Here is a 57,671-nt window from a genome sequence, read left to right as displayed (position 1 = left end):
TCAAACGCCATCGAGGTCTTGATTTTATCGTGCTGCATCGTGTAGATCGCATTGTAGGAGACCGATGCCATTAAGATGGCGCATCCCACTAAGCCAACGGTCAGAAACACCATAATTCGTTTGCGGAGCGAAGAAAAACCAAATTGATTACGCAGCATTTGCAAGAAGCTTATCTTCCTCTGAACCGTTCTGGCAGACTTTATAGAGCGAATGCCGCGCACCTCCACCACTTCATAACAGCATGGAACAATATTCGCTATGTGTCGCGTTTATCCTTCCTATTGGGGAGGAAAAGGAAAAACCACATCCTTATGCGGATGTGGTTCGTGATAGTGGAGGCGAAGCATGTGCTAAACCACAATTAACGGAATGGTGATGAATTCGCGCGATAACGTCTTTGTTACTTACTTTACTTTAAGCGTATTTGTAATTTGAGCCTTGGACTTCAATTCTTCCAGCCACGCAGCAGAAAGCTCAGTAACCTTCTGTTGAAGAATCAGGTCCCGGATTTCTGCTTTCTTCTCTTCAAGGGTCGCTATTTTCGCTTCCTTGTGACCTGTCACTTTAATGATGTGGTAGCCATACTCCGTCTTTATCGGTTCACTCAGTTCGCCGACTTTAAGAGAGAACGCTGCTTTCTCAAACTCAGGGACCATTTCCCCCTTGCCGAAGAAACCAAGGTCGCCGCCGGCATTCTTACTGCCCACATCAATTGATCTTTCTTTCGCCAGCTTCGCAAAATCCGCACCTGCCTTTAGCTGCTTCATAATATCGTCAGCTTCTACTTTCGTCGAAACCAAAATATGCGAAGCTCTCACCTGCTCAGGCTGACCGAAGGTTTCTTTATTTTGCTCGAAATATTTTTTAACTTCTTCGTCAGTCACTTTCACGCGCGGCTCCAAGAGTTTGAAAATGCGAAGCTGCATCGGGATCTGTTTCTTCAAATCTTCAAGTGTTATGCCCGATTGCTGCAAAGCTGCTTCAAAATCTGCTTCAGACGGGAACCGCTTCTTGATTTTCGTGATTTCCGCGTCCACCTCTTTGTCGGTGATAACAATCCCTTTCTTTTGTGCCTCTTGCTTAACAAGCTCTTCTTGAATCAGGTTGTTCATCATTTGCTCCCCGCCAGCTGCAGCCATTGCCTCATACAGCTGGTTTTTCATAATGAACACGCCATTAACCGAACCCACAACTTCATTGCCGTCATCGCCGAGTGGAGGCTTTATTGATTTGCTAGTAACAACGACCGAATGCGATGAGGAATTGTAGCTGACGTTTGCACCGAACATCTCGGCGACAGCACGTAGAGATACGTAGGTAACACCTTTTTTTGATACAGGTTCTGCATTCGACTTCTGACCATCTACTATCAAGGTCATTTTCGTTGCGGCGTAGGCTCCTGCGCCTGCCGCGAGAGTCAGACCCACTATGACTAGTACAGTTATTCCTACTCTACGAAATATGATGCTGCCTCTACCTTCATTCATGAACTAACCTCCCGCTTGAATCAAAGCGATAATTGATAGACTTCCATAATTACTGATATTACTGTCGCTTCTGATATACCAAATGACTTGGGTGCCCATCAATTTCATACGATAATACCCTGCACCACTATCATACAACTTACGTATTTTACATCTTGGGCTAAATTGATACGTCCTGCTTCAATTAATCGGTTTTTTTCATGTTCAAATGCAAATTTTTCACCTCTAAGACTCCCAAGTCGCCTCACTGGCTTTGCGTGACAATCTTGATCGCATTCGACGGTGCATCCCAGATGACGGCATAACCGAATGCTTCGCTAACGAAGCGCAGCGGCACCAGCGTTCGGCTGCCGATCACCTTTCCTGGCACATCTAATTGGACTGTCCGGCCGTTAATGTCCGCACGGAGCTCCCCAATTTTGTAGGTCAAACGCGTCTTGCCTTTCGCAGCCTGGATGATCTTCGTTCGTGCATCATAGTTCAACGTTGCCCCTAGACCGGTGAAAATCTCGCGCATCGGCACAAATAATCTGCCTTGAAATTGTTCCGGCTTCGCTTGCAGTGCCAGTTTGTCCTGGTCCAAATAAATGGCAATGTCTGCGCTGCTTGCAGCCTTATCGGACATCCGCTCCTCGAATGCTATGATGAATCCTTCCGTTGTCCCGTCCTTCTGAACAGCCGCATATCCGGTATAGAGCATACCCGCTTCATCCGCAATAACCGACGCTTTCGTAACGACTCTCCCCGAAGACGATGGCTTATACAAAAGCCGCTGGGTCCCGGTCATGCTCCAAGCACCAAGCTCGCCCTTTTCCAGCCAGCCATAAGCAGCACCGTTTCTGGGAGATATCAGTAATCGTCCCTGTACGTTCCCGCCTGCACGGAAGGACTGCTGCTCTCGCCCCGCAAAGCTCAGCACGTGGACAGTGTCATAGTACGTGTAATAAATCGAACGATTCCATATCGTTAAATCGCTTGGGCTCGATACCATATGCAGCGACGAGCTCCATTTCAGCTTACCTTCCCGCGAGACGACGAATAATGAATTCTTGCCGACAATAATATCATTGTCCGGTGTAATCGACGGCGCTTCATTTATCGGCTCCAGACCGTCCAGCTTCAATTGCCAGAGAGGCGCGCCTTCCTTGTCGAAGGCATGAAGGATCGAATGGAACATTGGCGGAACGGGAGGTACAGCGCCCGAACCCGGCTGAATGTCATCCATGGTCAGGTCCGTGCTCACGACATAGGAATTCCCATCTGCATCTAAAGCAATCGGCGACAGCCGGTTAGAAGGCTTCGCAATTGTCACGTCCCATAGCCTATGGCCTTGGGCATCGATCACATATAGCCTTCCCCCCTCAAGGTCCGTCACATAAAGGTTGCCTTCATGCAGCACGGGCTGTCCTGACAAGCGGATGCCCGGCAAGGAAAACTCCCATTTTAGTGTTCCTCGTTCAGCATCGATGGCCAGCAATCCTCCGTCTGCAGCATACAGCGTGCCGTCGTTTCCGATAGTCGGAGGAAATAACGCGTCCTCCAAAGGGACCGTCCACAGCCGGCTGCCATCTTCATTCCATGCGGTCAGGTTGTCGCTCCGGCCATCCAGATACGGGGCGCTCAAGCCTGTCATGTAAAGTTGGCCATTCTGACCCTTAACGGGGGTCGTCGGGATGAAAGGCCCAATCGACTGCTTCCACTTCATGGCGATCGAAGCTGTGTTGGCGTCAGCCTTCGCACTGGTCGTACCTGCCGTTACAGTCCATACGGATAATGCGCATGCAGCAATAAGCAGCCCTTGCTTAACGCTTCTCTTTACTCTTCCGTTTCTCATCTAACCCCGCCTATTTGGAAAATAATAGAACTACCTTGCAAGTATAGTTAATGTCCCGCGATAGCGTCAATGCATATATTTAGTGTGATTAAAAACCTTGCGATTGCTGCTTATTCGGATGATGACGAATTCTCAATTACATGGATATTGGATTTCTAATCGGAGCGGAGAAAGAAAAATCAAGGAAAAGCAAAAACCCGACCTCATGCGGTCGGGTTTTATCGTTGGCAGAGACGATCAACTATTCGGTCCGCTGCTACAGGCAGCACTTTTTGTGCTTTTTCCCGCTCCCGCATGGGCACGGTTCGTTTCTACCGATTTTCGAGGATGCCGACGGGAATTGAACGACGTTGCCAGTATTCGTACTCGGACTCGGCGCCGGCCTTAGCTCAGCAGGCGTAAAGCCGCGATTGGACCACATTCTCGTCGTGTTGTTCACATTAATAATGAGCGGCATAATATCTTGCAGCTGCTTCTTGCTCAAGCGAATCTTGCGGTTCTCAAACTCTTCCATGATGACGCTAAGCGGCTCTTCCATCGAGCATACAAGCTGGATATCATCCACGATCGCTTCAGCTAACCGCTCTCCTTTGCCCAACTGCTGCATGATATAGCCCTTCAATGCCTCGAGCTGAGGCGTCATCTCGAAATAATCGATCTCCGCATACCGCAGCAGCTCTTCCTTAGGCGGAATGTAGTACGGCTTGTCCTTTACGCTCTCTAAGAACGCCTCGTAGTCGTCCAGGCTTTCTCCATCTAAGCCATCGCTAAATAGAAACCCGCGCTGAACATCCCAGGTCAGCACCTTATCCGTGACGGATAGGCGGATCCGATTGAACTGCTCCTCCGTCAAGCTGCTGCCATTCTGATCGTTGATAATCTCAATAAGCTTCTGCACAGGGCAGATACCGTACAGATTAGCCGCTGCTTCTGTATATCGCAGCACCAGCTGGCTTACACCGCGTTCTTCACGGAACGATTTCTGATCCAGCTGCTTGTACGCAGCCTTGACTTCCTCCGGCATGACAAAGAACAGCTTGTCCTGTTCCAGGAAGCTGAACACCAAGCCTTTATCCATCAAAAACAAGTAGGCATCGGCAAATACAGCATTATCCTGAATATACGGAGCTTGGAGAAGCCGGTTCACAAACTCCCACTCCTGCGTCTCGGCCGTAAGGAAAGTCGACCGTACTTGAACTGCATTCGTAATTCGCTCGTAAAGCGCATCCGCGAGCTCCTGCTTCTTCAGCTTGGAGCGTCCCGCAAGCGCGCAATTTGCAGCAATGAAATTCAACCGATCTTTTGTCAGCCGTGCAAGGATACCCTTTAAACTCGTCACGACTGTTCCTTTGATCGCATTGTTCACGTTCAGCTGCAGCATCTCTTTTTCCAAATCCAAATCCATTCCAAAACTCCTTTACAAGTCAACCCATATATAAATTGTACCCTAACCCAGCTCGTAATTGAAGGGCATGGCAGTATTAGACAATTTGGTTCTGCGCCGAAAGTCTATGAAGCTTGAGGTCATTCTCCGATTACAAGCCAGCAAAAGCCAAAAACCACATCCTCATTCGGATGTGGTTTTACATGGCGGAGGCGAAACGCGGCTACGCAAAATTACAATTCGCTTTACTGGAAAAACTCATTAAATAGTTGAATGGTTTCCTGCGGTTTCTGCTCTGCGATCCAGTGTCCTGCTCCTTCTAATTTCACCGTTTTTACATCAGTCGCATATTGACGCAAATGTGCATCAAGATTACGGAAAGTGGAATCAAAACCTGCAATACCGAGAACTGGCATTGATAATTTTGGATAAGTTTTGAAATCTTCAATATCTTGCCTGAATGTTTTATACCACCCGTTGCTTGCGCGAATGGCTTCAGCACTTGAATATGCCGCATAGTAGGCTTCTTTGACCTCTTTGGTCATAGGAGGCTTGTTGCCATAGGCCAAATAGTCAAAGAGCCAATCTTGATAAATACGCATTCCATTCCCTTGCAGCAATTTCTCAGGCAATTCTGGAACAGAATTCAGTCCAAACCACCAAGGGTAAATAGGATGGTCTTTAACGCTTGTATCGTACACCCCCGGCGGCGGCAAGAGAGGGAGTTCCAGATAGCGTTCAGATGGATGAACAACATCCAACACAGCTAGTTTTGTCGTAGCTTGAGGGTAATTGGCTGCGTAAGCATAAGCAACAAATGCCCCAATGTCATGTCCTGCCATATTAACTTTCGAATAGCCTAGCTCTTTGACCAAGGCATAGACATCCGACGCCATTGTTTTCTTGTCATAGCCTGATGCAGGCTTGTCAGAGCTGCCCATTCCACGATATTCAACGACATAAACATGATATTTCTTTGCTAGTTCCGGCATAATTTTGTGATACGCATACCATGTTTGCGGCCAGCCTGGAAGAAGGAATAGCGGTTCACCCTTACCCCCTTCAACATAGTGAAGCTTAATTCCATTTACTATTTTGTATCCGTTTTTGAATCCTGGAACTGTTTTGACGAGTTCCTTATCAGAATAAGCCCTGTTTGCGGGTGCATCATTATTCTGGTTCTTGTTTGTTGTGAAAGCTGTAATAAGGGCTGACACAAGCGCTAACGACAGAAAAAATGCACCAAATTTGGCATACCTTCTCGCTGTTCCTTTTGACATAATATCCTCCAATAAAAATATTTTGGTTGCTACAACATCTAGTTTTTTCCCCCGTTTACAACAATTACAATTCCCCTTTGCAAGGTGAGGTATTCATGAGTTCAGATACCGATTTGTTTCTTCATATATGAAGGAGAATGGTTGTAAAGAAAAAATAGTGGGACCCGAGAGTGCTCGCTCCCACCAGCAGGAAACTGGACAATAATTATGAGGTTAATTGTCTAGCTCTATAAAGTCAACAGCGCCTGAATAGGCACCTACTAACAACAATAATACATCTTTATATAACAAAAATTTATTGTAAAACAATAAACATTGTATTAGAATCTAATTAATCAGTGAAGTACTCACAAGCTTCAGACATCACCATATAGAAGGAGGTCTATCATGAGCAATGAACCTGTCATCAGCTTGCGTCAAGTAACAAAACGAATCGGCCGTTCCACGGTCATTGATAACCTAACGTTCGATGTTCCGCAGGGCGAAATTTTCGGATTTCTGGGGCCCAACGGTGCCGGCAAGACGACCACCATTCGCATGATGGTTGGCTTAATGTCCATTACCGAAGGCGAAATCTTCATCAAAGGGAAAAATATTAAAAGCGAGTTCGAGCAAGCGATCCGTCATGTCGGAGCCATCGTGGAAAATCCGGAAATGTACAAGTATTTGAGCGGCTACCATAATCTCGTTCATTACGCGAGGATGGTGCCTGGCGTGACCAAGGAACGCATCGATGAGGTAGTCAACCTCGTTAAGCTGGACAATCGGATCCGTGACAAGGTTAAGAAGTATTCTCTGGGGATGCGTCAGCGATTGGGCGTAGCGCAGGCGCTGCTGCATCGTCCGTCACTGCTCATTCTGGACGAGCCGACCAATGGGCTTGATCCGGCAGGCATTCGCGAGCTTCGCGATTATTTACGCCTGTTGACCCGCACGGAAGGCATTACCGTTATTGTCTCCAGCCATTTATTGTCCGAGATGGAGCTGATGTGCGATCGAGTTGCCATTCTCCAACAGGGCAAGCTGGTCGATGTGAAACCGATTCATGAGTTTGTTCAGACGGCAGACCAGATGCAAACCTACGCCATTGAGGCAAAGCCGGTCGAACGCGCACTAAATGCAATGAAGGCGATTGAGTATGTGAAGGAAGTAAAGGCTCTTCCTGAAGGGCTGCAGTTTATGGCTGAGAAGGAGCGGATTCCAGATATCCTGATGGATCTGATGAGATTAGATGTCAGAATCTACGGTGTTCAAGCACAACGTCAATCCTTGGAGGATCGATTTTTAGAGATAACTGGAGGCGGACGAATTGGTTAGTCTGTTGTTGAACGAAAATATGAAGCTGTACCGCCGGATCCGGACGTGGATCATGATCGGAGTGATGATCGTTATTCTTGGCTTTGTGAACTTCTCGGTATGGTATGACTACAGTAATGATGCGCAGAGCGGTACTTGGCAGGAGCATGTTGCCGCGAAGAAACAATCCCGACTGCAAGCTCTGCAAAAGCCGGACCTGAACAAGGAAAGTCGAAGTTTAGATGAAGAGACGGTCGCCATATACGATTATCAGCTTGAGCACGATATTCGGCCGGCCGAGGGCACGATGTGGATGGGGATCCATGTATCAACGAACTTTGTGCTATTGATTACGCTATTTACCGTTATTGTCGCAGGGGACAGCATGGCGGGTGAATTCTCCTCCGGCACGATTAAGCTGCTGCTGATACGACCAAACAGCCGGCTAAAAATTCTTCTGTCTAAATATGTGTCCATGATTCTGTTCGGGATCACGCTCCTGATCATCCTGTTTATCGTATCTATCTTGATCAACGGAACGCTGTTTGGATTTGGGCACATCAACTTGCCGTTGTTAGGTGTAAATGCTGACGGAGATGTTATGGAACAGAACATGGTTGCGAACCTGTTGCAAACGTACTTGTTTAAAGGGGTATCGACGATTATGTTTGTTACAATTGCCTTCATGATTTCAACCGCGTTTCGCAGCAGTGTGATGGCCATAGGGTTCTCCCTCTTTGCTATGTTTGCGGGTAATATCGCTACGGAATTCCTCCGACCCTATGTCTGGAGCAAGTACATTTTGTTTGCGAATATCGATCTGACCCCCTATTTATCAAGCCACCCATTTCAAGAAGGGATGACCCTTACTTTTTCCGTTACTGTATTGAGCGTATACTTCATATTCTTTAATCTGGTCTCTTACCTCGTATTTACGAAGAGGGATGTTGCAGCTTGACCGTGAGGGCATGCAGCCCATTTCATAGAGCACTCCATGGATAAGCTGAAATACAAAGCAAAACCACATACTTGCCTCATCTGAACGAATACTCCATAGATTAGTCGATTTGTAAAAGCCAAAAACGATCACTCCCCGGCATCCAAAATGCCGGAAAGCGATCGTTTTGTTTAATCATCGCATGAACTTGCAACGACTTTATTGATTTTTCTTTTCCATGGCTTTGAGCAAAGTCGCTAGCATCTTGGCCGCTTCTCCTCTAGTTGCGCTCTTTGCTGGCGAGAACTGATTACCCGGCATGCCGCTTATAATCTCGGCTTGCTGCGCCTTTTTCACAGCTTCGCGCGCGTAGGCGGAAATGTTGGCTTCGTCCTTGAAATGAACCGGCGGCGCACTGTCCTCCAAGGTGTATCCGAGCAAGTCGGACAGTCTTACGAGGATAACCGCCATTTGTTCCCTTGAAATTTTCTCGTTAGGAGCAAAGGCATTCGGCTTAACCCCAAGCACAATGTTATTCTTCTTTGCCCATTCTACGTAAGGCGAGTACCAGTCGCCTTGCTTGACGTCGGCGAACGAGCTGTTCGTGAAGGCGGACACGTCCGCTCCGGCGGCTCTGGCGATCAACTTGACGAATTCGCCGCGCGTGATCGCGTTATTCGGCAAGAACTGGCTGTCGTTAACGCCGCCGATAATGTCCTTACCCACCAGATAATAGATGTCCGCTTTCGCCCAGTGAACGTCGGCGTCTTTGAAATCCAAGATCTTTTGCGTCGTTAGCATGTATTCGGCCGACGTCGAGGAAGCGAAAGGAACCGCTACGTTTCCGTTTTCGTACACGGTAAGCTCGGATACGAGTACAGGAGCTTGATCGGCGGAATTTACCGCGTAGAAGAACAGCTTTTTGCCCGCTTGTTCTTTGCTCGTCGGGATTTCAAGCGTCATCTTCCCCGGAAGAGCTCCGTTTTGGTTGAGAGAAAAGCCCAGAACGACCTTCTTTTTATTGACTTGAACTGGGGTCGAAATTTTCCCTGCGGGAGCTTGATTTGTGATGTTAACGCCCAAGTCTACGTCAGCGTTAGGATTCGTGATGTCCGAGCCATTGACTTTCCATTTGTAGCCGTTGCCCACGAACGTCATCGTCGCGTTCTTGTCTTTCGCGAGTTCCGCGAAGACGTCGGATTTCACGACGCTGTCCTTGGTAAGATCGACGTCCGGTTTAGTCGGAGGCGCGATCACGATCGGACCGGAAGGCGTAGTCGGCTTAGCAACGATTTTCGTGATGGCCGTCGCCTTCAAACCGCTAAACGTAACCGTAATTTCTTCGTCGCCTTCGGCATCTGCGATGATAACTCCATCATCTTGCATGTGTGCCTTTCCGTTCTTGAAGCTGTAGGTAACGTCCTTCGCGTCAAGGGCGTAAACCGCGCCGTAAGCGTTGGTCGCTTTAATCGTCGGGATGAACGTACCCCCGACTTCAGGTTCCGCAGGAACGGACAAATCGAGCTTGACCGGCTTGACGTCCGCCGGCTTAACCGTCTCGACCGAAATAGAGTTGCTCTTTCCTCCAGATGTTGACGTAATGATTGCCGTACCGGAAGACTTTGAAGTTACAACTCCATTTTCATCCACCGAAGCTACGTCTTCATTGCTGGATTTCCAGTCAATCCCAACCAATTTGCGGTTATTGATTTGAGTCAAGTAATTAGCAGGATACTCTCTGAAGTCCCCGAACAAATCCATTTGGACTTGGGATCCGATTACAGTGTTCATTTTGCCCGAGATAATCGCGTCGTTATGAATATAAACCTTCGTCAAGAGAGGGTCGAAGGTGTACTTCATCTTGCCGCCCGAAACCGTCATCTTGCCGGTGCCGAGCAAATCTCCATCGCTATGCGGGAGGTACGTCTTGTCGGCACCGTTACCCGTAATGATGTATTTGACTCCGCCGACTTCCCAATTTTGAAGAGAATGCAAATGTCCGAAAATGCTGTAGATATCCGTGTCCGGATGCTCGAGCTTATAATCGCTCAGAATAGACTCGTATCTCGCGGCGTCCTTCGGATCCATTTCATGCTTGGTGCCGAATGCGTCGCGCGTAATCACATGGTCAAGAACGATAATGTTTTTCTTCGTATTCTTCTTCAAGACTTCTTCCAACCAATGGAATTGGGTAGAATCCGATAAGGTAAGACTTTGGATGTATGCCGAGTTCAACATGATGATCAGCGTATCCCCATAGTCGAAATGCATCGTCGGAGAACCGAATTTCTTATAGTAGATATCCAAGGTGTTCTGGAACGCTTCATGATTACCCGCCAATACGAAGAACGGCTTAGACCCAGGGTCCCCGAAATACTTGTTGACGAAATTCGAAGCGTCGTCATACTGCTTCTGCGATCCGTCATCCACGATGTCGCCCATGTGCAGGACTAACGAAGAATCATCCGCTGCAACCTTAGCGAACAATTTATCGGTAAACGCGTTGCCTTGCGTATCCGGAATAAGCGAGATTTTGAAGTTATCTCCATCTTGCGGTTGCGAGATCGAGGCCAGAGACAATTGATCCTTATAAGTCGGCATGGCGTTCCCGGCTTTATCCCGAGCATTGATTCTTAGGCTATACTCGCCATTCGCCAAGTCGCTTGTCGGTTCGGCATATCCCCAACCCGTGTCGGCGTCGTAATAAACAGGCATCTCGATATTATTCATCCGAACGGAAATGCTCGCCGGATCCACTTGCGATTTGCTGTCCAATAGCTTGAACGTGATCCTCGGCGTAGGGATTTTAACTTTGACGTCCTTCGTAGGCGTTACGTCCGTCATCGTCGGAGCTTCCTCGTCCGGAGTCAAATCCACATGGTACGTTTTGTCGATATAGGGAACGGATTCGTTGGGGGTTAACGCTTTGTCGTAGGCGTCTATGAATACGCTGTAATCCCCTTGGGTTAGATTTTCCAGCTTGAAGCTGAGGCGACCCGTGACTTTATCGTACGTGTAATCCTTATAATCCACGTCATTGATTTTTACCGTTATTTTGTTCACGTCTACCCCGGAGAGACTATCGGTAATCGTTGTCGAGAAATCAAGGGTATCGCTGAACAAGCCATCCGACGAAGGACTTGTGTCCGTAAACTCCGGACCGCTAGTATCCGTTACATCGTCCGTATAAATATATTTCATATCATCGAAATAGACCGTACCGGAATAGGCCGGCTTCGATTTCGTCGTCTCAACCATGTACACATAGTTAAGCGTAATCGGCAGCTTCCAGCCGTCAGGGACAGGGACCTCTAGATATTTCCAACCAACCCAGTTGATGTCGTCCGTTTCCGTTGTCAGGTCGAGCGTTTTATCCGCGCCGCCGGATGAATCTCTAAATATCGCCCTTAACCAAGGAGCCTTGCCGTCCCCGTATACCCAAATTCCGAATTTTTTCGGATAAACATCGGTCTTATACGTGGAAAGCATTTGATCCGCAAGAGAATCGGGCCATTTCGCGCCCTTATACCAGTGCGGGATCCAGTTCAGCGTTCCGTTCGAATTTTTGTTTGTCCACTTGCTAAGGTCATAATCGAATTTAAAGCTATTGCTTCCCGAATGCTTAACCGCCGTCGAGATGCTCAAGTACGTGCTTGTTCCTGCGCTTCCCGCATATTGAGAAACACTACCAAAACCGATTCCGCTTAGATGGTAACCTTCGATCGGGTACGTCTCGAAATTGTCGATGACCTGCTCTTTGATACCGACCGTGACTTGTGTTGTTAACGTCTTACCTGCAACCGTTACCGTAAGCGTTGCCGTGCCGTTACTATCGTTGGAAGTGACCAAACCGCTCTCGTTCACGGTACCGATACTGCCGGAAAGACTCCACGTTGCCACGGACGGGTCGATGTAAACCTGCCCCCCGGTTGCATCGGTAGCGACAAGTCCGAACTGCTTTTTCGCGTTATTGTTCATAACCACGTTGGTGCTCGCTAAAGCAAGGGTAGCCACGGTATCCACGACCGTTACCTTCGCGCTTCCCGTCACGCCGTCTATCGTTGCCGATACTTCTCCCGCTCCGGCTCCGGAATCCGCAATAAAATGGCCGCTCTGGTTGATGCTTCCGACCGTCGATGCCCACGTTGCGGGACCGTTGCCGCTGGAGATCGGATTGCCGTATTCGTCCGCCAACCGATAGGAGAAGTCGTATTTCGATCCGTTATAAAGCGTAATGTTCTTATCGACGACTACGTTGCCGACCGTTGCCCCTTTCGTTGCCGTGCTAACGAATAGCAGTGAGCTGGAAACGAGTCTGGATCCATTGACATCGCTAGGATGGCTTACGGTTACCGGACGATCGCTGCCGGCCGGGCGTGCGATCATCTCCGTTGAACCGCCGCCGTCCAGATTAAGCGCGTTGATGGCTCCCGCGTCTTGCAAATATTTCGCAAGATCGTCAAGACTTGTTCCAATGCTGCCGGTATAACTAGAACTTGGTTTGTCCACGGTAACCGCGATTAAGCTTCCGTCGGCCTTCATGCCCAATGCCGTATGGGCGTTAGGAGCCGTATCTCCGGTCGACAGCGCTATGCCGTCACGTACAAGCCAAGTGTTAAAGGTGATCGACGTCACGATATCGTTGTTCATAATATCGATGTTGTTCGCATCTTTGCCTGCGTACAAATCGTATTTAAAGCTAACCTCGGCGTTAGTCTGCAACGCCTCGACGATCGATTTCGATGTGCCTACGCCTTCCAGAACGACGGAGTCGTCGGGAATATCGAAGCCTTCCGTGGACGTTACATTAACGACGGTACCCGTGTAAGTTTGCCCCGGATGAACGCCGTCGAATTTGTTGCCCACGCGGATCAACGCGAAAGCGGATTTGTCCCTGTCGGCAGCGTAGTTATGCGTCATTTTTCGTGTTTTCGTAATTTTGCTCGTGTGGATGACCAAACCGTTCGTAATCTTTTGGTTTCGGTTAAGCAGGTTTACGTCGTAGACGGCCCCCGCAGCCGAGATTTTACCTTCAGCATGAACTTGGTTAATTCCCGGCTTATTCGCGTTATCCATATAAAAGCTGGTGCGATAATTAGTTGCATTTTCGTCTGGTGCCTGGCTGATAATCAGCTCGCCGTCCTTCATCATTAACCCAAGTGGATTTCCGGATGCAGGATCGATATCGTAAAAATCGCCGTCGATTCCGGCAATGACTTGATTGCCTTTCAAAATTTCCCGGTTTGCCTGATCGCCGACCGTTTCCACGGCGCTGATGGTATCGTACGCCTTGGCGGTGATGATCCTCGTATTCGAGTCAGCTGGATTAATATTCAGACGGTTAACGACGACTCGATTGTTCGGTTTATAGTAGTTATTGTATTCCTCCGAGGTAAAGCTGACGCCCGAGGAAATATTCTCGCTCTTCAGGACGTTTGCTTCGCCCAGCGTCGGATCTGCATCTGCATTGGCCGTCAAAGCGCCAATGCTTGATACATTCAGTACCATCGCGAGTGCCAGCATCATCGACGACAATCTTTTGTTTCTAATAAACCTTCTCATCATGTCTCTCCTCTTATTTTGAATAAATGATTGCTTTCTACAAATCATCCTTTTCTCAACTTTATCTATGAAACATTAACTAAACTCGAAAGTAGATCGCGTGTTGCGTTAAAAATTTCATGTAATATTGTAAATTACGACATTATTATTTACTGTGTAAAATTCTTGCTTTTAAATTACGTAAAACAGCAACCATGGGCTTGAATAACCGTTCTAGACTTCCGTTATCCAATCTTCCCGCGTACAAAAAAAAGCACCAAAATGGTGCTTCTTACACTGAATAAATTATGCTCTCCATACTTAAAGTTAATAAAATCAATAACCTCTTCTTGTGTGATATCTTGAAGGTGACGATAATTTTCGATTAGATCTTGCTCACTAGCTAGGCCATGATACAATTTGGCATTTCGATCGATAACTAGCCAGTTTAAATCGATTAAAAAGTTAGCAAGATTCACCAGCACTTCAAACAACGGCTTGGCCCTTCCTATCTCAATCTCGCTCAGAGTCCCTTGTGACAGGCGGAGACCGAACCGTGTATCCCACTATCTGTTAGCCCCTAGTCTAGTCACATGGGCGATATTAGGTAGGAGCACGCTAACAGGTTATTAAGCTACTAAAGCGTAGTTTTGTTGATGTTTGCCGTTTAATAGGCTTTGGCGTTGATGAAGCGGACGCTCCCAGCTACTATCGAATCCATAAACGTAAAAAACAATTAAAGCAAATGTTTGCCGCGACGGCAAACTTATGGTTTAAAGAAAGCCCCGTCCTCATGAGGACGGGGCTTTCATGGTGGAGGCGAGGGGATTTGAACCCCTGTCCGAAGACAACGCCACACAGGCTTCTACGGGTGTAGTCACGGTATTGATGTCACCCTTTAAACTCCATCTTCATTCACATGAAGAATCTCCAAGCGTTAAGACAGATGTACAAACCTCACCGTTCCTCACTGAATAATATACCTTATTAATGAAAAGAGGGGTGAGGGATATCAAAACGTTTAAGGCAAGCTTAAAAGGAAGAAACGAAGTACCTCCTGTAAGGACAAATTCTACAGGAAATGCTGTTTTTCGGCTTAACAGTGCTGGTGATAAGTTATTTTTTCGGTTAGTTATTCAAAATATAAAGAAAGTAACCCAAGCCCATATTCATCTTGGGCGAAGAGGCGAAAACGGTCCCGTAGTAGCCTTTCTATGCGGGCCCTCGAAATTTGGCATTTCCGTAAAACGAGGAGTTATTCGGGGAACCCTGACTCAAAATGATTTAGTCGGCCCTCTAAGCGGAAAGACGATTCGTGATCTAGTTCTTCAAATCGAAAGCGGCAACGCATATGCTAATGTACACACCATAAAAAATCCAAATGGAGAAATTCGCGGCCAAATCAAATCGTAAATCCCTCATTCATCTCGGAACCACACAAAAAAGCCGACCTCATGCGGTCGGCTTTCTTCATGGTGGAGGCGAGGGGATTTGAACCCCTGTCCGAAGACAACGCCACACAGGCTTCTACGGGTGTAGTCACGGTATTGATGTCACCCGAGCGTCGTCCCGTAACCGACTACGCGTTGGGTCAGCCTGATTATCTTCTTCTAATCGACCCCAGGCGGAGACCAATCAGCGTATCCCACTAAAGGTTAGCCCCTATCCTGCCACATGGGCGATGGAAGGTAGAAGCCGCGTCACAGGTTATTAAGCTGCGAAAGCGAGTTGTTGTTGTTGTTTGCCGTTTAATAGGCTTTAGCGTTGATGAAGCGGACGCTCCCCACTACCCGCAACCCATGCTCGAACTATCCCCGTCGAATCCATAAACGCCCCCAATATCGCATAAACGGTACCTTGCTCGCCGTTTAGCAGGTCAGACGCTCCGACGACTAGATGAAGCCCGGCAAGCCGGTCGTTCATCGCTTCAAGAGCATGTCAAACAATCTTTCGTTCCTGTTGCTCACTTAGTATACCACAGGTGCAGCAGGAATAAGTCAATGTCTTGCTGGAAGTCATGGCGGCGTTCTCCATCGTTTCCATTAGCACCGCTAATTAGCGGGCAACCTTCTGCTTCTCGCGCAGCGCGCGCTGAATGTCGCGTTGTGCGTCCTTCTTCGCGGCCGTTTCGCGCTTGTCGTACTGCTTCTTCCCTTTGCCAAGTCCGATCAGCAGTTTTGCGTAACCGTTCTTCACGTAGATCTTAAGCGGAACGATGGCATAGCCCTCTTGCTTGGACAAACCAAGCAGCTTATGAATCTGCGACTTGTGAAGCAGCAATTTGCGGGCCCTTGTCGGGTCCATGGGATTGCTACGGTTCCCTTGCTCGAAGTAGCTGATATGCATGTTGTGGATAAAAATCTCGCCGTTTCGGATCGTTGCGAATGCATCACTGATATTCGCCTTACCCATCCGCAGCGACTTGATCTCGCTCCCCATCAATACTATGCCCGCTTCAAAGGTATCCTCGATGAAATAGTCATGGGAAGCCTTCTTATTCTGCGCGAGCTGTTTGCCTTCGCTCTTCTTCGCCATGCCGTTCACCTCTCCCATTGTCGTTCATCCGCTACGGCCCGTCCTTCTTGCCTGCAGCCAAGCAAAAAAAAGGACTTCTAACCGCAGCTAGAAGTCCATTGTAACAACTTTGCGTAGTGAAATCAAGATTTGGAAAAGCTCTCGAAAACCGCATCCTACTTGCGTTTCTTGCGGACGAAGACTGCCGTGGCGTTATTGGCTCCGCCACTGCTCTTCTTCTTGCGCGGACGCGAGCTGCCGCTGGCGGATCCTGCGCTGCCGCTAGGCGCTGCTTGGAGCTGCTGGCCGTTGTCCGGGCTGCTGGACTTCTTCTTGCGGCGCGAGCCTGTACCGCCGCCGCTCTGACCAGCATTGCCGCCAGCCGCGTCACCGCTGCCGCCAGAACCTTGGGCTTGGCGCGAAGCACCTCCGCGACCTGTGCCCGAGGGCTTGCTGCCGCTTCGGCTTCCGCCGCCAAACCCGCGATCCCCGCCGCCTGAGCGGCCTCGACCGCCTCCGCCGCTGCGGCCATTGCGCGAACGGTATGCATCATCCGGATCTTCACCGTAGTCCTTCAGAGAGCCGGCATTATGAACCGGCAAGCCCCACATATCCTTGCGGATGGCTTTGCGCGGACGTTCGCCGCCGCCGTTTGCTAGCGGCGTAGCACCTGCCTCGCCGCCGCTTTCGTTACCGATCAGACGATTCAAATTATAATCGTCTTCGGGCTTCCAGGCGCGCTGGTCGCGCGCGCTTGGCGCTGGCGCCGCTCCGCCTGCTGTGCCGCTGGCCGGCTGGCCGCCGTGCTCGTCGCGGCTGCCCCGCCGGCGGCCACCGCGCCGCTCCGCCGCAGCTGCGCCGCCGGCACCTTCGCCGCTGCGCGGCCCGCGTCCCCGCGGACCGCTGCTGTCGCGGCCGGCTGCGCCCCGACCGCCGCGGCCCTCGCCGCGCGAAGCGCCCCCGCGCGGCTCGCGCACGGCACTCCGCTGCGCGGAGCCGCCGTCGCGGCCTGCTCCGCCTCGGCCGCCCCGACCGCCGCTGCGCGATGATCCGCTGCGGCTGCCAAGCCCCAGCTCCCGCGCGGCGTCTGCGCTGTCCGCATTCAAGTTCTCGAGCATCTCGAAATCGATCGTATGCTCATCCATGTTCACCCGCGCTACGCGGATGCGCACTTCATCGCCGATCCGGAACGTCTTCGACGTACGTTCGCCGATGAGCAGCATATGCTGCTCGTGGAAGTGGTAGTAATCGTCCGAGAGGTCGCTCAGACGAATCAGCCCCTCGACCGTATTCGGCAGCTCCACGAAGATACCAAAGCTCGTTACGCTGCTGATGATGCCTTCGAATTCCTCGCCGACCTTATCCAACATGAACTCGCATTTCTTCAACTTCTCCGTATCGCGCTCAGCATCGACGGCCACGCGCTCCCGCTCGGAAGATTGCTGCGCGATGTCCGGCATCCGCGCGGCCAATGCCTCTTGGCGCGGATCCGACAATGTGCCGCCGTTCTCCAATACCTCCCGCATCACGCGGTGGATGACCAGATCCGGATACCGCCGAATCGGCGAGGTAAAGTGCGAATAGAACTCCGCCGCCAGACCAAAATGCCCCAGGCTCTCCGCATCGTATTTGGCCTGCTTCATGGAACGCAGCATCACCGTCGAGATAACCGTCTGCTCCTTGGAGCCGCGCACATCCTCAAGCAGCGTCTGCAAGGCACGCGGATGAATGACGCTGCCGCCTTTACCCTTGATCGTATAACCGAAATTCGCCGCAAACTGCACGAAATGCAGCAGCTTTTCTTGATCCGGATTATCATGCGTCCGGTATAAGAACGGCACCTTCAGCCAGTAGAAATGCTCTGCCACCGTTTCATTGGCCGCAAGCATGAACTCTTCAATAATGGATTCCGCAATGGAGCGCTCGCGTTTAACGATATCGACCGCTTTGCCGTCGCTGTCTACGATGACTTTGGCTTCCACGAAGTCGAAATCGATCGCGCCGCGCTTCATGCGCATACCGCGAAGACGCATCGCCAGCTCCTCCATCAGCTTGAACGTATCCACCAGCTCGGCGTAACGCGCCGTCACTTCCTCATCCTCGTTCTGGAGGATTTTGCGTACGTTCGTATAGGTCATCCGTTCTTTCGTCCGAATGACGCTCGTAAATACATCATGACGCACCCGCTTGAGCGTCGTCGCGTCAAACTCCATTTCGCAGGACATCGTCAGACGGTCCACTTGTGGATTCAGCGAGCAAATCCCGTTCGACAAGCGGTGCGGCAGCATCGGGATAACCCGATCAACGAGATAAACGCTGCAACCGCGGCGATACGCCTCTTGATCAAGGGCAGAATTCTCCGGCACGTAATAGCCGACGTCCGCAATATGGACGCCAAGCACGTAGTTGCCGTTCTCCAATCGCTCGATGTTAACTGCATCGTCAAGGTCTTTGGCATCCTCGCCATCGATGGTGACGATCACCTTGCCGCGCAAATCGCGGCGTCCCTGCCGCACGATTTCGTCCTCCGTTATGGAGTCGGGCGCAGCCTCGGCTTCCGCCATCACTTCATCCGGGAAGCTCTCCGGCAGCTGATGCTTGCGAATAATAGAGAGAATATCGATGCCCGGATCGTCCTTATGTCCGAGCACTTCAATAATCTCGCCTTCCGCGGCAGCACGCCCTTCAGGGTAGGAAACGATGCGGGCTACGACCTTCTGGCCTGTAACCGCACCGCGAAATCCGCCCTGCGGGATGAAAATATCCCGATTGATGCGTTTATCATCCGGCAGCACGAAGCCGTATGACTCGTGGTTCTGAAACGTACCAACGATTTGCGTGACCGCCCGCTCCACGATGCGGACAACCTCGCCCTCCATCCGGCCGCCCGCCGCGCTGCGCGACGTAATTCGGACGAGCACGATATCGCCGTTCATGGCGCTCTTCAGATCATTGGCGCCGATGTACACGTCGCCATGTCCCTTGTCCTCAGGAATGAGGAAAGCAAATCCCTTCGCATGCGCTTGAACGCGTCCGCGCACCAGATGCATCCGTTCGGGCAGACCATACCGGTCATTTGCGTTCCGTACGATCTTCCCCTCATTCTCCAGCTCATTCAGCAGAACGAGAAACGAGCGGAACGATTCCGCGTTGCCCGCGCCGCCAAACTGCTTATCCAACTCTTGATACGTCATCGGCTTGTACGTTTGCTCGCGCATATATTCAAGCAGCTGCTGCTCTGTTACCATAATTCTTCACCTCATAATAATACCGCGATGCCGTCTTGCTTGATTTTTTGCAGCAGTCGGTTAATAGATTGCCATATACTATATAGTATACACGAAAGGACACGCTACCATCCGCGTCAGCCCGGTTAAATCACAAATTTACCCTTTCGTCATTACCCTGTAAACATCTTCCAAGCGTAATATGCAACAAAAAAAGCGGGCCTTAAGCCCGCTTTCGTTCTTATCATTAAACTTTAACCAAGTAAGCAACAATCAGCGCCGAAATAAAGAAGCCTGCTGCTGCCGCAACGGTTAGACGCTGCAGAAACAGATCCAAGCCGCGCGCTTTCGTTTTACCAAACAGATGCTCGGCACCGCCGGAGATTGCACCAGAAAGTCCAGCGCTTTTCCCTTTTTGAAGCAGAACCACGCAGATCAAAGCAAGCGCGAAAATAATAAGTATAATTTTAAACGTAATAGCCATCGTTCCACCTCCTGCACAAGGAGCAAATTTGTCGTTTGCCGCTGCCTTGTCAATAGAGGGGACAAGACCTAGAAACAGCATTCTTATTGTAGCATAGGCCCCCAGCGAATACAAGCTAGCAGATTTTATCCTGCTGCCACCGGGCAAATTCACAGCAGCAGCCGATTTATTTAATGCCGTTACTCAAAAAGGCTTGGTGCGCATTCATGCGCAGGGAATAACCGCTAGATCTTTTCTTAGATTAGAGATCACCGTCTACGTTGCATGCAGGCGCGTCAAGATGCTGAAGGACTCATACCGAGTCTCACAGCATCCCGTTATCGCAGAAGAAAGCTAAGCTGGTCTTCGCGCTTTCCAGCGAGGAGCGCTCGAATTCTTCCTGCTCCACGATGAAATACTGAATGCCCGCCTGCTCCGCAACGGCAAAGACGCTCTTCAGGTCTACGACGCCATTGCCGACTTCCGTGTCGCTGCGGCCTTGACCAAAATCCTTAAAATGCACCAGGGGCACGCGGCCGGCATACCGCCTCACGTAATCGACCGGACTCTGTCCGCCCATATGCACCCAGCCTAAATCAAATTCCGCAACCATAAATTCTTCCGAAACCATCTCCAGCAGCATATCGATAATCGGCTTGCTGTTTACCTGCTTGAATTCAAAATCATGATTATGGTAGCCATAGATGAGGCCGGCTTCCTTCACCTGCTTGCCTGCAGCCTCCAGGATCACAGCCAGCTTCGAAACATCCTCTTCCGTCGGATTCTCCGGCAGCGGTGCCCATGGCGTCACGATATACTTGAGCCCAAGCTCCTTGGCATATTCGATTTGCTTCGCAAGATCCTTCTTGATCTTGTCCGGTTCACCGAAATTCAGCGCTACATGCGCGGATGGCGCTTCCAAGCCAAGCTCGTCCAGCAGCGCCTTCAGTTCCTCCGCAGGCGTATTGAAATAGCCCGCGAACTCCACGGCTTTATAGCCCATTTCCGCCACTTTGCGTATTGTACCCCGAAAGTCCTTCTCCGTCTGATCGCGAAGCGTGTACAACTGTAAGCCCACCACTGGTTTTGCCACGATATCCACCTCGTATACGAGTTTAATCCGCTCCTGCACGCCCCAATAAAAAGAGGAGAGCAGCAGGCCCTTGCGCCCTGCGTCTCTCCCCTAATTATAACCAACGTCCCGGGCGAACCTACCTCGCCGGAGGGTTGTTATTTTTTAAAGTTTTTCAAGTTGTAAAACGCGCTTTTGCCGGCGTATTGTGCCGTGGAGCCCAATTGGTCTTCGATGCGAAGCAATTGGTTGTATTTTGCAACGCGGTCCGTACGGGACGGAGCGCCTGTTTTGATTTGGCCAGCATTTGTCGCTACAGCGATGTCAGCGATCGTGCTGTCTTCGGACTCACCGGAACGGTGGGAGATTACAGCTGTATAGCCTGCGCGTTTTGCCATTTCGATCGCATCGAATGTTTCCGTCAGCGAGCCGATTTGGTTAACTTTAACGAGGATAGAGTTACCTACACCCTTGTCGATACCGTCAGACAGGCGCTCTGTGTTCGTTACGAACAAGTCATCGCCAACGAGCTGTACTTTGCCGCCCAATTTGTCAGTGAGCAATTTCCAACCTTCCCAATCATCTTCGGAACAGCCGTCTTCGATTGTGATGATCGGATATTTGTCTGCCCACGAAGCAAGCAGGTCAACGAATTCAGCGGAAGTGAAGGAACGACCTTCGCCTTCGAGGTGGTATTTGCCGTCTTTGTAGAACTCCGTGGAAGCTACGTCCATGCCGAGGAATACGTCAACGCCCGGCTTGTAACCTGCGCGCTCGATTGCGGAGATGATCGTTGTAATGGCTTCTTCGTTGGAGCCCAGGTTCGGTGCGAAACCGCCTTCGTCGCCAACAGCTGTGTTCAGGCCTTTGTCTTTCAGAACCGATTTCAGGTTGTGGAAGATTTCTGCGCCGATACGAAGCGCTTCTTTAAAGCTCTCAGCGCCGACTGGCAGTACCATGAACTCTTGAACGTCGATGTTGTTGTCGGCATGCTCGCCGCCGTTTACGATGTTCATCATTGGAACTGGAAGCGTCTTGGCGTTGAATCCGCCCAGGTATGTGTAAAGCGGTACATCAAGCGCATCAGCAGCAGCGCGTGCAGTTGCCATGGATACCGCAAGAATCGCGTTTGCACCCAGGTTGCCTTTGTTGTGCGTGCCGTCCAGTTGAATCATTTTGCGGTCGATCAGCACTTGGTCAAGCGCGTCCAAGCCGATGATTTCCGGTGCGATGATCGTATTTACGTTCTCAACGGCTTTCAGAACGCCTTTGCCGAGGTAACGGGATTTGTCGCCGTCACGAAGCTCAACCGCCTCGTAAGCACCTGTGGATGCGCCGGATGGCACGATTGCGCGGCCTTTGCCGCCGGACTCCAGCATAACTTCAACTTCTACCGTAGGGTTACCGCGGGAATCCAGCACTTCGCGTGCATAAACGTCAGTAATGATAGACATGTTCGAAACACTCCTTCATAAGTTATCGTTTGGTATCGACCGGGTGCACCGCGGAAGCGGCACAGCCAGGCCGGAACATTATCGTATAGATTTTACTTGATCTCTTCGCCTTGGACAAGCGACTGGCCGGTCATTTCTTCCGGCTGCTTAAGTCCTGCAAAATGCAGAATCGTCGGCGCGATATCGGCCAGGATGCCGCCTTCGCGAAGCGGACCCACTTGTTTGGTTACGATGAACGGAACCGGATTGGTCGTATGGGCCGTGAATGGACGGCCGTTCTCATCAATGACCATATCTGCATTGCCATGGTCCGCCGTAATCAAGCAGACGCCGCCTTTGGCAAGAACGGCTTCAACAACTTGGCCCAGACAGGCATCCGTTGCTTCGACAGCCTTGATCGTTGGCTCCAGCATACCGGAGTGACCAACCATGTCAGGGTTTGCGAAGTTCAGGATGATGACGTCCTGACGGTCGTTCTCAATTTCGTTCACAGCAGCAGCCGCAACTTCGTATGCACTCATTTCCGGCTTCAGGTCATAGGTTGCGACCTTTGGCGATGGAATGAGAATACGCGTCTCGCCCGGCAGCTCGTGATCGCGTCCGCCGCTGAAGAAGAAGGTTACATGCGGGTATTTCTCGGTCTCGGCAATACGCAGCTGACGCTTGTTGTTCTGCACGAGCACCTCGCCCAGCGTGTTATCCAAGTTCTTCGGCTTATACGCAACAAACCCGCCTACCGTTTCGCTGAACAGCGTGAGGCAGACAAAATACAGGTTTTGCGGTGCTTTCGGCCCGCGGTCGAAGCCGCGGAAATCGCTGTTCGTAAACACTTGCGACAGCTGAATGGCACGGTCAGGACGGAAGTTGAAGAAGATGACCGCATCTTCCGATTCCACGACGCCCACTGGGCTGCCGTCTTCTTTGACGATAACCGTCGGCATCACGAATTCGTCGTATACCGACTTCTCGTACGATTCGGTAACCGCTTTGATTGGGTCGGTATATTGCGGGCCATCGCCGTACACCATGGCGCGGTACGATTTCTCGGTACGCTCCCAGCGCTTGTCGCGGTCCATGGCATAATAGCGGCCTTGCACGGTCGCGATTTTACCTACGCCGACCTCTTGAATCTTCGCCGTCAGCTGCTCCAGGTAACCCTTCGCACTGTCAGGCGAAACGTCGCGGCCATCCAAGAATGCATGGATGTACACTTCCGTCAGCTCTGCCTTCTTCGCCAGATCGAGCAGCGCGAACAAATGCGCGATATGGCTGTGAACGCCTCCGTCCGATAGGAGCCCGTACAGATGCAGCTTCTTGCCGTTTGCTTTCACGTGTTGAATGGCACCCATAAGCGTCTCGTTGTCAAAAAATTCGCCGTCGCGGATCGATTTGCTAATCCGAGTCAGATCCTGATACACGATGCGGCCTGCGCCGATGTTCAGGTGTCCTACCTCAGAGTTACCCATTTGGCCTTCCGGCAAACCTACCGCCTCGCCGCTCGCCGTGAGCGTCGTGTGCGGATAAGTCGACCAGTAACGGTCATAGTTCGGTTTGTTCGCTTGCGCGACCGCATTGCCCGTTACATCGTTACGAAGGCCGAAGCCGTCCAAAATAATCAGTGCTACAGGTGCAGTCATCTTGACGATGCCCCCTCGACAAGCTGAATGAAGGAAGCAGGCTCAAGGCTCGCTCCGCCTACCAAGGCGCCGTCGATGTTGGATTGACCCATATATTCGCTGACGTTATTCGGCTTCACGCTGCCGCCGTATTGAATGCGAACCGCATTCGCCGTCGCTGCATCGTACAAACCTGCAATAATGCCGCGAATGAACGCGATAACGTCTTCTGCATCTGCGGAAGTCGAGGATTTGCCTGTTCCGATTGCCCAAATCGGCTCGTACGCTACGACCACTTCAGCCGCTTGCCCAGCCGACAGGCCTTGGAACGCCGCCGTTGTCTGCACTTGGCACACGTTCTTCGTTTGTTCCGCTTCGCGCTCTTCGAGCTTCTCGCCTACGCAGACGATCGGCGTCAAGCCGTGCTTGAAGGCAGCGTGAACTTTCTTGTTCACGATCTCATCCGACTCCGCGAAATAGGCGCGGCGTTCGGAGTGGCCGATAATGGCGTATTTCACACCAAGATCCTTCAGCATGATGCCGCTGATTTCACCCGTGTAAGCGCCGTTGTCTTCGAAGTGAACATTTTGCGCGCCAATGGCGATCGTTGTTCCCTTCGCAGCTTCGACAAGCGCAGGCAGTGTTGTATACGGCGCACAGATGACGGTCTCGACACCGGCAACCTCGGCTTTGCCTTTTACATCCGCAAAGAATGACGTCGCTTCGGAAACCGTTTTGAACATTTTCCAGTTACCCGCAATAATTGGTTTACGCATCGTCTTTATCGCTCCTTCAGCTTACTTATCGTTCAGTGCAACAACGCCTGGAAGCGCCTTGCCTTCCATGAATTCCAAGGAAGCGCCGCCGCCTGTGGAAATGTGGTCCATTTTATCAGCCAAGTTGAACTTCTCCGCTGCAGCAGCGGAGTCGCCGCCGCCGATGACGGTATACGCGGACGTATCCGCGCATGCTTGCGCTACCGCGCGCGTACCGTGCGAGAACGGCTCGATTTCGAACACGCCCATCGGTCCATTCCACACAACGAGTTTGGAGTTTTTGATGACATCCGCGTACAGCTCGCGCGTCTTCGGTCCGATGTCGATGCCTTCCCAATCCGGCAGAATGCCGTCAACGTCTACGATTTTGGTGTTTGCGCTTGCGCTGAAATCATCCGAAATCACGATATCGACCGGCAGGTAGAAGTTCTTGCCTTGCGCTTTAGCCTTCTCGATGAATTCGAGCGCCAGGTCTAACTTAGAGTTATCGCACAGCGATTGACCGATTTCATGGCCTTGCGCCTTGAAGAACGTGTAGGACAAGCCGCCGCCGATGATGATGTTGTCCGCGATTTCGATCATTTTGTTGATGACATCGATTTTGTCCTTAACCTTTGATCCGCCTACGATCGCCGTGAACGGACGCTCAGGGTTCAACAACGCTTTGCCCAGGACATCCAGCTCTTTCTCCATCAGCAAGCCGGATACGGCTGGCAGGAAGTGCGCAATGCCTTCTGTCGATGCGTGCGCGCGGTGAGCGGCGCCGAAAGCATCGTTAACGAACAGATCAGCCAGCTCGGCAAAAGCTTTCGCCAGTTCCGGATCGTTCTTCTCTTCGCCTTCATAGAAACGAACATTCTCAAGCAGCAGCACGTCGCCGGCTTGAAGCTCGGCAACTTTAGCCTTCACCGCATCGCCGATTGCTTCGTCGGTTTTCACGACAGGCTTATCAAGCAGTTGGGACAAGCGCACGCCGGCTTGCGTCAGACGCATGCTCTCCACGACTTGACCTTTCGGACGGCCCAGGTGGCTCGCCAAAATCACTTTCGCGCCGTTCTCGATCAGATACTTGATGGTAGGCAGCGTCTCGCGGATCCGCGTATCGTCCGTAATCGCACCGTTTTCCATTGGAACGTTAAAATCCACACGAACAAATACACGTTTACCAGCGACTTCAACGTCACGTACACTCTTCTTGTTCATAAGCAGAAATCCTCCCGGGTACCCAAGCCGCCACGAGGCGGAAAAAAGGTCAAAGTATATTCAAATTCTCCAAGCTATCCATCCCGCTGTCCGCGGATATCTATCTTTGTCGTATATGTGTAGTGACGCCGCAGGCGTCATGCCCTGTGGTGCTGCAGGCGTCATGCCCTGTGGTGCCGCAGGAGCCATGCTTTAAAGGTTCCAGCAGGGAACCGCCATACGCCCCTCCGAGCATCAGCGAAGCGCCGATGCGGCCATCCCGCTCCCGCGAGACCACCCTCGAATCTCTTGACCTTCCCTAGGGAGCGCCAAAATGAGAGCTTACGCCCCGTGGAGCCCCGCAGGGCGGAACAAAAAGGGCGTATGGCGGGCCCCCGTAAACCACCGCGAAGGAGCTGCATCAAGCAGCTCCTTCGCCAAACATCGGGTGTCCAGAGGGGAACCCTTGGAATCCCCCTTTATAAGGGGGACTTAGGGGGATCGCCTTACAGGCCTTTCGATGCGATATATGCAGCCAGGTCAACGACGCGGTTCGAGTAGCCCCACTCGTTGTCGTACCAAGAGATAACTTTAACCATGTTGCCTTCAACAACCATTGTCGACAAAGCGTCGATCGTGGAAGAAGCAGGGTCGTGGTTGTAATCGCTCGATACAAGCGGCTCTTCGGAGTAGTTCAAGATGCCTTTAAGGGAAGTGTTCGCTGCATCTTTCAGCGCTGCGTTAACTTCTTCAACCGTAACGTTTACTTTCAGTTCAGCAACCAGGTCGGTTACGGATACGTTAGGCGTAGGTACGCGCATTGCCATACCGTTCAATTTGCCTTTCAGCTCAGGCAGTACAAGGGATACCGCTTTTGCAGCGCCTGTGGAAGAAGGAATGATGTTTTCTGCGGCAGCGCGAGCACGGCGCAGGTCTTTATGTGGAACGTCAAGCACGGATTGATCGTTCGTGTACGAGTGAATCGTCGTCATCATACCTTTTGTGATACCGAATTTGTCGTTAAGAACTTTCGCGAATGGCGCAAGGCAGTTCGTTGTGCAAGATGCGTTGGAGATAATGGTGTGAGCAGCTGCATCGTATTTGTCTTCGTTAACGCCCATTACAATCGTAATGTCTTCGTTGGAAGCTGGAGCGGAGATGATTACTTTCTTCGCGCCGCCTTTCAAGTGAAGCTCGGCTTTTTCTTTCGCTGTGAAAATACCAGTGGATTCTACAACGATTTCAGCGCCTACGGATGCCCAAGGAAGGTTCTCAGGGTTGCGTTCAGCAAAAACTTTGATTTCACGGCCGTTTACGATCAGGGCGCCTTCTTTAGCTTCAACCGTACCGTCCAATTGACCATGAGTCGTGTCATATTTCAGCAGGTGAGCCAGTGTATTCGTGTCTGTCAAATCATTAACAGCCACCACTTCTACATTAGGGTTGTTCAGCGCTGCGCGGAACACGTTACGACCGATACGACCAAATCCGTTAATACCAACTTTTACCATTTTGTTTGCCTCCTAGACATAATTTCATTTATCTCAAGACGAGAATCGGCGGCAGCCGTTCAGCCGTCCCCAATCCGTCAAGATCACATCATTGGTTCTTTATCAATAATTGCCGCGATCTCAAGTGCCGCTGCTTCATCCGTTACAAGCACATCGTCGTGTCCGAATCGCATGACAGCAGCGATGGCTTCTCCTTTGCTTCGGCCGCCCGCAACCGCGATGACGACCTCGGTGTCCATAATGTCCTCCAGCCGTAAGCCGGCAGTCAGCATCTTATGAACGACAGCCCCGTTTCGGTCAAAATAATACCCAAACGATTCTGCAAGCGCCCCTTCCGCTTTGATCGCTTCCACTACCGTAGCATCCACGCGTCTTCTCCGAGCCATTACGATAGCGTCCCCGATCCCATGGATCACGATGCGGGATTTGCGAATCACTTCCACAATCTCCCTCACGTTCGGCTCCTGCATCAGCGACGTGTACGCGTCCTCGCCTAAATGATCAGGCACGTGAAGCATTCGGTACTGCGCGCCTGTTCGCTTGGCCATGGTAGAGACGATCGTGTTGGCTTGATAGTCCACGCTTTCGCCAAGGCCGCCTCTTGCCGGGACGAACAGATTCCCCTTGAGCGGAACCTGCGAGGTCAATTGATTAGCCACCTGAGCGAGCGTCGACCCGCCGGTGACGGCAATGACATCATTGTCCTTCATGACTTTGCCCAGTACGCTGCAGCCCGCACGTCCAAGCTCCCGCTTCGTTGCCGCTGACTCATCCGCATCACCCGACACGATCATGACCTGCTGCAGGCCAAAATGCCTGCGTATCTTCTCTTCGAGCTCCGATAAGCCGAACATCGCCTTATAAAACGGCTCCATCTCTTCTAATAGACGCTTCCCAGCTTCGCTGATCCGCATACCCGCGGCATCGATAATAAGAAGCTCCTGTGCTTTCAGAAAGTCCGTCTCTGCTCGAAGCACCCGTTCCGTCATCTCAAGCGATGCAGCCAATGAACGCCGGCCGATCATATCCGAGAGCATCACCTGGCGAAGAATGAGATACCGTTTCCTCATTACGACAAGCAAATCCGGCAGAAGCTGCTGCTGTATAGCAATTAGAGACTGCATTGTTCAACATCAACTCCTGCTGCAATTAAAACTGCATTGTCGATCTATTGAGATGGACTTAAAATGTCCCGCATGCTCCTTTTAAGTCCCACAGCTATTGTAACTCAAACCTTCGGCAGGAGCAAGATGCGTTTCTTCTAAGTAACCGTTTACTGTCACAATTTACTCAACATTTATTTTCAAAACAGGCTTGCGTTTCTTCTTATAATCACATATAATAATCCATGCTGTCACTTTGCGCCCGTGGTCCAATGGATATGACGTAGGCCTCCGGAGCCTGAGATCGAGGTTCAATTCCTCGCGGGCGCGCCATAATAACTTGAAAGCTTCTTACATAATGAAGGACCATCCGTTCACTCGGATGGTCCTTTTTTGCATCCCGACCTCCTGCCGCCACAATCAGCATCTCCAAATCCGTAGTAAAGTAACCTCGCTGCTGTACCTCGTTTCGGGCTCTCCAATCCGTGATTTGACCTTCTTTGACTTTTCAAAGTTTATCCGTTATGATGGGTTTACAAACGGCTCACCATTACTTATTAACTTGCACTTTAGGAGGGATTTACAATGGAAACGATGAATTTCGTACCCATGGTTATTGAGCAAAGCAACCGAGGCGAACGCGCTTACGACATCTACTCCCGTTTGCTGAAGGATCGGATCGTATTCCTTGGCACGCCTGTCAACGATATGGTCGCCAACTCCATTATCGCGCAGTTGTTGTTCCTTGCAGCCGATGACCCGGAAAAAGACATCTCGCTCTACATTAACAGCCCTGGCGGTTCGGTTTCGGCAGGCCTTGCTATTTTTGATACAATGAACTTCATTAAGCCTGAGGTTTCAACAATCTGCGTCGGCATGGCCGCTTCGATGGGCGCTTTCCTGCTCGCAGCAGGCGCTAAAGGCAAACGTTACGCGCTGCCTAACAGCGAGGTTATGATTCATCAACCGCTTGGCGGCGCACAAGGTCAAGCCAGCGACATTGAGATTCGCGCGAAGCACATTCTCAAAACCCGCGATACGCTGAACCGGATTCTGGTTGAACGCACGGGTCAAACGCTTGAGAAAATCGAGCGTGACACGGACCGCGACTATTTCATGTCTGCTGCCGAGGCTGCTGCTTACGGCCTGGTCGACAAAGTGATCGAGAAACTGTAAGATTCATTGCCTTTATGAAAAAGAGCGTTAATCCTTAACGGGATTAACGCTTTTTTGATGCTGACCGAAGTAAATTTTACATGTAAATCACATTTTTTAGGTTTTGTCAACAATCGTTTAACTGGCTGAATGCTTAACGACTGCTTATTAAAACCATGTTAATATAAATGTACTAAATGATCCTAACCTCTCAGACCCTTTGGCTACGCTTTGGAAATCTATAAAACGGAGTTGCACACGCATGAAACTTACGAATCCATTCGCAAGCGTGCGAAATTTCATTCGATCTAACGACTCAGGCAATCATCTCACGCCATTCGCACCCACGTTCGAACCAAATTTTCAGCCTGCCTCTTCAGAGCATGATATGCATAATTTATTTTTACCGATGCAAGACAAGTCTCTATTGCTGCGTCCGCTTAGCGATACTCATCTTACTGAAGTGTATCAAGAAGCAAGAGCCATGCGCCTTTCCGAGGAGTTTATCGCCTTGATTGAACAAGCCATGATCCAGCGGGGTCTTTCAGTTGAGGAACGCAAGTCATTGGCCTAATGGCATTGATTACAATAAAGGCAGGTCACGCTACCAATGGGAGCGTGACCTGCCTTCTTTTATTTCCACTATTGCATTTCGTAAACGACGGTTATGTCGGTCGACACGGTGATCTCGCCTACCTGCACGCTCGTGCCGGCTGCTTTTCCCGCATCGTCAGCAGCTGCCATCGCATTCTGCCCGATGAAGATCGGACCGCTGTTGACGTTATTTTGCGAAATGTTGATGACTTCCTTCACCTGCTTACCTGCAGCCTTCGCCAGTGTTTCGGCCTTCGCTTTCGCATTCGCCATCGCTTTATCAAGTGCTTGCAGCTCGTATTGATCCTGCTTCTCTGTATCAAACTGTACGCCGTCAACCCGATTCGCGCCCGATGCGGACAAATCATCCAGCAGCTTGCCAATGCCGTCCAGGTCCCGAGTCGTCACGCGGATATTGTGCACTGCCAAATAGCCTTTGATCTTGCTCGTGCCGTCCTTGCTGTTGTATTCATATTCCGGCTGCACGGAGAAGCCCGTTGTCTTCACGTCCTTTGCTGCCACCTTGTACGTATCGTAGAGCAGCTTCGTGAGTCCCGCGAACTGAGCAGCATTCTTCGACTGCGCGTCTTTCGCGGAGGCAGCCCGCGTCTCGACAGCTACGGTCAAATATGCTACGTCAGGCGCTGCCTGAATCTTGCCGCTACCCGCTACCGTAATGGTGCTCTTCTGAAGCACAGCGTTATTATCCACTGCATACACCTCACTGCTTCCATGCCCCGACACGCCGAACATTGCTCCCGCTCCAACAGCCAGCGCCAATACCGGTACCAGCAGCCACTTGGGTTTCACCATCATTATCACTCGCCCCTTTTTGTTAATATTAGTCATTCTTCTACTATGACGCATCCTGTATCCCCGAAGTTGCGGGCGAGCCGGCATAAACAGAAAAAAACCCCCGTTAGGGAGTTTCCTCGTATCGATCTAGCGGCTTAAACAGACCGCTGCACCGGTATTATTGGTTCTCGAGCTCTTCCTTGCTGACCAGATTGACTAAAGCGGTTACAGCTTGGTCGGCATCCGAACCTTCCGCGCTAATCGTTACCTCAGTACCTGAACTGATTGCAAGGCTCATAATCCCCATAATCGATTTTGCGTTCACTTTTTTATCGTCTTTCTCTACAAAGACCTCGGAAGAAAACTTGTTCGCTTCCTGAACAAAAAGTGCGGCCGGTCTTGCATGAAGACCTGTCTTCAGTCGAACGACAACCGGATGCCTTGTCATGGAAACCTTACCCCCTATACTTAATTCAACCCTGCTTACATGCTTGCGATCGTCATTTTAATCACTATTATACCACTTTTTTGCTTGCTGCACTAGCCTTAGCTTAACCGTTCCTGATTTTTTCCGCAAGTTCGTCGATTTTGCGCAGCCGGTGGTTCACGCCGGACTTGCTAACCTTCCCTTTGAGCATCTCGCCAACCTCGGTCAGATTCAAATCAGGGTGCAAAAGCCGTATATGCGCCACCTCGCGAAGCTTATCGGGCAGCGTATCAAGCCCGACCTCCCGCTCCAGCAGCTTAATATTATCGATTTGGCGGACAGCCGCTCCAATCGTTTTATTCAAATTTGCGGTTTCGCAGTTGACGATCCGGTTGACGGAGTTGCGCATATCCCGCATGATTCGAACATCCTCGAATTTAAACAGCGCTTGATGCGCACCGATGATGCTGAGGAGCTCGATAATTTTCTCGCCCTCTTTCATGTAGAAGATGAATCCCTTCTTCCGTTCGATGCAACGTGCGTTCAAGTCGAACTTATTAGCCAGATCTACAAGCGCTTGACAGTGCTCCTCATACATCGTCGCAATTTCCAAATGATACGACGAGCCCTCTGGATTATTGACGGAACCTCCCGCAAGGAAGGCACCGCGCAAGTAGGAGCGTTTGCAGCATGACTTGCGAATCATATCGCGGTCGATGCCTTGATTGAATACAAAACCCTCCGAGACGATTTTGAGATCGCTCAATATCTCTTGCACTTTCGTCGGAATCCGTACGATATAGACGTTGTTCTTCTTCAGCCTCATCTTCTTGCGTACCAGCAGCTCCGTATGCACGGCAAACTGCTTCTTGATAAGGGAGTATATTCGTCTTGCAATCGCGGCATTCTCCGTCGATATATCAAGGATGACCTTCCGGCTGGACAGCGAGACCGAGCCGTTCATGCGAATAAGCGCAGAAAGCTCGGCTAATTCGCAGCACGGATCCGCTTCGACAAGCGTCAATTCTTTTTTGGTTTGTCCCGCAAAAGACATCTGGTCTCACCTCTTTCGTTCCATCCAGTTTTCCACAAGCTGATAAATATGATGACTTAGCCGGACCGCGTCATGCCTCAGATAGGTGCGGAACAACACGAGCCGGTCTGCAATGACTTCATACCCGCGCTGCTTAACCTCTTCCAAATCAAGATGAACAGCTTTCGCTCCCATCTCCGCATATTTCTGCTGCACCTGCTCCGGAATTTCACCGTCATTGACAATGACGTAGTCGAACAGATGATGTCCGACATGGGCATGCACGGCCGCCAAATGGTCGCCGACGGAGTAGTTATCCGTCTCGCCGGGCTGCGTCATGACATTGCATACGAACATTTTGACTGCGCTCGATTCCACGATGCTTTGCGCCAGTTTCGGTACGAGTAAGTTTGGAATAATGCTGGTGTACAAGCTTCCCGGGCCAATCAGGATCGCATCCGCTTGCTTGATCGCTTCCACCGCTTCCTCCAGCGGCTCGACGTCAGGCGGTTCGATAAATACCCGCTTGATCGCTTTGCCGGATTTCGGAATGCTGGACTCGCCCGTAATAATCGTTCCATCCACCGTTTCCGCTTTAAGCACGATTGCTTCGCCGGCCGCCGGAAGCACGCGTCCCCGTACGGCAAGTACTTTGCTTAGCATCCGAACGCCCGTGACGAAGTCGCCCGAAATATCGGTCATCGCAGCCAGCATCAGATTGCCTAAACTGTGGCCCGCAAGCCCCGCACCGGAATTAAACCGGTACTTGAGCATATCAGACAACAGCGGCTCCACATCGGCTAACGCAATGAGCACGCTTCGAATATCGCCCGGTGGGGGCATTTGCAGCTCGCTTCTAAGAATGCCGGAGCTGCCGCCGTCATCGGCTACCGTCACGATAGCCGTAATATCCAGCGGCTTCTCCTTCAAACCTCGAAGCATGACTGACAGACCTGTACCGCCGCCAATGACGACGATCCGAGGCTGCTGTTCATTTCTCCGTTCCGCCATCTCCCGCCTCAGCTCCGATCACGATCTGAATCTCGATGACTGACGCGAACGAGCTCCGTATCACTGCTGCCAAGCATCCGTCCCAAATATTCCGCAATTGCGACTGAACGGTGCTTGCCGCCGGTACAGCCGATCCCAATTACGACTTGGCTCTTGCCTTCCTTCCGGTACAACGGAATCAAGAACTGAAGCATATCCAGCAGCTTCACGAGAAAGGCCTGCGTTTCCGGCCATTTCATGACATACTCGTAAACTTCAGGGTCCTGACCTGTATTGGGGCGCAGGTGGTCGATGTAGTGCGGATTCGGCAGAAAGCGTACGTCATAAATCAAATCCGCATCAATAGGGATCCCGTATTTGAATCCGAAGGAAGTGACATTCACCGAAATCGTATTAAAATCCGCATTCGTAAAGCGGGACATGATCCGCTCTTTCAGCTGGGCCGGCTTCAAGCTGCTGGTATCGATAATTTGCGTCGCCCAGCCCTTCAGATCCTCGAGCAGCCGGCGTTCCAGCTTGATCCCCTCGAGTGGAAGTCCTTCCGGTGCCAGCGGGTGAAGCCGGCGGCTCTCCTTATAGCGCTGCACAAGTACGCCGTCGGTCGCATCCAGAAACAAAATCTCATACCCGATAGTATAGTGTTCCTTCACGTAGCTAAGCGATTCCGATAATGCCGTGAAAAACTCGCGCCCGCGCAGATCGATGACGAGCGCTACTTTGCCGATTTTGCCATTCGATTGTTCGATCAGCTCTGCAAACTTTGGAATAAGTACCGGTGGTAAGTTATCGACGCAGAAGAAGCCCAAATCTTCCAGGCTTTGCACCGCAATCGTCTTCCCCGCGCCGGACATGCCTGTAATGATGACCAGCTTTGCCATTGCCGTTCCCGCATCCATCGTCTATTCCTCCTACCCCATGAAACCTATGGACTAACTGCGAATAATTAATCCTGCTGCGCCCACAACACCTGCATCGTTGCCCAGAATCGCCGGTACGATTTCAACGCCTTCCTGCGCCATGGCAGGAGTCGCTTTGCGGAATACTTCGCGGATTTGCTCAAATAGGAACTCTCCTGCCTTGGACACGCCGCCGCCGATAATGAAACGCTGCGGGTTCAGGACAACCGCAACAGTTGCCATGGATTTGCCCAAGTAGAATGCCGCACGGTTCACGATACGCGCAGCCACTTCGTCCCCGGCTTTTGCCGCATCGATAACGTCTTTTGCCATGATATGCTCTACGAAAGAGAGCGATGTCCGATCCCCGCGCTCAACGGCATCCTTTGCCATACGGATAATGCCCGTCGCGGAAGATACCGTCTCCAAGCAGCCCAAATTGCCGCAGCCGCATTGAATGGCTTCAAGATCCGGCACGATGGCCATATGACCGAGCTCACCGGCCATGCCTTTGGAGCCTTCAACGATTTTGCCGTTTATAATTACACCGCCGCCAACGCCTGTTCCGAGCGTGTAGCATACGCAATCCGCAATACCGCGGCCTGCGCCTGCCCAAGCTTCGCCCAGTGCAGCAACGTTTGCATCATTATTGACCAATACCTTCTTCGCTAGCTTCTCTTCAAGAATGTCTTTAAGCGGCACGTTCTCGAAGAACAAATTGACCGATTTGTGCACGAATCCCCGGGGAATATCCAAGAAACCGGCAATTCCAATACCAACGCCTTCAACCTGCTCCCATTCAAACGGGGACTGCTCTACGATGAGACGTGCATAGGCCGCAATATTGTCACATACGGCATCGGAGCCTTTCTCGACTTCGGTCGGTCCTTCGTACGTATGCAGCAGCGCGCCTTCAATATTGCAAATACCTACCTTAATGGAAGTACCGCCGATATCAACACCAACTACGATTTTCTCAGACATGAATGGGCCACCTCTATAATATAGGGATCTATGGTCACTTCAGTACCAACTAAAACTATAAGCCAACGCTACCGACTGGTCAAGATGATTCAAACCGCCGTCAACACTGTAGTTTCAAGGCATTCTCGCTTACATGAAGCGACGCTGTCCGTAGGTCCGGACAGCGTCATTAACGTTCTCTTGCAGCAAACTTAAGCAAGCCGCACTTACACCGATTGACTCCAATCATGCACAGCATGGCCTTCAATGAATTTCTCGCAATCCAGCGCTGCCATGCAGCCGCTGCCCGCTGCCGTAATCGCTTGGCGGTATTTATGATCCTGCACATCGCCGCAAGCGAAGATCCCTGGAATGTTGGTCTCGGAAGTTCCCGGCTTCACAACTAGATAACCGGTTTCGTCGGTATCCAGCTGCCCATTCAGGAATTTCGTGTTCGGCGTGTGGCCGATCGCAACGAAGACGCCGTTCGTTTCAATGATTTCTTCTTCGCCGGTTTCATTGTTCTTCACTTTAAGACCGGTTACGCCCATGCCATTCGCCACGACTTCAAGCGGCGTGCGATCTAGTGCCCAGCTGATCTTGGCGTTGCCGCGTGCGCGGTCCTGCATAATCTTCGAAGCACGCATCTCCGGACGGCGATGAACGAGCACAACCTCGGATGCAAACCGCGTCAGGAAGTTTGCTTCTTCCATCGCCGAGTCGCCGCCGCCGATAACGATGATTTTTTTGCTGCGGAAGAAGAAGCCGTCGCATGTCGCGCATGTGCTGACGCCGCGTCCTACATTTTCCCGCTCGCCGGCAATACCTAAGTATTTGGCCGATGCACCGGTAGAAATGATCAGCGTTTCCGCTTGAAGCTCACCTTGTCCTTCAACCTTCAGCGTGAATGGACGCTTGGACGTATCCACTTCATTCACCCAGCCGGTGCGGAATTCCGCGCCGAAGCGCTCCGCTTGCTTGCGCATGTTGGCCATCAGATCCGGCCCCATAATGCCCTCAGGGAAACCGGGGAAGTTCTCAACTTCGGTCGTCGTCGTCAATTGACCGCCCGGTTCCGGACCTTCGATTACGAGCGGGTTCATGTTGGCGCGAGCCAAGTAAATTGCTGCAGTCAGTCCTGCAGGGCCTGTTCCAATAATGATTGCTTTATACACAAGTATGGCCTCCTTCGCCAATGACCCTGGCCTTACTCGCGGTGCTCCGCAAGTGCCGGGAGAATCATTCTCATTTTTTCTTTGATGCCGCATATTTCATCAATGCGTTTCGCGCATTTACTGACAGTTGCAATTGAGGTGCCGTATCTCTGCGCAACCTCGTGGTACGAGATCTCCCGCCGGTGCATCTTGGCGGTCAAATATTCAAGCGCGGCTGCCCAGCCCTCCACTTTCCCAAGCTTCGGCACGTCCGGGTACACCCGCGACAAGAATTCAATCCACAGCGTAAGCAGATCATGCTGCTGCACTAGGTCGTACTGCTTGTTCATCCGAACGAGTGCGGCTTCGAGGACGGACTGCCACTTGTCTTCCCAAACCGGCAGACGCGAAGGCATCCGGCTGTGCTCGATGACCGTTTCTTTACCCTCAAGCATAGCACGCAGGGATTCGTGCACGCCGATAGAACGGAGCACGAAGATTGCGATCCGCTTGAGATAGTCATCCTCCTGCGGCTCCATAATGAAGTCCCGCAGTGAATCCTTTACTTCGTTATCGGCAATCATGCCAAGTGCTTGTATCACCTGCAGCTTCGTATTCCGGTCGCCGTGGCGCAGCGCCCAGAAGAAGGAGGAGCGCACAAGCGGATCCCGCTTCATATGATCCGGCAGCGATTCCGTCGATTTCTCCCACAGCTTGAATTGTTCCTCGAATGGAAGATGATAATGATAGCTTGTCGGCGCTGCATGCAGGCCATTCTCCATCAACGTCAGCTGTTCCAAGTAATAACCAGGCACATGCGACTCACCGTCCAGCTTCCTCACTTGCAGCCACAGCCGCTTCGCTTCTTCGTAACGCCCCATATTGCAGGCCGCGACAGCGGCGTAGTGATAGAGGCAAGGATCCGATTTAAGCGCATTGTCCTTCAAGAGCCGCGTGAAATGCCGATAGGCTTCGCCGTGCTCTCCCAGAATACCCATGGTCGTCGCCAGCTTAAACACATGCTCCTGGTGAAAGGGAACGGTCTTGCAGAGCAGCTTGACGAGCGGCGCCAGCTGCTCATGATCGCCTGCATGCTGATGGAAGATGGCCAGATTGCACAGGGCGTGCAAATTGCCTTGTTCGATATCGAGCACCTGTTGGATCGTCGTCATCGCTTTATCGAAAATGCCCATGTAATAGTATGCGAGAGCCAGGTTATTGCGTGCCGCCAGAAATTCGCCGTTCTTCTCTACGATGCTCTCAAGCAGTCGCACAGCTTCGACAAACTTCCCTTCTTCCAGCATCGTCCTGGCACGGTCATGCTCGAAGAAGCCTTCCCGTGCTTTGATGAAAGCCAGCTTGGTCGGACGCTCCAATTCGAAGTGGAGCAGCTCCATCATCTCTTCCGCTTCCTCGAGAAATTGCCCCTCGGCGTCTTCCTCCAAGTAGCGGACAAGCGAATCCTCGGCCGCTTCATACATTTCCATGTTGGCATAGTTGTTCGCCATATAAAAGTGACATTCTGTCATTTCAGGATCGAGCTCGTCAACAATCGACTGGAGAATGCGGTTGGATTCCTCGTAATTCCCCATTTCCGACAAAATCCCCGCCATATTGCAGTGGTTGACGGGATTGTCTGGCTCGTATTCTGCCGCGCGCCGGAAGTATTTCAGTGCCTTGTCATAATGATAACGATCCATCGAGCGAACCGCACGCTCGAAGAAGAACGTTGCGTCCCATTTTATCGGAATAATTTTCGTGCTGTGATTGGCTACCGCAATTTTCTTTTCTTTCATAACACAAGGCACCTCCTCGGTTGCACAGGCGAGCAGTACTTAAATGTGCAATCGAAATTATGCACGTCAGTACGACCAGCCCCGTACAAAGTTTCTACGATTATACCATAGCGCGGCCTATCCTTACACGAAAGAATATGTGGCAAATCGCGGGCATCAGCCCGCGATTTAGGTTGTTGGCCGGTTGATACGGCCTTATTCGGCTGTTACTGTCATGCTGCCAGACATCTAGAAGCAACGACTCCGCCGCGCTTTGGAGGCGCGGCGGGCTGCTTCACTCTGAATGTCATGCTGCACACAGGGCTGCCTGTTTACGTTCTTCCCGCCTTAAATGCCGGCGTTTTTGAAAAGTGTGCTGATCGAGCCGCCTTCGATAATGATCCGCGTGGTTTCCGCGAGAATCGGAGCAACCGACAACACCGTAAACCGATCGGAGCGTTTTTCCGGCAGCGCGATCGAGTCGGTCACGATGACTTCTCTAATATTGGGATGGTCCAATCGCTGCAGGGCAGGACCTGAGAAGAGTGGATGCGTTGCACACACAAACACGTCCTCGGCCCCGCGTTCTTTGAGGCCTTCTACGACGTTGACAATCGTCGAGCCCGTATCGATCAAGTCCTCGATTATGATCGGCGTCTGTCCTTCGACATCACCGATAACGTGCGTGATGATCGATTCATTATGCGCCGGACGTTTCTTAATCATGATGGCAAACGGCGCATCCAGATAGTTCGCCAGCTTCTCGGCTGTTGAAGCACGGCCGGCATCCGGAGAGACGACAATCGGATTCTTGATATTCTTCGTCTTCAGGTAGTCGCTGATCAGGTCAAGGCCTGTCAGGTGATCCACCGGAATGTTGAAGAAGCCTTGAATGGCCGGTGCATGGAGATCGATCGTAATCACGCGCGTCGCGCCAACGGTCGTCAGCACGTCAGCAAGCATCTTAGCCGAAATCGGTTCGCGCGGAGCAGCCTTACGCTCCTGACGCGCATAACCGTAATAAGGCACAATGATGTTAACCGTACGAGCGGAAGCACGCTTCGCCGCATCGATCATAACAAGCAATTCGACAAAATGATCGTTGATGGGGTGCGAGAACGACTGTACAAGGAACACGTCGCAGTTACGAATGGTTTCCTCATAATGAACATAAATCTCGCCGCTTTTAAAACGGGACACTTTAATCTTCCCGAGCGGCAGCCCGAGCTCTTCGCTGATCTGTTCAGCCAATTTAGGATTCGAGGAACCCGAGAAAATACGCAGCTTGTCGCTAAACAACATAATACCCTCCTGAGCGATTAGACCACTAAATTTACAACCTCAAGGTGAAACAGCCTTCGAAGCCTCACGGCACGCAGCAAGAATCACCCTTAGCAAACTACCGTTTGTTTCGACAACTTTCATTATACATGGAATTAATAATAATTCAAAAACGCTTCTTGAAGTTTAAGGGCGCTTAATCCCCGTATTCGGCCTAATCTCGGCGACTTACAGCATCTATCGCGGTTTGTCCCCAGTGTTTGAACATTTCATGACGATAACGCGTCAGAACCGAGCGCTGACAGGCAGGCTCGGTTAGAAGTGACAGTCTCGCTAACCTTGTCTAGGAAGACTGCTTCGATTTATTGTGACGGCGGTCCAGCTCAGCCATAACTTCGTCCAGCGACAAGCCCCGTTCGCGGAGCAGCACCATCAAGTGGAAGAGAAGGTCGCTCGTTTCGCAGCGGAGCTCGTCATTGTCCTTGTTCTTGGCAGCGATGATGACTTCAGCCGTCTCTTCGCCGACCTTCTTTAGAATTTTATCGACGCCCTTCTCGAACAGGTACGTCGTGTAAGCGCCGTCCGGACGCTCGACATAACGCTGTGCGATGGTCGCCTCCAGCTGATTCAGCATGGCAAAGCGGTCAGCGGATTGCTGGAAGGAGCTCGCATCGGCTTCCGTGCCTGCAATGCCCTGCACTTCACCCGTAAAGCAGCTGTAGGTGCCAGTATGGCAAGCTGGTCCATGCTGTTCAACGCGAACAAGCAGCGTGTCCCCGTCGCAGTCATAATGCATCGTCACGATCCGCTGCGTATGGCCGCTCGTAGCTCCTTTATGCCAAAGTTCCCCTCGCGAACGGCTCCAGAACCAGGTCTCGCCTGTTTCCACCGAGCGTTCAAACGACTCCTGGTTCATGTAGGCCATCATCAGCACTTCCTTGCTGATCACGTCCTGGACAATCGCCGGGACCAGCCCCGCCTCATTCCACTTGATCTCTGCCGCCGCTTCTATTCTCTTGCCTGCACTCATCGAATCTCGACTCCCTTCAGCCGCAAATCATCCTTCACATCGCGGATCGTCATTTCTTTATAGTGAAAAATCGTCGCCGCCAACCCTGCGTCCGCATGCCCCTGAAGGAATACATCGTGAAAATGCTCTACCTTCCCCGCTCCGCCCGATGCGATAACAGGAACGCCGATGGCATCTGACACCGCCTGCGTCAGCTTCAAGTCGAAGCCGTCCTTGGTGCCGTCCGCGTCCATGCTCGTCAGCAGAATTTCGCCTGCGCCGAGCTGCTCCGCTTCCTTGGCCCAGGCCAGCGCCCTCATGCCCGTTGCCGTCCGGCCGCCGTGCGTAAACACTTCCCATTCGCCCCATGCGGGATTGAACTTCGCGTCGATCGCCACAACGATGCATTGGGAGCCGAACTTCCTTGCCCCATCCTTCACGAGCGAGGGATTCTTTACGGCCGCCGTGTTGATGCCGATCTTATCCGCCCCTGCACGCAGCAGGCGCTTCATGTCATCGACGTGTGAAATACCTCCGCCGACCGTGAACGGAATCGTAATTTCGCCAGCTGTCCGTTTGACCACCTCAACCATCGTGGCTCTTCCTTCGACCGAAGCCGAAATGTCCAGGAACACCAGCTCGTCCGCGCCTTCTTTGTCATAAATCGCCGCCAGCTCGACGGGATCGCCGGCATCGCGCAAGTTGACGAAGTTAACGCCTTTGACGACGCGTCCGTCTTTTACGTCTAGACAGGGAATAATCCGCTTGGCTAACATTCGGAATGCCGCCTCCTTCTAATGGCTTTGATGCTTCTAAATTTAGGCAGCAGCGCGCGTTCAGCGGACTGCTTCACGCGCTCCCGTTAATGCCAGAAAGTTGCACAGCAGGCTCATGCCAAGATCGCCGCTCTTCTCCGGATGGAACTGCATGCCGTATACGTTGCCGCTTCCGACGATCGCGGTCACTTGTCCGTTATAATCCGTCGTTGCAAGCAGGTCGCTTGCCCGCTCCGGCTTTGCATGATAGGAGTGAACGAAGTACACATGCCCTTGATCCAACCCGACGAACAGCGGACTCTTCTGGTGAAACCCGAGTTTGTTCCAGCCCATATGCGGTACTTTGAAATCGCCTTGGAAACGAATCACCTTACCCGGCAGCAGGTTCAGCCCCTTATGCGTTCCATACTCCTCGCTCTCGCTGAAGAGCAGCTGCATACCAAGGCAAATGCCGAGCAGCGGCTTGCCTGATGCGGCGTAATAGCGGGTCACTTCGTCCAGCCCCGTATTCTGCAGATTCTGCATCGCGTCGCCGAATGCGCCGACACCGGGGAGAATGGCGCCATCCGCCTCCATAATTTCTTGCGCATCCGCCGTTACGAATGCCTCGTAGCCCAGACGCTCAACCGCTTTGCTAACGCTATGCAGGTTGCCCATGCCGTAATCGATGATCGCGATCATCTACAGCACTCCTTTCGTCGAAGGCACTCCTTGCACGCGCGGGTCAATGCTTGTCGCTTCGTCAAGCGCGCGGCCAAGCGCCTTGAATACCGCTTCGATCATGTGATGCGTATTCACGCCGTAGTGGACGATGACATGCAGCGTCATTCGCGCTTCCAGCGCTAGCTTCCAAAGAAACTCATGCACAAGCTCCGTGGAGAAGCTGCCGACCTGATGGGACGGATACTGCGCACGGTACTCGAAATGCGGACGGTTGCTCAGATCGATCACAACCTGCGCGAGCGCCTCGTCCATCGGCACGAATACCGACGCGTAGCGCTTGATCCCGCGTTTGTCGCCGAGCGCCTCGCGAATGGTCTGCCCCAGACAGATGCCGATATCCTCCACCGTGTGATGGTCGTCGATATCCACGTCGCCGCGCGCTTCCACGGTCAGATCAAACTGGCCGTGCTTCGTGAAGAGATCCAGCATATGGTTCAGGAACGGCACGTCCGTCTCGATCTTGGAAATGCCCGTGCCGTCAATGCCAAACGCCAGCGTAATGTCCGTTTCGTTCGTTTTGCGCGCCACCTCAGCTGCGCGAATTGCGTTCTCCGTCATGAAACATCCTTCTTTCCATTTCTATCGTGATCAAACGACTGCACGGACACCGGCAGTTTCATTACATGCGCGATGAAGCAATCCCTACCGTTCCCGTTCCAAACGAATTTCGATCGCCCTGGCATGCGCCTCCAGCCCTTCGTGACGGGCAAGTGTTATGATCTGCTCGCCGTTTGCCATAAGCGCATCCTTGCTGTAATAAATTAAGCTCGACTTCTTCAGGAAGTCGTCGACGTTCACGGGCGACGAGAACCTCGCTGTGCCATTGGTCGGCAAAATATGATTCGGCCCGGCGAAATAATCGCCCACCGGCTCCGAACTGTACGGGCCGACGAAGATCGCGCCCGCGTTCTCGATCCGGCCAAGAATCCCCATCGGCTCGGCCGTCATAATCTCCAAGTGCTCCGGCGCCATCCGGTTGACAGCCGCAATGGCTTCCTCCATCGACTGCGCTAACAGAATAGCGCCGTAGCCGCCGATGGATTGTCTAGCCGTGCCTTCCCGCGGAAGCGCACGCAGCTGTAGCTCCACTTCGGCAGCAACGGCATCGCCGAGCGCCTCCGAGGTCGTGACGAGGATCGCGGATGCCATCTCGTCATGCTCCGCCTGCGACAGCAGGTCGGCCGCGACATAAGCCGGATCGGCCGTCTCATCGGCAAGCACAACGATCTCGCTCGGCCCTGCAATGCTGTCGATCGCTACGACACCGAAGACTGCACGCTTAGCCAGCGCGACATAGATATTGCCGGGACCGCAAATTTTGTCCACGGGTGGAATCGTTTCCGTGCCGTACGCAAGAGCCGCAACGGCTTGCGCGCCGCCGACGCGGTACATCTCCTTGACACCGGCTTCCGCTGCAGCGACCAGAATATAAGGATCGATGCCTGCCTTGCCTCCGGTCGCCGGCGGTGTCACCATCACGATCTCAGGCACGCCGGCCACTTGTGCCGGTATCACGTTCATCAGCACGGAGGAAGGATATGCCGCCTTACCGCCCGGAACATAGACACCGACCCGCTTCAGGGGTCGGAGCAGCTGTCCCAGCATGGTGCCGTCAGGCTTCACGTCAACCCAAGACTGACGCAGCTGCTTCTCGTGGAAGCTCCGTATATTCAGCGCCGCTTGCCGGATTGCCGACAAGAAGTCCACATCCACGCGATCATATGCCGCCTGAATTTCTTCCGCTGTGACACGCAGCGATGCGGCGTCCAGCATCACCCGGTCCAGCTGCTCCGTGTACCGCAGCAGCGCGGCGTCCCCCTCGGTGCGAACCGCCTCAACGATCCGGTTCGCCGTTTCGTTCTGCTCAGGTGAACCGTATTCCACCTTGCGCGTTAATCCAAACTGTTCCGCTCGCAGCTTCCGCATGCCGCCTCGCTCCTTTCACGCGCTAGCTTCTTCCGTCGGCTAGGCTTGTCTTCGTACGTTCTAGATATTGTGCAACGCCGCCTGCGGTCTAATTTCGAGCGAATGCAGCTCCGTCCCAGTCCGCCGCAAGCTCGCCTTTGCTTATACGCTTGCTTGTGCCGTAATGACTTGCTGCAGCTTATCGCACAGGCTTTGAATTTCGCCGTTCTTCATTCGATAGCTGACGCGGTTCGCGATCAAACGGCTCGTAATGCCGAAAATCGTTTCCATCTCGACCAAACCGTTCTCGCGCAGCGTCTGCCCGGTTTCCACCATGTCCACAATACGGTCAGCCAGGCCAATGAGCGGCGCTAGCTCGATGGAACCGTTTAGCTTGATCACCTCGACCTGCTGCCCCTGCTCACGGAAGTACTGCGAGGCAACGCTTGGATACTTCGTTGCAACGCGAGGGTGAATGGCCGGCTTCCAGTCCGGCAGTCCGATTACGGACATCCGGCACTTCGCGATGCCGAGATCCAGCAGCTCGTAGACGTCTTTGTTCTCTTCCATTAGGACGTCCTTGCCCACGATACCAATATCGGCTACGCCGTACTCCACATAGGTTGGCACGTCAACGGGCTTCGCCATGATGAATGACATTCCCACTTCCGGCAGCTCGATAATGAGCTTGCGTGTATCATCGAAGTCGCTCGGAATCGGCACGCCCGCTTCGCGAAACAGCCTGGATGCCACTTTATAGATCCGGCCTTTTGGCATCGCCACCTTTAACAGCTCGCAATTCGCCGCGCCGGCAGCAGTCATTTCCTTAATGCTCATGCTTCCTTGCCTCCCCGTTCGCCGCTGAAGAACGTCAGCAGCTTCGTGAACGTTACGCCTTTATACACGATGCTGGCTCCATTGCCGGCTGCTCCAGCTGCTTCCCACAGGGCTTGCTGCGAGGAAGCATCCATCTTCGCCGTGACAACTGCCGCGGCGCCTGCCTTGCGAAGCTGCCGAGCCTGATCCAACGCAGCCGTGCGGCCTTCCGCATCGTAGCCGATCAATACGCGCTCAGCTGTCTCTTCACTGCCTCCGGCGCCGACCAGCTCCAAGATGCGCGTCGTCTTCAGCGCGAAGCCCGTAGACGGTGCCGGACGCCCAAATTGCTTTAACAAATTATCGTAACGGCCGCCGCTTGCCACCGGGAAACCCAGATCAGCAGCATAACCTTCAAACGTCATGCCCGTATAATATTTGAAATCGCCGATCATGGTGAGATCAATCATTACATGCTCGTGAACTCCGTAGGCTTCAAGCACATCCCACATCTCGCATAGATGGCGGATCGCATCCTGCGCCGTCTTATCGAGACTCAGCGTCAGCGCTTGATTGCATATTTCCGAGCCGCCCCGCAGCCGAATGATGCCCTCAAGCTCGTTGTTCACCTTCTCAGGCAGCTTCAAGGCACGAAGGCCTTCTCGGTACCCGACGAAGTCCCGGCCCAACAGATAAGCCTTCAATTCTTCCTGCGCGTCTCTTCGCCCAGGCAGCGCTTCCTCGAACAGGCCGTTCAAGAAGCCAACATGGCCGATCGCAATTTTGAACCGTTTCACGCCTGCCGCCTTCAATGAGGCAATCGCGAGAGCGACCACTTCCGCATCCGCCTCGGGAGAAGCATCGCCTACCAACTCTACGCCGGTTTGAAAAAACTCCGCCTCGCGTCCCGCCTCCTCTTCAATGGCGCGGAATACATTGGAATGGTAGGACAAGCGAATGGGAAACTGAGCGTCCTTCAGCACGGAGGAAACCACCCGAGCGATTGGAGCCGTCATATCGGAACGAAGAACAAGCGTCGTTCCACGGCTGTTGAGCAGCTTAAACAGCTTCTGATCCGAAGTCGAGCTCGCTACGCCAACCGTATCGTAATACTCCATCGTAGGCGTCATAATTTGCTCATAGCCCCAGGAGGCCATACAAGCAAGCACTTGATTCTCGATTTGTCTCAGCTTTGTCACCGCATGCGGCAAATAATCCTTAACACCGGTCGGTTTCTCGAAAACCTTCGGTTTAGACATTTATCTCACCCACAACGCTTTAGTTTATTAACGCGGTACCATAGTACCATACTGCCAAAATAAAGATTAGTCGTAATGATACCACGACCTATTTGTTCCGTCAATATAGCAGCCGAATGCTTATCTATCTGTTCCCAGAATCCATCCCAGCGCCGTGCCGTTATTCCTATCGCTTCCGGAACAACCGTCTACCGCCACGCTTGTCCTCCCAAGCCTTTAGCAGCAAATTCATGAGGACGATGCCCAGAATCGCTGTGCTGAATACGCTAAGCTGCAGAAAAAACCGGGAAGACTCGCTTCCCGGTAATTTTGTGCGGGTACCATTCTTCATCAGATCGATCAGTACTGTCGGTTGATCGCTAAGACCACCTGCATTCACACGGTAGCCGTTACGCTGTCCATAGCCGTTAATACCGTTCTTAACGGTGAACGTGACATCGATGCCAAGCATATGGCATATACGAAGAACCGCTTTATTGTAGGCTCCGTAAGGAAAAGCCAGCACATGATCCTTATTGCCGAGCTTCTTTGATAGAACCACATCCGCCTTCGACAGGTCGTCCGTCACCCGTGCCAAATACTCTCTTGTCGTTTCCCGGCGATTCTTGTCTTTCATGAACATCGGGGCAGCCAGTTCAGGCAGCTGTTTGCCGCCTTTACCATCGTGAGAAGCGTAGCTGTGCGAATCAAAGGTATGGTTATAGAAATCATACCCTTCCCGGTGCATCTGCTGCACTTGCTCCCAGGTCAGCTTAGGAATGCCGATATGCCTTGGATTTCCGATCGTGTTTACAATAAGAAAATTCGTCGCAGGCACATGAAATTGCTTCAGCATCGGATACGTATCGGTGTAATACGATTCATAACCGTCGTCGAACGTCATCAGCACTGCATTATCGGGCACCTTCGCATCCTTCAAAATAAACTGTCTGTACTGCTCCATCGTAATCCAGTGAAAATTGTTTTGCTTCATTAGCAGCAGCTGCTGCTTAAACTTCTCTAGGGGAAGGGCCTTATCATCCATCGGCTTCACCGCGACTTCGTGGTACATTAGGACGATGACTTGATTTCGATAATAGATGCCAAGCGGCGTATTCCTGTAACCGCCATGCTGCGATTGTTTCCCGGGAGCCGCCGTTCTTCTGGTCGTTCCGCCGTTCCCGGTGACTACTGAGCTTTTAGACGAATGCGAAGACCATCTCATCCCGGTGACGTAACATCCTGTCAAGATGACCGCAAGTACAAACACAAGAGACATTACTGTAAGTTTGCGATTCATGTAGGTTCACCTACCCCTTGCGAATCTCTTGAATGGGATTTCCACCGACGAAGGCCCCGGGCTGAACATCCCGATGTACGACCGAACCGGCAGCGATCACAGCACCGTCACCGATGACAACGCCTGGCAGAATCGTTGTATTCGCGCCAATCATGACATTGGAGCCAATTTGCACTGCGCCAAGCCGGTATTCGCGAATCAAATATTCATGTGTAAGAATCGTAGTATTGTATCCAATGATAGAGTTATCGCCGACGGTAATTTTCTCTGGAAAGAACACATCCACCATCACCATCAGCGCAAACGCAGAATGGCGGCCAACCTTCATGCCGAGCACCCGCCGGTAAATCCAATTTTTTACGGGCAGGGACGGACAGTAGCGAGCCGTCTGAATGAATACAAAATTACGCACCGCCTTGAAGCGGCTTACCGTCCGGTAGACCTGCCAAAGCGCATTCGGCCCTTCCACAGGATAACGCTCCACATTTCTCAACGGAGTTCTACTCCAATCCCACGAGTGCGTACAACTCGCGCATGTCATGAATGATATGACGCGCACCGCTTTCCTTAAGCTTTGCTTCGCCTTTCAATGACCAAGCTACGCCAACGGAGACAGTGCCGGCGGCCTCGGCGGCTTGTATATCGACAATGCTGTCGCCGACCATTATTGCCTCGCCAGGCGCTATACCAAGTGCCTCCAGCGCTCGTTGAACCGGCTCGGGATGCGGCTTGGGCTGGACGACGTCGTCGATCGTCACGATAGCATCAGGCTCCACGTACTCATACAATCCGACAAAGTGCAGGCCTCGTTCTGTCGTTAACCGAATTTTGGTCGTTACGATTCCGATTTTGATGCCTGCTGCATGCAATCTTTCGAGCACTTCCTTTACGTACGGGAAAGCCGAAACATAGTCGTCATGCAGCCTCAGATTGACTTCCCGATAGGCTGCTACCAGATCGTCTACCTGCTCGCGTCCCGAGAACAGCTGCAGCTGCGCCGACAGCGGAAGACCCATGCTGGGAATGATATGCTCGCGGTTAAAATCAGCTGGCACAATGCCTTTCAGTGCGTCAAGAAACGATTGGATAATCAGTTCGTTCGTGTCCATAATCGTACCGTCTAAATCAAACAATATGGCCTTAATCTTTGCAGTCATCCTCTTTAGCTTGCTCCTTTATTTTACCGGCTCCCAAGTCCAAGGCCGGATCGTTTATTCAATCGTGCTCTTCTCAGCCGAAGCAGCTTGGTGCTTTTTCGTTTCAGCTCCTGCAGGGAGCCCTGTTTTGAAGTTTACGATCAGGTCGCTGTAACGTGTGGAAGCAGCTCCCGTTCGGCGGCGAATGATAATGAGCGCCACAGCGGCAATGACCAGCAGCACAGAGACCAGCTGGGAGACGCGAATATTACCCTCAGCCGGATTCAAGTATCCGTGCGTGAACACGACTGTCATCGGTGACCAGATCGCATCCATCACTTTAGCGGCCCAATCCGCACCTTGGAATGCCAAGCTGTCCGTCCGCAAACCTTCTACATAGAATCGGCCAATGGAATACCAGATGAAATACGCAAACAGCTGCTCCCCCGCGCGCAGGAATGGGCGGCGGCGAATAACAAGCAGAATAACAAGGCCTACCAAGTTCCACAGCGATTCATATAGGAATGTCGGATGGTGGAATACGCCTTCCACGTTCATCTGGTTGACGATCCAGTTCGGTAGATGGAGTGTATTGCGCAAGAAGCTTTCGTCCACCGGTCCGCCGTAAGCTTCTTGGTTAACGAAATTACCCCAGCGGCCAATCATTTGTCCTGCAATAAGGGACGGAGCGCAGATATCGGCAATCCGCCAAAAACTGTAGCCTTTATATCGGAAATAAATAATGCCGCACACAAACGCACCGACAAGCGCGCCATAAATGGCAATGCCGCCATTCCAAATTTTAAATACGTCCAAGAAATTATCCTTATACTCGTACCATTTGAACGAAACAAAATAAATCCGTGCTCCGATAATTGCCGAAGGTACCCCTAGCAGCAGCAAATCCATAAAAAAGTCCGGCGACAAACCAAAACGTTTACCTTCGCGAACGGCCAGCAGCAAACCGACAAGCGCCGCAGTTCCAAGAATAATGCCGTACCAATGCACACTAATGGGGCCAAGCGAAAAAGCAATCGGATTCAAACGAAGATCAAACATGCGTCAACGGCTCCTTCTCTCTTATATGCTTTACGGTACTTTTCATATTTCATGAAGCAGTTCAATCAAAATCATCCGAATCTTCCGCAATCGTTTCCGTCAGTTTGTTCGTAAATTGAAGGGCTGCATTATACCCCATCCGTTTAAGCCTGAAATTCATGGCCGCCACTTCAATAATGACGGCCAAATTTCGGCCGGGACGGACCGGGACCGTTACAATCGGGACGTCCGTGTCGATAATACGGGTTGTTTCTTCATCTAAGCCGAGACGGTCATACTGCTTATCCGCCTGCCAGTTTTCGAGCTTGATAACGACGCTGATTCGCTTATTGTTTCGAACGGCTCCAGCTCCGAATAACGTCATAACGTTGATAATGCCCAAGCCGCGAATCTCCAATAAATGACGAATTAATTCCGGCGCCGTACCGTGCAGCTGTCCGTCTGACGTTTGGCGGATTTCAACCGCATCGTCCGCAACCAGGCGGTGGCTGCGCTTCACCAGCTCAAGCGCGGTCTCGCTCTTACCGATGCCGCTGCCTCCTGTAATCAACATGCCCACGCCGTAGACGTCTACAAGAACGCCGTGGATCGTTGCGGAAGGAGCGAGCTTGCGTTCAAGGAAGTTCGTAATCCGGCTAAGGAAGATCGTCGTTGCCGAATTGCTGCGAAGCACCGGAATTTGGCGCGCATTCGACTGCTCCAACAGCTCCGATGGCGCTTCAAGTCCGCGCGTAATGATAAAACACGGCGTCTCTTCATCAAACAGCCGTTCAATTCTGTCAATGCGCTCCTGCTTGCTCAGCGTATCCATGAACGTAATTTCCGTCTTGCCGAGAATCTGAACCCGTTCCTTCGGATAGTAATCGAAATAACCGGCCATTTCGAGTCCTGGACGCGACAAGTCATCGAGTGTGATGCTCCGCTTCAGCCCATCTCCACCGCCAAGTATCTCAAGTTGGAATTGGCTTACCAGATCGGACACTTTTACTTTCTTAGCCACTGCTTGGCCTCCTCAAAATCGCGTCTGCTCTGCGTTAATAGGTGTTTCAAATATATCCAGTTGTATTCATCCTATAGGAAATAAGAACTGAAAGCAACGTCTCACAGGAGACATCATAACGGCCAAATATAGCTAACAACAAAAAACAACCGCCCGATTAGACCGGGCGGTTGTTTGCAGCAGCTACTATGCTTAATCTTAAGCTTCAAATACGTTCAGTTCGCTCTCTTTATCGAAAACATGAACTTTGTTCATGTCCAGAGCTAGCTTCACGTTCGTACCTTCTTTAACGCCAGAGCGGCCGTCAACACGAGCGATAACGGAATCTTTGCCCAGACCGTTCAGGTACAGGAACATTTCGTGACCCAGGTTCTCAGCAACTTCAACGTGAGCAGTCACGATCGTTTGCGGGGAAGCTTCGTGGAATACTGGCTCTTCGTGCAGATCTTCAGGACGGATACCCAAGATGATTTCTTTGCCGATCAGACCTTTTTCGCGAAGCTGTTGTGCTTTGCCGTCTGGAACAAGAACATCAATATTTGTTGCTTTGAAGCGAACTGCACCGCCAGCTTCAGCAAGCGTACCTGTGATAAAGTTCATCGAAGGTGCTCCGATAAAGCCTGCTACGAAGATGTTAACCGGGTGGTTGTACAATTCTTCAGGAGAAGCAGCTTGTTGGATGATACCGTCTTTCATAACGACGATACGGTCACCCATCGTCATAGCTTCGATTTGGTCATGCGTTACGTAGATAACAGTCGTTTCCAGACGTTTAGCGAGTTTGGAAATTTCCGCGCGCATTTGACCACGAAGTTTAGCATCCAAGTTGGAGAGCGGCTCATCCATCAAGAATACTTGCGGCTCACGAACGATTGCACGGCCAAGTGCAACACGTTGACGTTGACCACCGGACAATGCTTTAGGTTTACGGTCAAGCAAATGCTCGATATCTAGAATTTTAGCGGCTTCACGAACACGTTTGTCGATTTCCGCTTTTTTGAATTTACGAAGTTTAAGACCAAAAGCCATGTTTTGGTACACGTTCATGTGCGGGTACAGGGCGTAGGATTGGAATACCATCGCGATGTCACGATCTTTAGGGGCAACGTCATTAACAAGACGCTCGCCAATGAACAGTTTACCTTCGGAAATTTCTTCCAAGCCTGCGATCATACGAAGCGTTGTGGATTTACCGCAACCCGATGGACCAACGAGAACCAAGAACTCCTTGTCTTTAATGTCAAGGTTGAAATCTTTTACCGAAGCGAGATCAGTTCCCGCATATTTTTTGTAAACGTGCTCTAAGCGTACACCAGCCATTTGTATTTCCCCCTAACGAATGATTGTCTTTCATTACCCTTATCTTATCGCAGCGCTGTCCAAATGACTATGCACATACTTTACAAAAAAACTACGCCCTTTTCGTCACTTTATACAATAGTAAAATAATTTTGACAAGGACGGCGTCACGGAACTGCCGGACATCCAGTTCAGTCTCCTGTTTAAGCTTGTCCAGCCGGTAAAGAAGCGTATTGCGATGGATGTAAAGCTTCTTCGCGGTTTCGCTCACATTGCAGTCCAGCGCGAAGAAGGTTTCGAGCGTCGTCAATATTTCCGGGTCAAGAAAAGCGTCGGTTCGCTTCAACGCTTGTTCCACGAACTTAATGCGATGAACCTCTGGAATTGTATTTAATAACCGCTCCAAGTGCAGCAGCCATGGCAAATGAATATTGGACCCCAAATGAAAGGCTCTTCCCAGATGAACTGTTTCCCTTAAGATGGCTGTCGTGCTAACGATGGAGTTCGCCGGTGATATTGGATGTGATACAGCCAAATGGCATTCGCCTATCCACTCGCTTGAAAGCATTTCATGAAGACCGTGTGCCATTGAAGACAAGCTTTCTTCGACAGACTCTTCATCTTCCTCGTCACGCTCGCCGGATTGGGCATCATGTATAAGCGATGCCGGTCCGAGAATAAGCCATTCCTGCTCTTTGAGCGGAATAATAAGAACATCCTCAGATAAAAAGGTCCGAAGCAGCCTTTCCAACTCGTTATAGCTGGCACGCCCCGTTTCAGCTTGCTCACATACGAGAAGAAAAGGAACCATTGAGGTAAACAGTCTCCCTCGGGCAACCAATCGATCCGGAAGCAGCAGTTTCGGGTCGCTTACATCCAATTGCTCGTCGATCCATGCTCCAAGCTCTCTGGCGTATCGTTCCGATTCCGGAATTCCTTCATATGTTTTGCTTCGGCCCGCCAGCAAATGAGTAACCGCCCAGCCGATAAGAGCCAATTCCGTATCGCTTAGCTGCTTGCGTGCAATCTCCAATACTTCTACGCGCTCAGCATCATGATGGAGCGCAAACCATGTTACACCTTCATGTCCGCTGATATAATCACCAATTGTAATCGTATTCTTTTTTTGATTCAGCGGTATATTCAAGTTACGATGCTGCTCGCCGCTCAACATTGTCCAATCCTGCAAAGAGAGCTGATGCTCTCGGACCGAGCAATCCAGAACAGCTTGTAATTGCGAGATCCATTTTGCATCACTCATGGATTTGCCCCTATCCATCGGCGCAAAGTAAGCGCTTTTTAACCATATTGTAACATAGTAGGACGCATAATTCAGCTTAAGGCAAGGAGTAGGAGAATAGATAGCAACGAGAACAGCGCCGCGACCAAGTAGATAAATGACACCGTTTGGATCTGAGTGAGGCCCCAGCGCATTAAGACATGATGGGTATGCAGCTTGTCCGCGCGATGCAGTCCCTTGCCAGAGATAAGCCTGCGCAACATAACAACCGCTGTATCTAGAATAGGTACGCCTAAGGCCAGGAGCGGAACAGCTACCGTAACCAACGTAGCGCTCTTAAATGCGCCGTCCACTGCCGTGACTGCCAACGCATAGCCCAGAAACGCCGCACCGGCATCTCCCATGAAGATTCGTGCTGGGTAAAAATTATAAATGAGAAACGCAGCGCAAGCTCCTACCAAGATAACAGCAAGCAATGCCGTTGGATACTGATGCTTGAGCAGCGCAGCGACAAACAATGTTAATGAAGAGAGCGTCGATACGCCCGATGCCAAGCCATCCACGCCATCAATAAAATTAATCATATTGATCAGAGCAAACACCCAAACAATCGAGCTGACAATAGCTAGCCAGTAGGGGAAAATAATCATTCCGTTCAGGCTGGACAGCCCTTCGATACGTATTCCAAATAATAATGGGATAACAGCCGCAGCCAGGTATACGAGCACCCTCGGCCATACCGGAAACTCTTTGCCGCCGGCCTTTGCAGCATCATCCGCCAATCCGATTATGATTAGCATAAGGCCACCGAGACTTATGGTCAGACTTAGGGGCGTTGCGCCTTGAAAAATATATAACGTAATGACAATTCCGGCATATAGCGCAGCTCCGCCCATTAACGGCACAGGAGCGCGATGGATTTTCCGGGCAGAAGGCCGATCGACAAATCCAAACTGAATAGCAAATCTGCGTGAGATTGGGACAAGTAACACCACCATTAGAAAACAAATCAATGCAGATCCTGCATATATCATCCGTTGTGACCCCCTGAACAGCCTTTGTGTTCAGTTTGCCCGCCTGTCGTTCAATTACTCAATCGCATCAACAATTATCAACGACCCGTTTTACATACGGATCCTAGACAACAAAAAACCTCCAGGTCAACGACCTAGAGGTGAATATTTAATCAAATGGTGAGCCATGTAGGACTCGAACCTACGACACCCTGATTAAAAGTCAGGTGCTCTACCAACTGAGCTAATGGCTCTTGCATTAAGGGAATGGTGGAGGGCGATGGATTCGAACCACCGAACTCAGAGAGAGCAGATTTACAGTCTGCCGTGTTTAGCCACTTCACTAGCCCTCCACGAAAAAAACAGGCATCATCGCCTTGATAATAAATGGTGGCTCGGGACGGAATCGAACCGCCGACACGAGGATTTTCAGTCCTCTGCTCTACCGACTGAGCTACCGAGCCTTACATATAAATAAATGGCGGAGCCGACGGGATTCGAACCCGCGGTCTCCTGCGTGACAGGCAGGCATGTTGGGCCACTACACCACGGCTCCGCGCTTGTAAATATGGTGGAGGCTGACGGGATCGAACCGCCGACCCTCTGCTTGTAAGGCAGATGCTCTCCCAGCTGAGCTAAGCCTCCATATTAAGGTATGTGGTAGCGGCGAAGGGACTCGAACCCCCGACCCTCCGGGTATGAACCGAATGCTCTAGCCAGCTGAGCTACACCGCCACACAAATGCCTCATACATTGCTTGTCCATCACGACTGAGGCAGTCATAAAGGTCAGGTTTAAACGTCGCCAAACGTTTCTGTAAATTAGAAGCTCTGTCCGAACTTGTCGGTCATTACATCTCATTTACACCCTGAAAACTGGATACGAACCTTTGCGAAGGTCATTACTTAGCTGAACGAAGATGTTAACGTTGGTTTCCGAAGTGAACCCCTTAACAGGGTTCAATAGGATAAGCCCTCGACCGATTAGTATTCGTCAGCTACATGCATTGCTGCACTTCCACCTCGAACCTATCAACCTGGTCGTCTACCAGGGGTCTTACGAATTGGGAAATCTCATCTTGAGGGGGGCTTCACGCTTAGATGCTTTCAGCGCTTATCCCGTCCGCACTTGGCTACCCAGCGGTGCTCCTGGCGGAACAACTGGTACACCAGCGGTGCGTCCATCCCGGTCCTCTCGTACTAAGGACAGCTCCTCTCAAATTTCCTACGCCCACGACAGATAGGGACCGAACTGTCTCACGACGTTCTGAACCCAGCTCGCGTACCGCTTTAATGGGCGAACAGCCCAACCCTTGGGACCTACTTCAGCCCCAGGATGCGATGAGCCGACATCGAGGTGCCAAACCTCCCCGTCGATGTGGACTCTTGGGGGAGATAAGCCTGTTATCCCCAGGGTAGCTTTTATCCGTTGAGCGATGGCCCTTCCATTCGGTACCACCGGATCACTAAGCCCGACTTTCGTCCCTGCTCGACTTGTAGGTCTCGCAGTCAAGCTCCCTTATGCCTTTGCACGCTGCGAATGATTTCCAACCATTCTGAGGGAACCTTTGGGCGCCTCCGTTACATTTTAGGAGGCGACCGCCCCAGTCAAACTGCCCACCTGACACGGTCCCTGTACCGGATTACGGTACCAGGTTAGAACTCCGATACGATCAGGGTGGTATCCCAACGTTGCCTCCACCGAAGCTGGCGCTCCGGCTTCTTAGGCTCCCACCTATCCTGTACAGATCGTACCAAAGTCCAATATCAAGCTGCAGTAAAGCTCCATGGGGTCTTTCCGTCTTGTCGCGGGTAACCTGCATCTTCACAGGTATTAAAATTTCACCGGATCTCTCGTTGAGACAGCGCCCAAGTCGTTACGCCATTCGTGCGGGTCAGAATTTACCTGACAAGGAATTTCGCTACCTTAGGACCGTTATAGTTACGGCCGCCGTTTACTGGGGCTTCGGTTCATAGCTTCGCCTTGCGGCTAACCACTCCCCTTAACCTTCCAGCACCGGGCAGGCGTCAGCCCGTATACTTCGCCTTACGGCTTCGCACAGACCTGTGTTTTTGCTAAACAGTCGCTTGGGCCTTTTCACTGCGGCCCCCTCGGGCTATTCACCCTACCGAGGCACCCCTTCTCCCGAAGTTACGGGGTCATTTTGCCGAGTTCCTTAACGAGAGTTCTTCCGAGCGCCTTAGCATACTCTGCTCGACTACCTGTGTCGGTTTGCGGTACGGGCACCTTCACCTGGCTAGAGGCTTTTCTTGGCAGCCTGAACTCATGACCTTCGCTACTGCAATTTTCGCTCCCCATCACAGCCCAGCCTTATCGATGTGCGGATTTGCCTACACATCAGCCTCACTGCTTGGACGGGCATCCATCAGCCCGCGTCACTATCCTTCTGCGTCACCCCATTGCTCGTAACGGCTTACGGTGGTACAGGAATATCAACCTGTTGTCCTTCGACTACGCCTTTCGGCCTCGCCTTAGGTCCCGACTTACCCTGAGCGGACGAGCCTTCCTCAGGAAACCTTAGTCTTACGGCGGACAAGATTCTCACTTGTCTTTTCGTTACTCATACCGGCATTCTCACTTGAATGCGCTCCACCAGTCCTTACGGTCTGACTTCAACGTACATTCAACGCTCCCCTACCCCTGCAACATAAGTTGCAAGCCATAGCTTCGGTGGTGTGTTTAGCCCCGTTACATTTTCGGCGCAGAGTCACTCGACCAGTGAGCTATTACGCACTCTTTAAATGGTGGCTGCTTCTAAGCCAACATCCTGGTTGTCTTTGCAACTCCACATCCTTTCCCACTTAACACACACTTGGGGACCTTAGCTGATGGTCTGGGCTGTTTCCCTCTTGACAATGGATCTTAGCACTCACTGTCTGACTCCCGGATATAAGTACATGGCATTCGGAGTTTGACTGGACTTGGTAACCCTTGGCGGGCCCCGCACCCAATCAGTGCTCTACCTCCACGACTCTAAATTCCGAGGCTAGCCCTAAAGCTATTTCGGGGAGAACCAGCTATCTCCGAGTTCGATTGGAATTTCTCCGCTACCCCCACCTCATCCCCGCATTTTTCAACATGCGTGGGTTCGGGCCTCCAGTGCGTGTTACCGCACCTTCACCCTGGACAGGGGTAGATCACACGGTTTCGGGTCTACGTCCACATACTCATTCGCCCTATTCAGACTCGCTTTCGCTGCGGCTCCGGCTCTTCACCTTAACCTTGCATGGGAACGTAACTCGCCGGTTCATTCTACAAAAGGCACGCCATCACCCATATAGAGGGCTCTGACTTCTTGTAAGCGCACGGTTTCAGGTTCTGTTTCACTCCGCTTCCGCGGTGCTTTTCACCTTTCCCTCACGGTACTGCTTCGCT

46 protein-coding genes, 7 tRNA genes, 1 rRNA gene and 1 other RNA gene (2 of these 55 cut by a window edge) are annotated in these 57,671 nt (G+C 51.6%); 6 read left to right on the top strand and 49 right to left on the bottom strand.

From position 1 onward, the window contains the following. The 5 genes from KXU80_RS20145 to KXU80_RS20125 form a co-directional block, all read right to left on the bottom strand. On the bottom strand, nucleotides 1-158 hold the 5' portion of the coding sequence (locus tag KXU80_RS20145) for a sensor histidine kinase (RefSeq protein ID WP_258171478.1). It extends 1,573 nt beyond the left edge of the window; only the first 158 of its 1,731 coding nucleotides appear in the window; the start codon lies at nucleotides 156-158; the stop codon falls past the left edge of the window. Between the two features lie 246 nt (nucleotides 159-404). Next, entirely contained in the window at nucleotides 405-1,487 is a 1,083-nt protein-coding gene (locus KXU80_RS20140; protein ID WP_219834952.1) for a peptidyl-prolyl cis-trans isomerase, read from the bottom strand. Nucleotides 1,488-1,731: 244 nt separating this feature from the next. Next, nucleotides 1,732-3,321, bottom strand: coding sequence for a stalk domain-containing protein (locus KXU80_RS20135; RefSeq protein ID WP_219834951.1), 1,590 nt, complete (start codon nucleotides 3,319-3,321; stop codon nucleotides 1,732-1,734). 256 nt (nucleotides 3,322-3,577) lie between these two features. After that, the gene (locus tag KXU80_RS20130) at nucleotides 3,578-4,726 is read right to left on the bottom strand and encodes a YecA family protein (RefSeq protein WP_219834950.1); all 1,149 of its coding nucleotides are present in this window, start codon (nucleotides 4,724-4,726) and stop codon (nucleotides 3,578-3,580) included. 224 nt (nucleotides 4,727-4,950) lie between these two features. Then, entirely contained in the window at nucleotides 4,951-5,985 is a 1,035-nt protein-coding gene (locus KXU80_RS20125) for an alpha/beta fold hydrolase (protein WP_219834949.1), read from the bottom strand. A 387-nt stretch (nucleotides 5,986-6,372) separates the two neighbouring features. Between KXU80_RS20125 and KXU80_RS20120 the strand changes: the two genes are divergently transcribed. Both KXU80_RS20120 and KXU80_RS20115 read left to right on the top strand, forming a co-directional pair. Next, nucleotides 6,373-7,302 (top strand): ABC transporter ATP-binding protein, encoded by a 930-nt coding sequence (locus tag KXU80_RS20120; RefSeq protein WP_219834948.1) that lies wholly within the window; start codon nucleotides 6,373-6,375, stop codon nucleotides 7,300-7,302. Between the two features lie 52 nt (nucleotides 7,303-7,354). Beyond that, nucleotides 7,355-8,239, top strand: coding sequence for an ABC transporter permease (locus KXU80_RS20115; protein WP_219834947.1), 885 nt, complete (start codon nucleotides 7,355-7,357; stop codon nucleotides 8,237-8,239). 198 nt (nucleotides 8,240-8,437) lie between these two features. On the opposite strand, the gene KXU80_RS20110 is transcribed toward KXU80_RS20115, so the two are convergent. Together KXU80_RS20110 and KXU80_RS20105 are read right to left on the bottom strand one after the other, a co-directional pair. Beyond that, a complete protein-coding gene (locus tag KXU80_RS20110) occupies nucleotides 8,438-13,783 on the bottom strand; it encodes an S-layer homology domain-containing protein (RefSeq protein ID WP_219834946.1) in 5,346 nt (1,781 codons plus the stop codon). 221 nt (nucleotides 13,784-14,004) lie between these two features. After that, the gene (locus KXU80_RS20105) at nucleotides 14,005-14,253 is read right to left on the bottom strand and encodes a hypothetical protein (protein ID WP_219834945.1); all 249 of its coding nucleotides are present in this window, start codon (nucleotides 14,251-14,253) and stop codon (nucleotides 14,005-14,007) included. Between the two features lie 496 nt (nucleotides 14,254-14,749). Between KXU80_RS20105 and KXU80_RS20100 the strand changes: the two genes are divergently transcribed. Beyond that, complete coding sequence (locus KXU80_RS20100; RefSeq protein WP_219834944.1) at nucleotides 14,750-15,172, top strand: CHRD domain-containing protein; 423 nt, start codon at nucleotides 14,750-14,752, stop codon at nucleotides 15,170-15,172. Between the two features lie 60 nt (nucleotides 15,173-15,232). Here the strand turns inward: KXU80_RS20100 and ssrA are convergent. From ssrA to KXU80_RS20045, 11 genes are all read right to left on the bottom strand, one after another. Then, nucleotides 15,233-15,596: a transfer-messenger RNA gene (ssrA, locus tag KXU80_RS20095) on the bottom strand. 218 nt (nucleotides 15,597-15,814) lie between these two features. Then, nucleotides 15,815-16,294 carry an SsrA-binding protein SmpB gene (gene smpB, locus KXU80_RS20090; protein WP_219839133.1) on the bottom strand — a complete coding sequence of 160 codons (480 nt, stop codon included), beginning with the start codon at nucleotides 16,292-16,294 and terminating at the stop codon, nucleotides 15,815-15,817. A 155-nt stretch (nucleotides 16,295-16,449) separates the two neighbouring features. Then, nucleotides 16,450-19,521, bottom strand: coding sequence for a ribonuclease R (gene rnr / locus KXU80_RS20085; RefSeq protein ID WP_219834943.1), 3,072 nt, complete (start codon nucleotides 19,519-19,521; stop codon nucleotides 16,450-16,452). 226 nt (nucleotides 19,522-19,747) lie between these two features. Then, nucleotides 19,748-19,984, bottom strand: coding sequence for a preprotein translocase subunit SecG (secG, locus tag KXU80_RS20080; RefSeq protein ID WP_219834942.1), 237 nt, complete (start codon nucleotides 19,982-19,984; stop codon nucleotides 19,748-19,750). 304 nt (nucleotides 19,985-20,288) lie between these two features. Beyond that, on the bottom strand, nucleotides 20,289-21,056 hold the full coding sequence (locus KXU80_RS20075; protein WP_219834941.1) for a sugar phosphate isomerase/epimerase family protein: 768 nt from the start codon (nucleotides 21,054-21,056) through the stop codon (nucleotides 20,289-20,291). 137 nt (nucleotides 21,057-21,193) lie between these two features. Beyond that, on the bottom strand, nucleotides 21,194-22,489 hold the full coding sequence (eno, locus tag KXU80_RS20070; protein WP_219834940.1) for a phosphopyruvate hydratase: 1,296 nt from the start codon (nucleotides 22,487-22,489) through the stop codon (nucleotides 21,194-21,196). Between the two features lie 92 nt (nucleotides 22,490-22,581). Then, nucleotides 22,582-24,126 (bottom strand): 2,3-bisphosphoglycerate-independent phosphoglycerate mutase, encoded by a 1,545-nt coding sequence (gene gpmI, locus KXU80_RS20065; RefSeq protein ID WP_219834939.1) that lies wholly within the window; start codon nucleotides 24,124-24,126, stop codon nucleotides 22,582-22,584. Further along, nucleotides 24,123-24,881: a triose-phosphate isomerase gene (gene tpiA / locus KXU80_RS20060; protein ID WP_219834938.1), complete on the bottom strand. Its 759-nt coding sequence runs from the start codon at nucleotides 24,879-24,881 to the stop codon at nucleotides 24,123-24,125. Before tpiA ends, gpmI begins: the two co-directional genes overlap by 4 nt. A gap of 21 nt (nucleotides 24,882-24,902) precedes the next feature. Further along, on the bottom strand, nucleotides 24,903-26,084 hold the full coding sequence (locus KXU80_RS20055; RefSeq protein WP_219834937.1) for a phosphoglycerate kinase: 1,182 nt from the start codon (nucleotides 26,082-26,084) through the stop codon (nucleotides 24,903-24,905). A gap of 485 nt (nucleotides 26,085-26,569) precedes the next feature. After that, nucleotides 26,570-27,574 carry a type I glyceraldehyde-3-phosphate dehydrogenase gene (gap, locus tag KXU80_RS20050; RefSeq protein WP_219834936.1) on the bottom strand — a complete coding sequence of 335 codons (1,005 nt, stop codon included), beginning with the start codon at nucleotides 27,572-27,574 and terminating at the stop codon, nucleotides 26,570-26,572. An 83-nt stretch (nucleotides 27,575-27,657) separates the two neighbouring features. Beyond that, nucleotides 27,658-28,698, bottom strand: a complete 1,041-nt coding sequence (locus tag KXU80_RS20045) for a sugar-binding transcriptional regulator (protein ID WP_219834935.1) — start codon at nucleotides 28,696-28,698, stop codon at nucleotides 27,658-27,660. A 237-nt stretch (nucleotides 28,699-28,935) separates the two neighbouring features. On the opposite strand from KXU80_RS20045, the gene KXU80_RS20040 reads away from it, so the two are divergent. The 3 genes from KXU80_RS20040 to sda all read left to right on the top strand — a co-directional run bounded on the left by KXU80_RS20040 (nucleotide 28,936) and on the right by sda (nucleotide 30,406). Continuing rightward, nucleotides 28,936-29,010: transfer RNA gene (locus tag KXU80_RS20040), tRNA-Arg, on the top strand. 261 nt (nucleotides 29,011-29,271) lie between these two features. Further along, nucleotides 29,272-29,853: an ATP-dependent Clp endopeptidase proteolytic subunit ClpP gene (gene clpP, locus KXU80_RS20035; RefSeq protein ID WP_161747342.1), complete on the top strand. Its 582-nt coding sequence runs from the start codon at nucleotides 29,272-29,274 to the stop codon at nucleotides 29,851-29,853. Nucleotides 29,854-30,094: 241 nt separating this feature from the next. Beyond that, nucleotides 30,095-30,406, top strand: coding sequence for a sporulation histidine kinase inhibitor Sda (gene sda / locus KXU80_RS20030; RefSeq protein WP_219834933.1), 312 nt, complete (start codon nucleotides 30,095-30,097; stop codon nucleotides 30,404-30,406). Nucleotides 30,407-30,474: 68 nt separating this feature from the next. Here sda and KXU80_RS20025 read toward each other — a convergent pair whose 3' ends face one another. The 31 genes from KXU80_RS20025 to KXU80_RS19875 all read right to left on the bottom strand — a co-directional run. Next, a complete protein-coding gene (locus tag KXU80_RS20025) occupies nucleotides 30,475-31,242 on the bottom strand; it encodes an SIMPL domain-containing protein (protein ID WP_219834932.1) in 768 nt (255 codons plus the stop codon). Between the two features lie 157 nt (nucleotides 31,243-31,399). Continuing rightward, complete coding sequence (locus tag KXU80_RS20020; protein WP_090583454.1) at nucleotides 31,400-31,669, bottom strand: HPr family phosphocarrier protein; 270 nt, start codon at nucleotides 31,667-31,669, stop codon at nucleotides 31,400-31,402. Nucleotides 31,670-31,772: 103 nt separating this feature from the next. Further along, nucleotides 31,773-32,702 carry a DNA-binding protein WhiA gene (whiA, locus tag KXU80_RS20015; protein WP_219834931.1) on the bottom strand — a complete coding sequence of 310 codons (930 nt, stop codon included), beginning with the start codon at nucleotides 32,700-32,702 and terminating at the stop codon, nucleotides 31,773-31,775. A gap of 6 nt (nucleotides 32,703-32,708) precedes the next feature. Then, a complete protein-coding gene (gene yvcK, locus KXU80_RS20010) occupies nucleotides 32,709-33,692 on the bottom strand; it encodes a gluconeogenesis factor YvcK family protein (RefSeq protein WP_219834930.1) in 984 nt (327 codons plus the stop codon). Nucleotides 33,693-33,700: 8 nt separating this feature from the next. Further along, entirely contained in the window at nucleotides 33,701-34,588 is an 888-nt protein-coding gene (gene rapZ / locus KXU80_RS20005; RefSeq protein WP_219834929.1) for an RNase adapter RapZ, read from the bottom strand. Between the two features lie 33 nt (nucleotides 34,589-34,621). Further along, on the bottom strand, nucleotides 34,622-35,572 hold the full coding sequence (locus KXU80_RS20000) for an ROK family glucokinase (RefSeq protein ID WP_219834928.1): 951 nt from the start codon (nucleotides 35,570-35,572) through the stop codon (nucleotides 34,622-34,624). 206 nt (nucleotides 35,573-35,778) lie between these two features. Beyond that, nucleotides 35,779-36,726, bottom strand: coding sequence for a thioredoxin-disulfide reductase (trxB, locus tag KXU80_RS19995; RefSeq protein WP_219834927.1), 948 nt, complete (start codon nucleotides 36,724-36,726; stop codon nucleotides 35,779-35,781). A gap of 32 nt (nucleotides 36,727-36,758) precedes the next feature. Beyond that, nucleotides 36,759-38,501 (bottom strand): tetratricopeptide repeat protein, encoded by a 1,743-nt coding sequence (locus tag KXU80_RS19990; protein ID WP_219834926.1) that lies wholly within the window; start codon nucleotides 38,499-38,501, stop codon nucleotides 36,759-36,761. A gap of 327 nt (nucleotides 38,502-38,828) precedes the next feature. Beyond that, nucleotides 38,829-39,779, bottom strand: a complete 951-nt coding sequence (locus KXU80_RS19985; RefSeq protein ID WP_219839132.1) for a ribose-phosphate diphosphokinase — start codon at nucleotides 39,777-39,779, stop codon at nucleotides 38,829-38,831. A 325-nt stretch (nucleotides 39,780-40,104) separates the two neighbouring features. Continuing rightward, a complete protein-coding gene (gene hisIE / locus KXU80_RS19980; protein WP_219834925.1) occupies nucleotides 40,105-40,791 on the bottom strand; it encodes a bifunctional phosphoribosyl-AMP cyclohydrolase/phosphoribosyl-ATP diphosphatase HisIE in 687 nt (228 codons plus the stop codon). Further along, on the bottom strand, nucleotides 40,788-41,546 hold the full coding sequence (gene hisF / locus KXU80_RS19975; protein WP_219834924.1) for an imidazole glycerol phosphate synthase subunit HisF: 759 nt from the start codon (nucleotides 41,544-41,546) through the stop codon (nucleotides 40,788-40,790). The genes hisIE and hisF overlap by 4 nt, the downstream gene beginning before the upstream one ends. A gap of 60 nt (nucleotides 41,547-41,606) precedes the next feature. Continuing rightward, nucleotides 41,607-42,227: an imidazole glycerol phosphate synthase subunit HisH gene (hisH, locus tag KXU80_RS19970; protein WP_219834923.1), complete on the bottom strand. Its 621-nt coding sequence runs from the start codon at nucleotides 42,225-42,227 to the stop codon at nucleotides 41,607-41,609. Beyond that, entirely contained in the window at nucleotides 42,228-42,827 is a 600-nt protein-coding gene (gene hisB, locus KXU80_RS19965) for an imidazoleglycerol-phosphate dehydratase HisB (RefSeq protein ID WP_219834922.1), read from the bottom strand. It lies immediately after the preceding gene. Between the two features lie 84 nt (nucleotides 42,828-42,911). After that, entirely contained in the window at nucleotides 42,912-44,195 is a 1,284-nt protein-coding gene (gene hisD / locus KXU80_RS19960) for a histidinol dehydrogenase (RefSeq protein WP_219834921.1), read from the bottom strand. A gap of 141 nt (nucleotides 44,196-44,336) precedes the next feature. After that, a complete protein-coding gene (hisG, locus tag KXU80_RS19955; protein WP_258171080.1) occupies nucleotides 44,337-45,011 on the bottom strand; it encodes an ATP phosphoribosyltransferase in 675 nt (224 codons plus the stop codon). After that, complete coding sequence (locus KXU80_RS19950) at nucleotides 45,008-46,249, bottom strand: ATP phosphoribosyltransferase regulatory subunit (RefSeq protein ID WP_219834920.1); 1,242 nt, start codon at nucleotides 46,247-46,249, stop codon at nucleotides 45,008-45,010. Before KXU80_RS19950 ends, hisG begins: the two co-directional genes overlap by 4 nt. A gap of 166 nt (nucleotides 46,250-46,415) precedes the next feature. Further along, nucleotides 46,416-47,528 (bottom strand): polysaccharide deacetylase family protein, encoded by a 1,113-nt coding sequence (locus tag KXU80_RS19945; protein ID WP_219834919.1) that lies wholly within the window; start codon nucleotides 47,526-47,528, stop codon nucleotides 46,416-46,418. Between the two features lie 10 nt (nucleotides 47,529-47,538). After that, entirely contained in the window at nucleotides 47,539-48,021 is a 483-nt protein-coding gene (locus KXU80_RS19940) for an acyltransferase (protein ID WP_219834918.1), read from the bottom strand. Nucleotides 48,022-48,028: 7 nt separating this feature from the next. Continuing rightward, complete coding sequence (gene ppaX, locus KXU80_RS19935) at nucleotides 48,029-48,685, bottom strand: pyrophosphatase PpaX (protein ID WP_219834917.1); 657 nt, start codon at nucleotides 48,683-48,685, stop codon at nucleotides 48,029-48,031. A gap of 54 nt (nucleotides 48,686-48,739) precedes the next feature. Further along, on the bottom strand, nucleotides 48,740-49,723 hold the full coding sequence (gene lgt / locus KXU80_RS19930; RefSeq protein ID WP_219834916.1) for a prolipoprotein diacylglyceryl transferase: 984 nt from the start codon (nucleotides 49,721-49,723) through the stop codon (nucleotides 48,740-48,742). 61 nt (nucleotides 49,724-49,784) lie between these two features. Next, nucleotides 49,785-50,723: an HPr(Ser) kinase/phosphatase gene (hprK, locus tag KXU80_RS19925; protein WP_219834915.1), complete on the bottom strand. Its 939-nt coding sequence runs from the start codon at nucleotides 50,721-50,723 to the stop codon at nucleotides 49,785-49,787. A gap of 198 nt (nucleotides 50,724-50,921) precedes the next feature. Further along, on the bottom strand, nucleotides 50,922-52,043 hold the full coding sequence (locus KXU80_RS19920; RefSeq protein ID WP_219834914.1) for an ABC transporter ATP-binding protein: 1,122 nt from the start codon (nucleotides 52,041-52,043) through the stop codon (nucleotides 50,922-50,924). 91 nt (nucleotides 52,044-52,134) lie between these two features. Beyond that, nucleotides 52,135-53,283 (bottom strand): PucR family transcriptional regulator, encoded by a 1,149-nt coding sequence (locus tag KXU80_RS19915; RefSeq protein ID WP_219834913.1) that lies wholly within the window; start codon nucleotides 53,281-53,283, stop codon nucleotides 52,135-52,137. Nucleotides 53,284-53,354: 71 nt separating this feature from the next. After that, nucleotides 53,355-54,296 carry an MraY family glycosyltransferase gene (locus KXU80_RS19910; protein WP_219834912.1) on the bottom strand — a complete coding sequence of 314 codons (942 nt, stop codon included), beginning with the start codon at nucleotides 54,294-54,296 and terminating at the stop codon, nucleotides 53,355-53,357. 157 nt (nucleotides 54,297-54,453) lie between these two features. Continuing rightward, nucleotides 54,454-54,529, bottom strand: a tRNA-Lys gene (locus KXU80_RS19905). A 14-nt stretch (nucleotides 54,530-54,543) separates the two neighbouring features. Then, nucleotides 54,544-54,628, bottom strand: a tRNA-Tyr gene (locus tag KXU80_RS19900). A gap of 35 nt (nucleotides 54,629-54,663) precedes the next feature. Further along, a tRNA-Phe gene (locus KXU80_RS19895) sits at nucleotides 54,664-54,739 on the bottom strand. Nucleotides 54,740-54,754: 15 nt separating this feature from the next. Further along, nucleotides 54,755-54,831 (bottom strand) — tRNA-Asp (locus KXU80_RS19890). A 13-nt stretch (nucleotides 54,832-54,844) separates the two neighbouring features. Beyond that, nucleotides 54,845-54,920: transfer RNA gene (locus KXU80_RS19885), tRNA-Val, on the bottom strand. A 13-nt stretch (nucleotides 54,921-54,933) separates the two neighbouring features. Continuing rightward, a tRNA-Met gene (locus tag KXU80_RS19880) sits at nucleotides 54,934-55,010 on the bottom strand. A 228-nt stretch (nucleotides 55,011-55,238) separates the two neighbouring features. Next, nucleotides 55,239-57,671, bottom strand: a 23S ribosomal RNA gene (locus tag KXU80_RS19875) (it continues 495 nt past the right edge of the window).

It is taken from the genome of Paenibacillus sp. R14(2021) (genome assembly GCF_019431355.1).
In the GTDB taxonomy this organism is placed as follows: domain Bacteria; phylum Bacillota; class Bacilli; order Paenibacillales; family Paenibacillaceae; genus Paenibacillus_Z.
Note: the sequence above shows the minus strand (reverse complement) of the source record. Positions and strands in the feature narration are given on the sequence as shown.

Bases quoted from the DNA above. Each gene is read 5' to 3' on its own strand.
- gpmI (WP_219834939.1), bottom strand. From the start codon at position 24,126: ATGACTGCACCTGTAGCACTGATTATTTTGGACGGCTTCGGCCTTCGT.
- KXU80_RS20110 (WP_219834946.1), bottom strand. From the start codon at position 13,783: ATGATGAGAAGGTTTATTAGAAACAAAAGATTGTCGTCGATGATGCTG.
- KXU80_RS19920 (WP_219834914.1), bottom strand. From the start codon at position 52,043: ATGGCTGGTGTACGCTTAGAGCACGTTTACAAAAAATATGCGGGAACT.
- KXU80_RS19950 (WP_219834920.1), bottom strand. From the start codon at position 46,249: ATGTCTAAACCGAAGGTTTTCGAGAAACCGACCGGTGTTAAGGATTAT.
- KXU80_RS20025 (WP_219834932.1), bottom strand. From the start codon at position 31,242: ATGATGGTGAAACCCAAGTGGCTGCTGGTACCGGTATTGGCGCTGGCT.
- hisF (WP_219834924.1), bottom strand. From the start codon at position 41,546: ATGTTAGCCAAGCGGATTATTCCCTGTCTAGACGTAAAAGACGGACGC.
- KXU80_RS20135 (WP_219834951.1), bottom strand. From the start codon at position 3,321: ATGAGAAACGGAAGAGTAAAGAGAAGCGTTAAGCAAGGGCTGCTTATT.
- KXU80_RS19945 (WP_219834919.1), bottom strand. From the start codon at position 47,528: ATGAATCGCAAACTTACAGTAATGTCTCTTGTGTTTGTACTTGCGGTC.
- gap (WP_219834936.1), bottom strand. From the start codon at position 27,574: ATGGTAAAAGTTGGTATTAACGGATTTGGTCGTATCGGTCGTAACGTG.
- KXU80_RS20115 (WP_219834947.1), top strand. From the start codon at position 7,355: ATGATCGGAGTGATGATCGTTATTCTTGGCTTTGTGAACTTCTCGGTA.
- clpP (WP_161747342.1), top strand. From the start codon at position 29,272: ATGAATTTCGTACCCATGGTTATTGAGCAAAGCAACCGAGGCGAACGC.
- KXU80_RS20055 (WP_219834937.1), bottom strand. From the start codon at position 26,084: ATGAACAAGAAGAGTGTACGTGACGTTGAAGTCGCTGGTAAACGTGTA.
- whiA (WP_219834931.1), bottom strand. From the start codon at position 32,702: ATGTCTTTTGCGGGACAAACCAAAAAAGAATTGACGCTTGTCGAAGCG.
- sda (WP_219834933.1), top strand. From the start codon at position 30,095: ATGAAACTTACGAATCCATTCGCAAGCGTGCGAAATTTCATTCGATCT.
- KXU80_RS19990 (WP_219834926.1), bottom strand. From the start codon at position 38,501: ATGAAAGAAAAGAAAATTGCGGTAGCCAATCACAGCACGAAAATTATT.
- hisG (WP_258171080.1), bottom strand. From the start codon at position 45,011: ATGAGCATTAAGGAAATGACTGCTGCCGGCGCGGCGAATTGCGAGCTG.
- KXU80_RS20130 (WP_219834950.1), bottom strand. From the start codon at position 4,726: ATGGATTTGGATTTGGAAAAAGAGATGCTGCAGCTGAACGTGAACAAT.
- KXU80_RS20140 (WP_219834952.1), bottom strand. From the start codon at position 1,487: ATGAATGAAGGTAGAGGCAGCATCATATTTCGTAGAGTAGGAATAACT.
- KXU80_RS20120 (WP_219834948.1), top strand. From the start codon at position 6,373: ATGAGCAATGAACCTGTCATCAGCTTGCGTCAAGTAACAAAACGAATC.
- hisH (WP_219834923.1), bottom strand. From the start codon at position 42,227: ATGATCGCGATCATCGATTACGGCATGGGCAACCTGCATAGCGTTAGC.
- tpiA (WP_219834938.1), bottom strand. From the start codon at position 24,881: ATGCGTAAACCAATTATTGCGGGTAACTGGAAAATGTTCAAAACGGTT.
- KXU80_RS19915 (WP_219834913.1), bottom strand. From the start codon at position 53,283: ATGAGTGATGCAAAATGGATCTCGCAATTACAAGCTGTTCTGGATTGC.
- hisD (WP_219834921.1), bottom strand. From the start codon at position 44,195: ATGCGGAAGCTGCGAGCGGAACAGTTTGGATTAACGCGCAAGGTGGAA.
- hisIE (WP_219834925.1), bottom strand. From the start codon at position 40,791: ATGAGTGCAGGCAAGAGAATAGAAGCGGCGGCAGAGATCAAGTGGAAT.
- KXU80_RS20000 (WP_219834928.1), bottom strand. From the start codon at position 35,572: ATGTCTGAGAAAATCGTAGTTGGTGTTGATATCGGCGGTACTTCCATT.
- ppaX (WP_219834917.1), bottom strand. From the start codon at position 48,685: ATGACTGCAAAGATTAAGGCCATATTGTTTGATTTAGACGGTACGATT.
- rnr (WP_219834943.1), bottom strand. From the start codon at position 19,521: ATGGTAACAGAGCAGCAGCTGCTTGAATATATGCGCGAGCAAACGTAC.
- hisB (WP_219834922.1), bottom strand. From the start codon at position 42,827: ATGACGGAGAACGCAATTCGCGCAGCTGAGGTGGCGCGCAAAACGAAC.
- KXU80_RS20045 (WP_219834935.1), bottom strand. From the start codon at position 28,698: ATGCAGTCTCTAATTGCTATACAGCAGCAGCTTCTGCCGGATTTGCTT.
- lgt (WP_219834916.1), bottom strand. From the start codon at position 49,723: ATGTTTGATCTTCGTTTGAATCCGATTGCTTTTTCGCTTGGCCCCATT.
- secG (WP_219834942.1), bottom strand. From the start codon at position 19,984: ATGGCTATTACGTTTAAAATTATACTTATTATTTTCGCGCTTGCTTTG.
- rapZ (WP_219834929.1), bottom strand. From the start codon at position 34,588: ATGGATGCGGGAACGGCAATGGCAAAGCTGGTCATCATTACAGGCATG.
- KXU80_RS20100 (WP_219834944.1), top strand. From the start codon at position 14,750: ATGAAAAGAGGGGTGAGGGATATCAAAACGTTTAAGGCAAGCTTAAAA.
- KXU80_RS20125 (WP_219834949.1), bottom strand. From the start codon at position 5,985: ATGTCAAAAGGAACAGCGAGAAGGTATGCCAAATTTGGTGCATTTTTT.
- KXU80_RS19910 (WP_219834912.1), bottom strand. From the start codon at position 54,296: ATGATATATGCAGGATCTGCATTGATTTGTTTTCTAATGGTGGTGTTA.
- yvcK (WP_219834930.1), bottom strand. From the start codon at position 33,692: ATGGCGGAACGGAGAAATGAACAGCAGCCTCGGATCGTCGTCATTGGC.
- smpB (WP_219839133.1), bottom strand. From the start codon at position 16,294: ATGGCGAAGAAGAGCGAAGGCAAACAGCTCGCGCAGAATAAGAAGGCT.
- eno (WP_219834940.1), bottom strand. From the start codon at position 22,489: ATGTCTATCATTACTGACGTTTATGCACGCGAAGTGCTGGATTCCCGC.
- KXU80_RS20020 (WP_090583454.1), bottom strand. From the start codon at position 31,669: ATGACAAGGCATCCGGTTGTCGTTCGACTGAAGACAGGTCTTCATGCA.